This is a genomic window from Polynucleobacter sphagniphilus, assembly GCF_029892205.1.
Taxonomy (GTDB): domain Bacteria; phylum Pseudomonadota; class Gammaproteobacteria; order Burkholderiales; family Burkholderiaceae; genus Polynucleobacter; species Polynucleobacter sphagniphilus.
Window position 1 is genome coordinate 113438 of sequence record NZ_JARXVX010000001.1, and the last position, 57430, is coordinate 170867.

Here is a 57430-nt window from a genome sequence, read left to right on the forward strand (position 1 = left end):
TTACCAGTGGCTAAAATGGGGCTGCCTGCTTGTGATGGGATGTCGAGCCCTTCATGTTGTTCATGTTCGCCACTAAATGCGCTGACACGAGTACCAAAGGCGCTAGAAATGATCAGTTTTTGATCTAGTGGTTTTGTGACTACCGGGCTGATAGTTGGGGTGCTAGCAGAAATAGTCTGTGCGCTGGAAAGGGCTGAACCTAACAAGAGGCTTGTAATAAAAAGTGGCGCTAAGCGAAGTTTTTTAGATGGCATGCACAGGCAATTTTAAATTAGTAAAGGGGAGTCATGTGATTGAGGGAATCATCCATTGCTTGGCACTGGTTTTGCTCAGCGCATCGTTAAGTGCATGTCTATTTACTGCGCGCCAATAAGCGTTTCTTCTCCATAAGGCATTGGTGATCACCGGCAAACCGTCGCCCACTTTATTGGTTCAGGTGCAATTTGATATCTTGACCTATATTGATATCAAGGTTGCAATCAGTACTAATGATGCCGATTTGATTGTAGAAATCTTGGATGATGTACTGAATAGTGCTATCGCTTCATAAGGAGCTACTGGGTAATTTGTGCTGATGATTTCAATGATGTGGTGGTGTTGAGGGTTTTTGATCAAGAGGGACGAGAATTCATTGCACCGATGAAAATTTTTTCCGTGCGTAATATGAACTAATTTCCCCACACAGTCCTGTCATCGAATACACAACAGGTGAACATGATTGAAGATATGCGCAAAGCGTTGGCGATGTAGATCACTATGCACTTGATGTCTTTAGGCTAGCGCAAGGTGAAGTAGGTAAGGCATATCTCAATTTTTTCGGGTATTGGGTTAATAGACTCTGTAACTTTGGGGTTGGAGGCATTAATAATCTTTTCTGGCTTCTTCGGATTACATAGTCTGCGCTAATTCTCCTAAATGATTCAATTGTTTCTGACCCCAGCCTCAGTTAAGCACCACTCTTATTTTTACCTTTTCGTTTTATGCTGAGCTTTTACCCAGCAAAATAAAGGAGAGGTAATGCTTTCAATCGAGTATGTTCACAAGCGCGTGAAGCTCTTTAGGATTGAGTTGAGTTTGATGATTGTTGCCAGTATGGTACTAGCCTTCTTTGTTTGGCAAATATTGCAGGTTTTGAAGATTATCAAATAGCAATCACTATGGATGCATTGGCTCGATGGGTGCTTATATCGAATCTATGAATTTAATTACTTATTGAGTATCTACCCTAGATGCATCCACTTGGGCGTTCTAAAGGACACAATTCTCTTGTAGAGCCAGACATAAGAGCTGGCAAATAAGAGAAAGAATATCACCTGTAATGGTGTTGAGTTCCAATACAACACAGCGGGTACCACTGCGAAGGCACTTAACACCCAAAGATAAGGAGATGTTTTTGCATTGGCCGAAAAGAAATCATTTTCCGATTTAATTTGGGTGTCATTGAGAATGCGCCGAAAAATCAGAGAATGAAAGTGAATGCCATCGGGATGGCCAGGACTTTTCCCTTGATGAAATTTTCTGCGATAGATTGTAAAAATAGTTTCCCAAATAGGATAAGCATTGATCAGTACAGCAAACCAAGGTGAAATCTCCAGATGCCTTGCCACAATGAGCACGCTTAAAGTGGCAATCCAAAATCCAATTAAATACGCTCCACCATCGCCTAAAAAGATTAAGCCTCGTGGATAGTTCCAAATGAAAAATCCCAAGATGGCAGCTACCATCGAAAAGCTCAGATAAGTAATGAGCGGGTCATTGACCTCAATACCTACATAACCGAGCGCTAGCAAGGTAATCATGCCCACCATGCTCGATAGCCCATTAAAGCCATCAATAATGTTGTAAGCATTTGCAAGGCCGGTAATAGCAAATACAGAAAAGACGATGGAGATTGGACTAAGTAAAAGCAGCAGATCAATCCCCGGAATATCTAGGCGGATGATTTGGGTGCCCAAAAAATAAATAGCCAAAAATGCACCCAGCGCTGTAAAAATTAAACGTGTTCTGACACTAATTTTTTTAGTCAAATCTTCTAAAAGGCCGATTGCAAAGACAGGTGCTGCGCACAGCAGCATAAAGAGTTCTTCATTGGCAACAGCTTGCAGATTGTAGTGATAGAGGATTGCCAAAGTTAGGCCCAAGGCAATACCAAGACCGCCGATGCGTGGCACTGCAGTTTTGTGAAATTTTTGGGTGCCATTTAAGTCTAAGTCAGCTGTAAAGCGCTGATGTATCTTTTGTGAGCGAATAACCACTATCGTGCAAACAAAAGAGACAAAAAAGGCAATTAATAAACTTGACATCCGATGATTATAGAATTTAAATCCAAATACCAAAGCCCTATTTATCTAAATCGCTTAAATTACTCGAATTTATTGGGGTATTTACTTTCCCAACAGTTTTTGGTGTCGGTTATACGCAACCTTATTATTAGTAAAATGTGGTGATGAAAACCATATTCAATTACCCGTCTTTGGTCAAATCTTTTATTGTGGCGTTATTGGCAATGGCCGGATTGACTGCCCATGCCCAAACCGCCCAATTTGAATACGATCTGAAAATTACTGCTGATCCCGCCAAGCGGGCGGCATATTTAAAGCAATCTGGCGAAGCCCCCAGTCCCTACGAGCAAGTTTTTAGCTTGGTTAAAGGATCGATGCAGGTCGCCACCGTAGTCGATAAAGTTGATCTTCGCAAAGATCAGTACCACATTAATTCCACGGGCACCTTGGCTGCCGTCCTCGCTACTGTATTAAATGACCAAAAGTTAATTCGTGATTCAGTGGGGGCAAATGGTCCTAATGGTTTGGTAACCAACACCTATCAAGAAAAGCGCGGTAATACTGAGCTGCTGATTGCTAAAGTCGATGCCCCGAAGAGCATCATTAATTTTTATAAAGTCTCTTCTCGTAGCGCGCCAATAGGAACAGCCCCCTATGCTGGTAAGTTACTCGATATGCTCACGGTAGGTTACCAATTTATTGGTCGAGATTTGCCTGCCAAATCGGTGGTCTTACCTGTTACCGATGGACGTTCGCTCAAGACTTATACCTTGGTACGTGGAGAGCCATGGGATTTTCCATTTGATGGCGCCAAGGTAAAGGCAATCCGCTATTACAAAACTACCTCAAAGGATGACACCGCGACATTTGAAATTTGGTTTTCAGAAAAAGAGCATGTGCCACTGCGTTCGATGATTGGTTTAAATGCACAGTATGGCGCCACCATTCAAGTGGATTTGAAGAAAATTCCCAAACTCTAATATGACTTAGGTGCAATCACCATGATGAGATTCGATAGCGATGAATAAAAAGATACTCATTTGGATGATTGCAGCAATATTGGTGTTTTTTGTACTTATCAAAGTACTCGTTTATCAGTTTTGCCATCCAGAGCAAACTAATCAAATAAGCCATTTAGTGTCCGATACCTTATCCCTATCTTCAAGCCAAGCGAGCTCAAATAGAGAGCCCCTCTCTTGGGGGCCGCTATTGCATCAACTGGCCATCTTCTTTTCTAAGGCGTGCGCTCGCTAGATAAGTAAGTAAGTCTTCTCGTTTTGTACTCTGTCTTTAGGGCACCAAGCTCAAGAATAAGTACTCCAAGAAAATAATCAGATGCAGCACGCCCTGTAAGAGGGTGGTCTTACCAATGGCTAGAGTCAGTGCACCAATAAAGAAAGACAGGTACATTAGGACCATATTAAGATCGCTGATACCTAAGCTCAATGGCAGATCAAAGAAAATGGCAATGGCTGCTACCGTGGGGATTGTCAGACCAATGCTGGCTAATGCTGATCCCAGCGTAAGATTCAAACTACTTTGCAAGCGATTGGCATTGGCGGCTCTGACCGCTGCAAAGCTCTCTGGTAACAACACCAAAAGCGCAATGGCAATACCCACCACCGTTTTAGGTGCTCCCGCATTATTGACTGCAGCCTCAATGGCAGGACTGAGTAACTCAGCTAATCCCACTACCGTGATCAGTGATATCAATAAGAGAATAAGACTGACTGTGGTCTTGAGATTGCTCGGCTTATCCGCGTGCACTGTCTCGTCCGCTTTGTGCTCTGCACTGACCGGCAAGTAGTAATCGCGATGACTCACAGTCTGAAAAAAGAGAAACGCGCCATACAAAGCAAAAGACGCAATGCCTGCAAAGGCCAATTGACTATTGGTAAAGTCAGGGCCAGGTGTACTGACAGTGACTACTGGCATGACCAAAATAAAAGTAGCTAAGGCGGTGAGTACCACCAAGGAAGAGAGCGCTCCCTCATTACGAAAAGCCATTTCATAATGTTTGAGACCGCCTACAAAGATACACAAACCAATGACCCCATTGATCACAATCATCACAGTAGCAAATACGGCATCACGGGCAATAAATTGCGAGCCCTCATGACCTGTAAGCATCATAGAGATAATGAGTGAGACTTCAATAATCGTCACGCTAATGGACAGAATCAGCATGCCATAGGGCTCCCCCGTTTTATGAGCCACCACTTCTGCATGATGCACGGCAGTGAGAACGGCGCCAATCAAAATCATGCCTAATAAAGCAATAAACCAGGTGTGATTAAGCAGAGCTGACATAGAGGATCTTTTATAAAGGTACTGCAGTTCGGCGGAGTGATTGAATACAGGGTAAGCTTATAGCAATTTAGAGCGGTATTGAAAGGGATTGGGTAAAGATGCAGGCAATTATTTTATTTGGCCATGGCGCCCGTGATATTCGTTGGCGTGAACCCTTTGATCGCATGGCTACTTTGTGGAGGGAGCAGCATCCCACTACTCCCATGGCACTGGCATTTTTAGAGCTCATGCAGCCCTCACTGGCAGAGGCGATCGCTGGTTTGGTTGATGCTGGAGCCACTAGTGTGCGCATCATCCCAGTCTTTTTTGGTCAAGGCGGCCATTTGCGTAATGACTTTCCAGTACTGCTGGCTGACTGTCAGGCCAAGTTTCCTGATGTGCAGATTAGCGCCGCACCTGCAGTGGGCGAAGATCCCCATATTCTGCAAGCCATTATTGATTTTGGGGCTAGAGAGCTTACTTAAAGCGATAGACCAGAGAGGCAATGAGGCTGTCCTGGTAGGAGTTTGCCATGATGGGACTGTTGCTGATACCGCTGCCCATGAACTTGCGCTTACCAAAGACATTGAAATACCAATCATCCACAATTGGTACCTCTACCATTAAGCCAGCTACATAATTCGTTGTGCCAGGCACTGTGTATTGAGAATAGCCCAAAGTTTGCGAGGCTTTAGGGCTTACGCCATAGTAGTAATTAGCATAAGACTGAGTAAGGTATTCAGCGCCCAGGAGTGGATAGATTTTGATATTTGCAGGTAATTCAAACTCGGCAAAATAAGACAGCTGATAAATTTGTCCTTGTGAGCGATTGATATCCTGAAACGCATACATAAAAAACCCACCAATGGGCGTTTCTTGAAAGCTACCAAGTCCAAGTGGCACGGGATCTAATTTTGAAAAAGTGGCGCCCGTAATAGTAGATTTGCGATTGTAGTTATCCAGGTTCACCTGACCGGCTACCTCAAGATAACCATACCCCATTTTGATTGTTTTAAATCCAAAAGTATCAATGCGCGCAAAGAAGCGTTCGTAATCAAAAAAGGCATAAGGTAAAGGGTAGGTTTGAGTGCCGGTAGCGCCAATCGACATATTCGAGCTATACACCGCGACACCAAGATCACCCACCAGATGATTGGGCAAACCATCTGGCACATCATTGGGTACTTCGTATTGGGCAATGTCAGTTACCGCTACCGAGGGCACACTCGTGGATGCATTACTCGCGTTATTTTCTGCGGCCAATATTGGTGTGTGTAGTGTTGCAAAAAACAGTACCACACCAAAAGCGCTCGTTATGAACTTTATAAGCTTTTGCTTTGCACCGATTGATTTGCTAGAGCAAAACAATTGGAACCAACGAAAATAGTTGGGGCAGAGCATGGGGACTATTCTACATAGAATTGTTCACCCTCAGGGCACCCTCAATCCCTGCTTAGGTGCCTGTCTTTTGGTGCTGCGCAGCAATTACATCGGACACATTCACTTTGAGGGCCTCGCCAACCATGATCAAGGCGGGCGACTGGGTATCGAACCAATGATCTGCTGCACCGAGTGCTAGTTCTTGCAAAGTACTGGACCAGTGGCGCTCTCGCTGGGTGCTCACTGCCTCCAGAATATGAACGGGTGTGAGTGGCGAATGATTGGGACTATGGCTAATAAGCTCTTGAGCAATGCGCGCCGCATCTTTGCGGCCCATGTAATACACCAAGGTGTCGGCTGTGGGGTATTGGATGGGCGAGTGACTTATTTCAAGGTGGGGCTCAGCTGCTTGGGCTAGGGTCACAAAGGCCACGCTGCGAGAGACACCACGCAAGGTGAGAGATTGGCCAATTGATGCTGCACCAGCTAAGGCAGCAGTAATGCCTGGAACAATTTCCACAGCAATACCAGCAGTCTGTAAAGCCTGGAGTTCTTCATCCGCACGCCCAAAGAGCATGGGATCACCCCCTTTGAGTCGCACCACTACCTGGTGCTGTTTGGCGGCATCGACCAGACGCTTATTGATAAATTGCTGTGCAGAAGAGAGCTTGCCACAGCGTTTGCCAACCGGTACCTGAATAGCTTGGGGACACAATGCCAACATCTCCGGCTCGACCAAAGCATCATGAAATACCACATCAGCCTGCGCTAATAATTTGGCCCCCCGCACTGTAATCAGATCAGCAGCGCCCGGGCCAGCGCCTACTAAGTAGACCTTGCCGTAAGCGCTATTGATCGATGCTGGCTTTTGCATGGACGCTCTCAAAGGCTGAGGGTAGTGCGCTTACCGCGCCAGCTATTTTGCGTAGTCACGCTAAATAGATCAAACTGCTTGAGTGCAACATCCTTGTCTTGATCAGAGCGCAAAGCAAAGCTATCAAAACCCACTCGAGCACCTTGTAGTAGTTGATCAATCAGTACATCGCCAATAGCACGAATTTCTCCATTCCAAGAGTAGCGCTCGCGCAGCAGCGCCGCAGTACTAAAGCTGCGACCATCTCTAAAAATAGGGAAGTGCGCTGCTACTAGCGGCCACAGCGTTTTACCTTCTTCAAGCAAATCTGCATGCTTAAGGATGTCATCATCGGCAGCAAACCACACACCAATTTGACCGGCTTGGGCGCGGGCCAGAATGTCTTGTTCTTTATGGTGTTTTACCCACCACGCAAACGGTACCAAGACTTTACTCGGGCCATGCTCTAAATCCGGAATGCCACCCTCATCTTGATCCCAGCTGAGAATCTGCCATTGATTTGGCGCAAAATGGGGCTTGCCATCTTTGGGGAAATGGAGGATTTCGTTCATCATGCCGCTCCACCAGCAGCTTGCTCAGAGACTACTTTTTTCTTGGCATGCGAGTAAGCCGCTTCCTTGAATGGCGCGACACCTAAACGACGATAGGCGCTAATGAATGACTCATCCTCATGGCGTTGGCCCACATAGGTATTAATAATGTTGGTCATGACATCAGGGATTTCATCGGCATAAAAAGAGGGGCCAATGACTTTACCAATCGCAGCATCGTTGCCTTGCTCGCCACCTAAAGTAATTTGATACCACTCTTCACCGTCTTTATCGACACCGAGTACGCCAATATTGCCAACGTGATGGTGACCACAAGAATTAATACACCCAGAAATATTCAGAGTGATCTCCCCTAAGTCATAGAGGTAATCCAAATCATCAAAACGTTCTTGGATGGCTTTAGCAATCGGCAATGATTTGGCATTAGCCAATGAACAGAAGTCGCCACCAGGGCAGGCGATGATATCAGTCAATAAACCAATATTGGGCAGAACCAAATTTTGTTTCTTAGCTGCGCGCCAGAGCTCTACCAATTGCGCTTGCTCTACGTCAGCCAGCACGAGATTTTGTTCGTGGGTTGCGCGTAATTCACCAAAGCTATATTGATCTGCCAAATCTGCAATGGCATTCATTTGGGCGCTGGTGACATCGCCCGGTGGCACACCATGCGGCTTTAAGGACAGAATGACTGATGCATAGCCGGGAACTTGGTGACTACGTACATTGCGCTCCAACCAGCGGCTAAATGCAATCCGCTCATTACCCTCAACTGAACCAATCTGCGCGAGCAACTGTTCAGTACTCAAAGGCAGCAAGGTTTTGTATGCGGGCTTGGTAAAGTGCTGGGCTACCCGCTCCCACTCTGCTTGCGTGAAGTTATCATCGCCATCGACGATGTGAGCCCATTCACCTTCTACTTGGCGAGCAAATTCTTCTGGGCCTAATGCCTTGACCAAAATCTTGATACGCGCTTTGTATAAATTATCGCGACGGCCAAAGCGGTTATAGACCCGCAGTAATGCTGTGAGATAGCTTGGCAGTAATTGCCATGGCAAGCCTTGCTTGATGAGGGAACCCAGAATAGGGGTGCGCCCCATGCCACCACCTGCATAAATATCAGCCAGCAATTGACCGGCAGCATCTTTCTTTAATTCAATGCCAACATCGTGGCATAACAAAATAGTGCGATCTTCTTTCGCGCCATTGATGGCGAATTTAAATTTGCGTGGTAAATGCGCAAACTCAGGATGCAGGGTGGACCATTGACGCAGTAACTCACAAATCGGACGGGGATCGACGTATTCGTCGGCAGCAACCCCAGCAAAGGCATCGCTAGTAATGTTGCGAATACAGTTGCCAGAAGTTTGTATGGCATGCATCTCCACCTTGGCTAAATCAGCCAAGATATTGGGAGTCCCTTCTAGCTCCACCCAGTTGTATTGAATGTTTTGGCGGGTAGTGAAATGACCATAACCCCGATCGTATTTATCCGCGATGAGAGCAAGCATGCGTAATTGCTTGGCACTTAACAGTCCATAAGGAATAGCCACGCGCAACATATAGGCATGACGTTGGTGATAGAGACCATTTTGCAGGCGCAGTGGTCGAAATTCTTCTTCAGGCAAGGCACCATTGAGGCGGCGCTCTACTTGGTCTCTGAATTGGGCAACCCGTTGATCTACAAGGGTTTGGTCAATATGGTCGTATTTGTACATAGCCCCATATTGTCTAGGATTTTGATTATTACTTCAAATACTCAAATATTGGCTCTTTATATCTAAATTGGTATAAAGAGGGCAGTAAAAATATCATTGTTGTGACTTATATCTTGATGGGGTAGCAGTCACTTTTAGGGTTATTAAGTGCTAATTGCCATGTGGGCAATATATCCAGATCTATTTTCGCCTGCTGACTTTGCCTTGGCGTCCAATCTTGCCAAGACTCTTTTTGGTAAGGAAATATTGACTCTTTCAATGTCATCAGATAGTAAAGCGGGATTTATCTCCACAATCGCCCAGATAAAACCCTTGAATTCTTTTTTCTTCTGAAGATCGGTAATTAAGCTAGGTTTGGGTACATCTTTGGCGTTATCAAGCGCTATCTCGATCCAAAGCTCAATGGCTTCCTTAGCCTTTTCGATGGCCTCATCAATCCCGCCATCAGCAGCGGAAAAACATCCAGGTAGATCGGGGACAACGACACCCCAGGCTGTCTTGGAACTTCCGGGTTCAATTGCAATTGGATACTTCATAAGTGCCTCTTTATTTGACTTGAGCTTGTTTCAGTACTTTTTGAGCTAATCCGACTCCTAAATCTTTTTTGGGGTGTGGTACGACGATGTGCCCAGATTTAAATGAATGATGAAAGATATGGTGAGAACCTTTCGAACCACGCAATGCCCAACCATCTTTTCAAGTACCTTAATTAGCTCTTTACTATTCATCCCTGCATTTTATATACACACTATACACACAAATGAAGAAGGGGTGTTAATTAAGTTAAATTTTTGGGGGGTTATGCAGATACTTCAATTGATTTACTCGGAAATGCTTTCACACATCCATCTTTTGCCTTTTGTCCTATTGGGTATTAAAAACTACACCCATCCCAATCCAGAGCAATACAAAGGCGAGTAGGGCAGTAGCGCCTATTTTCTTCAGAAAGTAGGGGAGGGTGTCTTGATAAGCCTCATCATTGCGGCCAAAGTACTGATCAAAGCGGCGCCACACTAAGCGCCCTGCAAATACAGGCAGCAGCATGGCAATGATGCCCATCACAATGGTCGTACTGTCGTTCATCTCATTCTCCGGTAAGTCTGGCGGACTGCATAAAGAGACAGCATACTGGTTTTATTACCTTGTTTTACATCTAGGGCTGATACAGTAGAGGCTCTAACCCTGTTGAAGAAAGAAAGTCATATGACCGATTTATCTGTTGCCCAATTAAAAGATATTCGTGCAGCTGTCATGGGTGCTGCTGCTAAAGCACCTGGCTACCTCATTGGCTTAGGCATCCTATTTATTGTTTTGGGCATGATTGGTGTTGCTGGACAAGTCTTGTTCTCCTTTTTGACTGTCAATGTGTTAGGTGCATTTTTGGTAATTGGCGGCGGTTTGCAATTCGTGCACGCGATTCAATCTAAAGGATGGAAGAGTGTGGGTATTCAAGTGATCTTGTCTATTCTTTACATTGCTGCTGGACTCTTTACTTGGGTATTTCCAATTCCGGCATTAGAGGTGATTACCCTCTGGTTAGCTGCCATCTTCTTTATTACCGGCTTTTTACGTTTGGTATCTGCATTTCAGCACCGTCACTTCAATGAGTGGTTTTGGATGGCTCTCTCTGGCTTGATTTCAATCTTGATGGGTTTCTTGATCATGAATGGCTATCCTGCTTCAAGCCTCTGGTTACCTGGCCTCCTCATTGCTATCGAATTACTCTTGCAGGGTTGGTCAATGCTCTTCTTGGGCTTTGCGGCGCGCTCTTTAACTCAGCAATAAAGAAAGCGCTTATTGCCTTATGAAGAAAACGGATTTGTATAAGAATCTTGCCTTGAAAACTGCGCAAGAAATGAAGAACGCTGCTAAGTCTCCAAAACTCGGCGCGGTTGCGAAGGCAAAATCCAAAAAAGAACTCGCCGAGGCCAACCCTTTGTTGGCCTCGTTGATGGGTAAAACAAAATCAAAATAAACTGTTGCTGATTCGTTTTATCTAGTGAAATAGGCGTGAGTAAAAATGCGTAGTCGATATGGTGTTTTTTTACTCACGCTGCCCTCAGCGCTTACTTGGGCACAAGTGGCGCCACCCCCCAATTACGATCAAAAGTTAAGTGATGTAGTGGTAACTGCGACACGTGCAGGTACGCCACTCGATCAAATGACGCTCAACACCACGATCTTGACTGGGGAGGTGCTTGAGGCAGCGCCTGACCAAACAATTGATCAAGTCTTAAAAAATGTGCCGGGCGTATTCTTAAACGATGTGCCTTACTATCAAAAGGATCCCACCGGCCAAAGCATCAATGTGCGTGGTTTAGGTTATGGTCGCACGCTGGTATTAATTGATGGACTGCCTGCCAACGATGCCTTTTATGGCACCGTGCAGTGGAACTTAGTTCCCATGTCAGCGATTGATTCTGTTGAGTTTGTGCGCGGCGGTGTATCGAGTTTGTATGGTAACTATGGCATGGGCGGCGTCATTAATATCAATACCAAGACACCGCAAAATAGCTCACAAGATATTGCTGCAAGTTATGGTGCATTTGGCACTGGTAATGTTGCGGTGTCCAAAGATATTGTTGCCTCTGATGCCTATCAAATGCGCTTATCAGCGGATTACTTTTCTACAGCTGGTTTTCAGAATTACGCGACCATTTTTCCAGCATCGCCAAACAATATTAAAAATGGCATGGGGACCGACTCCGCAGCCAATTCCAATATTCGCTTAGAGAACTTTTTTAAGCCAACGGCAGATACGAATGCTTTTTTGCGTTTGGGCTATGGCACGATGGCTGATCTGAGTACAAACTATGCCATTGCGCCTAACCTGATTCAAACGGCTAATTTTGCAGGTGGTACAAATACGCAAATAGATGTAGATAAAAAAACGCAGGTCAATGTGTTTTATCAGCAGACTCAGTTCTACAAGCAAAGTGGTTCTACCGCGACATCGGGGGTGGATAGAAATCAGCCCTATATCAATGCCAACTACACCGATCCTTATTCCACGCTTGGGGCTTCTGCGCAATATACCCAGGATCTTCATGCCGCCAGAATTGATCAATATATTCTGGGGATAGATGCGCGCAATATTACCGCCTCAAACACCACGAATAATCTCAATGCCAATGGCTCAGGTCAGGTGGTTTCGGTGGATTATGCCCAGGGGCAACAAAATTTTTATGGGATATTAGGGCAGCTTAAGTCTAAGTCTTCAGCTATTCCGCTCGAGGCGACATTGGGCGCGCGCTTAGATTACTGGACCAGTCAAACCCCCACCTTATATAACGCTGGGGCCAATGGCATTAATCCGCAATATCAAAACGTAAACAGTCAAAGCAAAACGCAATTGAGTCCTTCTTTAGGGCTGCTCTATCAAGCTACTAGCGATTTAGATTTGCGGGCGGCAGCATATCAAGCCTTTCATGCGCCGAGCATGAACAACACACTGCGCAGCTATGGTTCGCAAACCAGCTGGAATTTTGCTAATCCCAATTTGACTCCAGAAACCATGACTGGATTTGAGTTGGGTTCCGACTACCGCTGGGGTGCTGGTTTTGCCCAGATCACTGCTTTTAATAATTACGTCCAAAATGCGGTAGCCAGCTATGCCTTAAATGCCAATAACGCCGGTGATGTTGCTTTGGCGCAATCGCTTTGTAATGCCACAGGTAATCCACTAACAGGGGTGGGAAACGTGGGTATTTGTAATTCCAAATCGGTTAATTACTTTACCAATCGCCAGGACTTATTAAGTCAGGGGGTGGAGTTTCAGTATCACCAAGATCTAGATGTGCATTGGGCGGTCGATAGTGGCTATACCTATACCAACACCCGCCTGACTTGGAATGCAACCAGCGATCCAACGGGCAGTCAGCTTGGGGGTGTACCACGCAATATGTTTAATTCTGGAGTGACGTATTACCCTGCGCCATCAGCCAGCCTGTCTGCAACCATGCATTATGTGGGGAACTCATGGATGGATACCGCCCACCTCTATCCAGTACCGGCCTACGCCATTATTGGTTTGCGGGCTAATTATCAAGTCACGCAGAATGCCTCAGTCTTTGCTTCTGTTGTGAACTTACTCAATCGCCAATACATTACCTTCAATCAAGCCACCTCGAGTAGCTCCTACCAGGCTGGAATGCCGCAGGCCATTAGTGTTGGGGCGCGAGTGAGCTTTTAGGGTGCTCGGGCTTGGGTATTTATTGTGCACCGCGGTAGAGGCGATCTCAAGCCAAGCCTTTTTCACAAAATTAATAAAAATGCTTTAGGATTGCGTTAGAAATTTGAATTGCATCAAAATGCAAGATCAATCATTTAAAACCAAAATATTTGGAGACCTTTTATGAAGTTCAAAGTAATTTATTCGCTGATGTTCGCTGCTGGTATGACCTTGACAGGCCTAGCCAGCGCTCAAGCACCAGCTGCTCCAGTTGCGATTCCCCCTACTTGGGCGCAAGGCCGCACTGCGGATGGTATGAATCCTTCTTTAGCTCCCAGTCCACCTGGTATCTCGGCAATGCCTGTAGAAGATATCCCGGTAAGTAAATTAAAGGTGCCACCTGGTTTTAAGATTGAGCTCTGGGCAGCTGGTATGCCCAATGGCCGCTCTATGACTGAGGCGCCAAGTGGTACTGTGTTTGTTGGTACCCGCTTTACAGGTAACGTCTATGCGGTAGTGACTAAAAATGGCAAGCGTGAAGTCAGGACGATTGCCAAAGGATTGCATCGTCCAAATGGCGTCGCATTTATTGATGGCTCATTGTATGTGGCCGAGTTGTCACGCATTATTCGCTACGACAACATTGAGCAAAATTTAGATAATCCACCTGCACCCGTAGTAGTGTTCGATGCGCTGCCAAAAGATGAGCCACATGGTTGGAAGTTCATGACAGTCAGTCCAGATAAAAAGTACCTCTATTTTCAGATTGGTACCCCTTCGAATATTATCATTCCACCTTATACACATGCAGCTATTGTGCGTTTGAATCTCAAAACCAATATCTTGGAATATGTTGCTACGGGCGTGCGTAACAGCGTTGGTATGGATTTCCAAAAAGGCACGAATGAATTGTGGTTTACCAATAATGGCCGCGATTGGGTTTCTGAAGATTTACCAAATGACACTTTGAATCGTTTAGTGCGCCCTAAAGGAATGAACTTTGGTTATCCGTTCTGTCATCAAGGCGACTTGGTTGATCCAGATTTGGGTAAAGGTCGTTCATGTGATGAGTTCGATAAGCCAGAAATGAAATTGGGTGCACACGTAGCTGCCTTGGGAATGCGTTTTTATAATGGCCAGCAATTCCCAGCAGAATACAAAGGCAATATCTTTATTGCCGAGCATGGTTCTTGGAATAAAACCAAAAAATCAGGCTACCAAGTGGTGCGTGTAGTGTTGGATGCCAAAAATAAGCCGATCAAGCTTGAGCCATTTGTCACGGGTTGGTTAGATAGCAGTAATAACGAGGCCTGGGGTCGCCCAGTCGACGTGCAAGTACTCAAAGACGGATCGATGTTGGTATCCGATGATGAGACTGGCTCCATCTTCCGTGTGTCTTACGCCAAATGAAATTGATCTTTAAAACGAAGGCCATCCTCGTGGTGGCCTTTTTTAATAGCCTCTTATTAATATCGAGTTTGGTTCATGCCGCGCCAGGAGATGCTGTGGCCGGAAAAGAAAAAGCACAAATGTGTTTTTCATGTCATGGCGAGAATGGCATCTCTATTGGGCCATCTATACCCAATCTGGCTGCGCAACCAGCCCTTTCTCTCAGTTATCAATTGATTCAGTTTCGCGGTGAGCAGCGCAAGGGCGGTGGCATGGAAGGGATTGCGCAGGCATTGAGCGATCAAGATATCCGCAATATTGCTGCCTACTATGCTGCCTTACCGCCACCACCAGGTAAGCCTGGTAATCCGGATTTGATTGCCATAGGGCAGAAGCTGGCGGGTACTCTGTACTGCAATTCTTGTCATGGAGCCCAGTTACAGGGGCAAAAACATATTGCCCGCTTAGCTGGCCAATGGCAAGAATATGTAGTAACCCAGCTAAAAAATATCCGTTCTGGTGCACGTATCGATATGGACGGCACCATGGGCAGTGCCGCAAAGGGTTTAAGCGATGAGGATGTAGAATCACTGGCTACTTACGCCGCATCCCTTAACTAGTACCCCTTTTAAGTCACCTCATTGCAAACTAAGAATCACTACCTATTTATTGATTTTTTAAAGGTTTTTGCTGCTTTCATCATCATCCTTCACCATCTATCGAGCTATGGGCAGATGGCGCAGGATGCTAGAGAATTGTTACCTGGAGTGATGGGATGCTTATTTGAGTATGGACGCTATGCTGTCCAAATATTCTTGGTGATGGGTGGGTATCTCGCCGCACAATCCTTGATGCGCGCCAATGCCGTTGATAAGCCCCGCAACACGCTTAAATTAATCATTAATCGTTATTTGCGTCTTTTTGCTCCTTATGTGGTTGCCTTGGTATTTACTATTGCCTGCGCTTGGGTGGCGCGCTTCTGGGTGAGCGATGAGTTTGTTGGCGAATCAGAAACGCTCAAGCAATTTTTGGCACATCTATTTTTCTTGCAGGGCGTCTTGGGCTTGGATTCGATCTCTGCTGGCGTGTGGTATGTGGCAATTGATTGGCAGCTCTATGCCGCGCTCACTATCATGTTGGCGACATTTCCTGGTTATCGCTCGCTAATCTGGATGGCTACTATTTTGATCGTCGCATCGCTGTTGTACTTCAATCGCCTCACGCAGTATGAAAATTATTTCTTCTACTTTATTGGCTCTTATGGCCTGGGTGTATTGGTTCATTTGGCGAAAGATCATGCCGATCCAGCGATTAAAAAACTGTCACAAGTCTTGCTTGCTTTGATTGGGGTGATTGTGCTGATCTCGAGTTTTCAGGATCTGTGGATTAGAAATATTCTGGCCTATGTAGTCGCAATTGCCTTGGTGCTGTGGGGCAGTCGGGCCTACAAGGATGAGAAACACCACAAAATGCATAACCTCGTCTTCTCTATCCTCTGGGGTAGTCGTCGGTCTTACTGTGCTTTCTTATTGCACTTCTCATTTATTTTGATTGCCAACACCATTTACATCGCTTCAGGCTTGAGTTTGCTTAATAATGGCTTGATCGCGATTGGGTTTATGCTAGCCACCATGATGGCGAGTTGGTTTACCGCAAACTACCTATATCGCTATGTTGAAGTGCCTGCGCGCCACTTCAAGCTCTAAGTATTAGAGACCTAATTCTTTGAGGCAGCGGAAGATTTCTCGGTACGCTTTTGGCGGCTTATTCTGCTCTTTTTCTCTACGCGCATTTCGGATTAAAGTGCGCATATTCTGAATATCCATCTCCGGAAACTGTTCAATCAGTTTGGTGAAGGCGGCATCATCAGCAATTAAGCGGTCACGATAGCTCTCTAAAAAATGCAGTTTGGCTGTTTCAGCTTTACTCACCCCTTGGATCGCGTCAAGACGCTTCTGAATAGCCTCTAACTCTGTTTCATCCAAAAAGCGCATCAGCTTTCCGAGGTATTGCTTGTGCCTACGGATTGCTTCAAAACTTTTGATTTTGTTTGTTTCTGCGATGGCCGCCTTGATTGCCTCATCCATTGGAATGGTTTTGAGTGCGTCGCTACTTAAAGCGGCTAAAACCTCAGCCAGCTTTTGACGTTCAGTCATTTGCCGCTTTAGTTCGGATTTGCTGGGCCCGTCATTTGGATCTTCCAGTTTTGGGGTGCGATTTTTCTCATTGACGTGCATTTGCTCATTTTAGACGGGTATTGGTTGGAATTAGTCTAAAAGCAGTTTTTGCTAGCGTTAGCGCGGAAAGCCTGTTTTGGTAAATAATGTTTCCAAAGTAATAGAATTTACGCAATAGCTGGCAAAAAATAGAAAAATGACAACAGAGACCCCATCCGCTTCTATGAGCAGCGCTTCTGCTTATGACTACATCATTATTGGCGCCGGTAGTGCAGGCTGTTTGCTCGCCAAAAGCCTTTCAGCTAATCCCAATAAGAAGGTCTTATTGATTGAGGCTGGCAAAAACGACAACTACATCTGGATCCATATTCCGGTTGGCTATCTTTACTGTATTGATAACCCGCGAGCAGATTGGCGTTTTAAAACTGCTAATGAAGCTGGATTAAATGGACGATCCTTGCTTTATCCTCGCGGCCGGGTGCTGGGTGGCTGCTCTTCAATCAATGGCATGATTTATATGCGTGGTCAGGAAGGTGATTACAAAGCTTGGGTTACAGCAACGGGTGATGAATCTTGGTCTTGGCAAAATGCCCTCAGACGCTATAAGGCAATTGAGGATTACCACGGGCCTGCCAATGAATGGCATGGTAAGGGTGGCGAGTGGACAGTATCTAAACAACGCCTGCGTTGGCCAATCATGGATGTGTTTAAGCAGGCTGCTATCGAGACCGGAATTCCGGCAAGCGATGACTTTAATACTGGCGATAATTTTGGTGTGGGTTATTTCGATGTGAGTCAGCGTGATGGCTGGCGCCTCAATGCCGCTAAGGCCTTTTTGCGTGATGCTGCTAAGCGCAGCAATCTCACGGTTGTGACGCAAGCGCTGGTTGATAAATTACTGATTGATCCGGCCACTAAAAATTGCTACGGCGTTCAATATCTTAAAGACGGCGTATTGACCAAGGCTTTGTGCCATATCGCTGCGCAAGGTGAGGTGATATTGAGTGCCGGTGCGATTGGTAGCGTTCAGGTTCTGGAGCGCTCTGGTGTTGGCGCTGCAGACCGCTTAAATGCTTTAGGCATTCCCGTAATGAGTGATTTGCCCGGTGTTGGAGAAAACCTGCAAGACCATTTGCAATTGCGCATGATTTACAAAGTAAACGGTATTAAAACGCTTAACACCAAAGCAAATACTCTGTGGGGCAAAATGCTCATTGGTTTGGAGTATTTCTTTAAGCGCTCTGGCCCTATGTCGATGGCGCCATCTCAGTTAGGTGCTTTTGCATTCAGCGCTCCTGATCAAGAGCGTGCCAATGTGGAGTATCACGTGCAACCACTTTCTTTAGAGAAGTTTGGTGAAGATTTGCATTCTTTCAACGCGTTTACTGCCAGTGTATGTAATTTGCGCCCAAGCTCTCGCGGTAGTGTGCACATTAACTCCTTGGATCCCGAGGCGCCTCCAGTGATTGCACCCAACTATCTCTCTACCGAGGAAGACCGCAGAATTGCAGTGGAGTCTTTGCGTCTCACGCGCAAGATTGTGCAAAGCCCAGCACTGGCGCCCTACACCCCGGAAGAATACAAGCCAGGTAGTCGATATCAAAGCGATGAAGAGTTGGTTAAGGCGGCGGGCGATATTGGTACTACCATTTTCCATCCAGTAGGCACTTGCAAGATGGGGTGTGCAGATGACCCAATGGCGGTACTCGATTCGCAATTGCGTGTGCGGGGTGTTGGCCATTTACGGGTGGTGGATGCTTCGGCCATGCCAACAATTACCTCTGGTAATACAGCTGCTCCAACCATGATGATTGCTCAGCGCGCTGCTGAGTTAATTACCGGTAAGTAAGTACACTTTGACGACACACAAAAGTAATCACTTACCCTTAAGTCATTTGCTATTGGCATTAGCGATTGTGGCGGTGTGGGGTACCAATTTCGTGGTGATGAAAAATTGCTTGAGTAGCTTTCCACCATTTTTATTTGCCACGCTGCGCTACGTCTTTTCTTTGTTGCCAATGGTATTTTTTGTCGCCAGACCAAAAGTTTCTTGGCGTAATCTCTGCTTGTATGGCCTGTGTACTGGGGTAGGGCAGTTTGGTGTGCTCTATTACGCCATTGAATCTCAAATTCCACCAGGCTTAGCTTCTTTGGTAATCCAAACCCAAGTATTTTTTACCATTGGTTTTGCCATGTTCTTTGCAAAAGAGCGGCTCAAACTCTATCAGGCTATCGCGGTTTCCATTGCTTTAGTGGGTTTGATCATCATTGCCTTGCATACTGATGCTAATACGACCTTCTTGGGCTTATCTTTGGTGGTTTTTGCTGGATTTTCTTGGGGGGTTGCTAATACCATCAGTCGCCGGGCCGGCGATATTAATATGTTCTCGTATGTTGTGTGGGCAAGCGCATTTTCTATTCCACCATTGATTGCGCTAACCCTGATTTTTGAGGGTGGCTGGCAGCAAGTTGGCTCAGCGCTTGTAAATGCTTCGCTAGCAGCTTGGATTGGCGTCTTTTGGCAATCATGGGGCAACACTTTATTTGGTTATGCCGCCTGGGCTTGGTTACTCTCCAAACATCCTGCTGCCTTAGTAGCTCCGGCCCCATTATTGGTGCCAATATTTGGCATGGGGGCATCAGCCTATTATTTGGGGGAGCCATTACCAGGCTGGAAACTATTGGCTGCAGGCTTGGTGATTACTGGGCTGGTAATTAATCTGTTTTGGCCCAATCTGCGTGAGCAACTTTACAAGCGTAACCCTTAATTTTTTTACCTTACTTTGCATGGTCAATCATCACCTGCTAAGGTAAAACCCTTATTTAAATAGCTGCCACACCGAGTGCAATGAATGTAAGATAGTTTTCAGTTCTTTGCAGTCAATATATATAAAAAAAGTAATTTAATTACTTGTTCTAATCATGGAGATATTATGAAAATTCGCCGTCATATTTTTGCAGTTGTTACTGCTGCAATGCTTTCATCTGGTGCCTACGCCGCTGATATCAAAGTTGGTGTAACTGGCCCCTATACTGGTGGCTCATCCTCAATGGGTGTCAGTATGCGAGACGGCGTACGTTTAGCTGTCAAAGAAATTAATGCTGCTGGTGGCATTAATGGAAATAAAATTGTCTTAGTCGAGCGTGATGATGAGGCAAAAAATGAGCGCGGCGTCCAGATTGCACAAGAGTTAATTAATAATGAAAAAGTGGTTGCCACTTTAGGGTTCATTAACACGGGTGTTGCCTTAGCTTCTCAGCGTTTTTATCAAGACGCAAAGATTCCCGTCATCAATAACGTGGCAACTGGTACATTAATTACGCACCAATTTCCAAACGCCCCAGAAAACTATGTTTTCCGTACGGCAGCTGCTGATGATATTCAGGCGCCGATGATTGCCAAAGAGGCGGTCGAGAAGCGTGGCTTGAAGAAAGTCGCCATTTTGGCTGACTCAACCAACTATGGGCAACTAGGTCGTGAAGACTTAGAAAAAGCACTTAAGAAATATGGCGTTACCCCAGTTGCTGAAGAGAAATTTAATTTAGGTGATGTCGATATGACCTCCCAATTGCTAAAAGCTAAAAACGCTGGAGCAGAGGTAGTGTTAACTTATGCGATTGGTCCCGAGTTGGCCCAAATTGCAAACGGCATGGCTAAATTGGGTTGGAAAAAACCAATCATTGGTAGCTGGACTTTATCCATGGCTAGCTTTATTGATACGGCAGGCAAGAACGGCAATGGGGCCACCATGCCAGAAACGTTTATTCAGGCACCAGCCACTACACCAAAACGTAAAGCATTTGTAGAGGCCTATCTTCATGACTTCAAGCCAAAGAACGGCATCATTGCCTCGCCAGTGTCTGCGGCGCAAGGGTATGACTCTGTGTATTTATTGGCTGCTGCGATTAAGCAAGCAAATAGCACTGAGGGACCAAAGATTTTGGCGGCTTTACAAAACTTAAGCGCTCCAGTCGATGGCGTGGTGATGACTTATAACAAGCCATACACGCAGGCAGATCATGAGGCAATTAAAGCAAAAGATGTGGTGATGGGTGTTGTTGAAGATGGCCACGTCGCTTTCTTGAATTCTGAAGATGCCGCTCCAAAAGCTGCTGCTAAGAAAAAATAAATAAGCAACTTTCAGTTTTGGTTCAATATGAAGCGATATTGCTCCGGCTGATTCCTTGACAAAACGCCGCCTCAATAGCGGCGTTTTGTCAGCATTCTTAGAAATATTAAAACAGCATGTGTTTTTATTAGGTCAATACCATGGAAATCCTTTCACAGATTCTGACAAGCGGCATTGCAGTAGGAATGATCTACGCTGTTATTGCTTTTGGCTTTCAGCTCACCTTTGCAACCTCGGGGACCCTTAACTTCGGTCAAGGCGAAGCTTTAATGTTAGGCGCTTTGGTTGGGCTAACGTGCGTTACAACTTTAGGCATGAATTACTGGCTCATGATTCCCGTGGTCTGTATATTTGGGATGATGCAAGGCGGTTTCGTGGAGTTAATTGGTGTGCGTCCTGCCATCAAAATTAAATCCGAATTTGGCTGGATTATGTCCACTATTGCACTTGGAATTATTTTTAAGAACGTAGCTGAAAACATTTGGGGTCGTGATGCGTTGCCATTTCCATCCCCATTAAGCGATGAGCCAATAAATTTTCTTGGAGCAAATGTGCTGCCGATGGAAATCTTGGTAGTAGTAGGGGCCTTAGTGATGATGTTACTAGTCGAGTTCTTTAATCGTAAGACTATTTATGGGAAAGCCGTAGTTGCAACAGCTAATGATCGTGATGCAGCGGGCCTCATGGGTATTAATACCAGCCTAGTGATCACTTTCTCTTATGCACTCTCCTCTTTGACTGCAGCGTTTGCGGGGGTTTTAATTGCACCGTTGACTTTAACTGGCGCCACGATGGGTGGTGCACTCGGATTAAAAGCCTTTGCGGTTGCGATTATTGGCGGCCTCTCTAGTGGCCTTGGCATTATTGTTGGCGGCCTGATTCTTGGTATTGTTGAAACGGCTACCGGTTTCTATATATCAACTGGCTATAAAGACGTTCCAGGTTTAATTTTGCTACTGCTTGTGCTTGCATATAAACCCTCTGGCCTCTTTGGTAAATCTGCAATTAAGAAAGTTTAATGATGAAATTGAAGTCCGCTCTTCCTGTTCTGATTGCGGTTTTTGCCTTGCTAGGATTTTCAGTTGCAGTGCATAACCCGTACTATATTCATCTAGCTGAAACCATTTTGATTTATGTGATTCTATTGTTTGGCTTGGATATTGTGGTGGGTTATGTCGGCCAAGTTTCCCTCGGGCATGCTGGATTGTTTGGTATTGGTTCCTACACTGCTGGTGTTCTCTTTATGCACTTTGGGGCGCCTATTTGGATGACGATTCCCGCAGCTATTTTCGTTACAGCATTTTTTGGCGGCCTGTTGGCATTGCCTGCTCTGAAAGTGGTCGGCCCGTATTTGGCGATGGTGACTTTAGCATTCGGAACGATTGTCCAAATCTTGATTAATGAAATGACTTGGTTGACCGAGGGTCCCCTCGGTATTAAGTTGCCAAAACCAGAGTTATTTGGCAGCACCGCTACTGAGCTTGAGTATTTTTGGATAGTTGCGATTTTGATGCTCGCGAGTATGGTGGTGGTGGACCGTTTCTTAAAGTCACAAATGGGACGAGCATTCGAAGCTTTGCGTGACAGTCCCATTGCCTGTGACTGTATGGGCGTTTCCGTATATCGCTACAAAGTAATTGCTTTTGTTATAAGCGCTGGCTTTGCTGGCTTGGCCGGTTGTCTCTATGCTTATTCTGAGCAATATATTTCGCCAAATACTTATAACAATGAGTTGGCTGTGCTATTTCTATTGGCGATCATCATGGGAGGGCGGAAATCGCGCACAGGAGCCATTATTGGCGCCGCGATCATCGTTTTATTACCCAAGTTGCTAGATGATATTCATCTGTTCCGCATCGTAGCGGCCACCATTGCAATTGCTATGATTGTTGGATCAATTATTGCGATTGGTAAAAAAATTACAAGCTTCAAGCGGGTCGCTATTCCGCTGGCTGGCACGGTTGGCTTAGCTGTTTTTTCTTTTTGGCTTGATAGTATTGCTGACTGGCGCTTAAGTATTTTTGGGTTCATGATCCTGCTGGTTGTGTATTACCTTCAAGATGGCATTGTGGGATTCGCGAAGAACTTCTACTTTGCCCTCTCTGGTAAGACTAAGACAGCGCGCGGTGGAGTATCCATAGAAGGCGTAGATGAATCTGTTGGTTTTATTCGTGATGTTGGCGGTAAAAACATAGGGGCTGAGCTCCTTAAGGTTGACTCTGTTTTAATGCAGTTTGGTGGTTTGAAGGCTCTCAATAATGTCAGCTTAAGTATTAAACGTGGCACTATTCACGGCTTAATTGGCCCGAACGGCTCTGGTAAGAGCACGATGATGAATGTCTTGACTGGTATTTATATTCCAACTGCTGGCAACGTTTTGTATGCTGGCAAGAGTGTAGTTGGTAGCACCTCTTCGAATATTGCTTTATCAGGTATTGCACGTACCTTTCAGAATGTTCAGCTCTTTGGTGAAATGACTGCGCTACAGAACATCATGGTTGGACTGCACCATACCTTCAAATCTAATCTCATTGAGATTGGGTTGCACTTGCCTGCTTATTTAAAGGAAGAGCGAGAAGCGCGTAAGCGCGGTATGGCTTTATTGAAGTTTGTTGGACTTGAAGAGTTGGCCAATGAAGAGGCTCGTAATTTGCCATATGGTAAGCAGCGCCTTTTAGAGATTGCACGAGCCTTAGCCTTAGATCCAGAGCTTTTGCTTTTAGACGAGCCGGCAGCTGGCTTAACGGCGCCAGACATCAAAGAGTTGCTTCGTATTATTCGTAAGATCCGCGATAGCGGTGTGACCTTTATTTTGATTGAGCATCACATGGATGTGGTGATGTCGATTTGCGATACCGTTTCTGTATTAGATTTTGGGCAGAAGATTGCAGAAGGCAAGCCAGCTGAAGTTCAGGCAGATGAAAAAGTGATTCATGCCTACTTAGGTGCTTAATTACACGAACCTTATTGAATCGACAAACAACATGTTATCCATCAAAAATTTAGAAGCGGGCTATGGCAAAGTAAAGGTGCTCCATGGCATCAGTATCGAGGTACCCAAGGGACAAGTGATCACGTTGATTGGCTCTAATGGTGCTGGTAAGACAACGACCATGCGCGCAATAACAGGCATGATTAAACCTACCGCTGGAGAGGTTACTCTAGGCGGTAAAGATATTGCAGGAGCTGATTCTCATGCGATTGCTCGCTTAGGTTTGGCGCACAGTCCCGAGGGGCGCCGCGTATTTACCAATATGACAATTACAGACAATCTTTTGCTTGGCGCGTTTCCTCGTTTGACCGGCAGTCGTACCAAGGGTGATGTGAAGCTTGATCTTGAGCGGGCTCTTGAAATGTTTCCGCGTCTAAAAGAGCGTCGTAACCAGCTTTCCGGCACCTTATCGGGTGGGGAGCAGCAAATGCTGGCAATGGCTCGTGCGGTAATGCTCAATCCCGAAGTGATTCTCTTGGATGAACCGTCAATGGGGCTTGCTCCAATTTTGGTTGAGGAGGTTTTTAAAATCATCTCAAACTTAAAGTCGCAGGGGGTCACAATGCTCCTGGTTGAGCAATTCGCGGCCGCTGCGCTGAATGTGGCTGATTATGGCTATGTGCTTGAAAATGGTAGGATTGCCGCTCATGGCCCCGCTCACGAGCTTAAAGATGATCCAGCGGTTAAGGCGGCTTATCTCGGTGGCAGCCACTAACTCAATTTGGTTCTTTCATCCCGACTTGTATTAGCTAATCTTTTGATGCGATTTTTAATCAATCTCAGTAATTTCAATGGTAGAAAGTAATAGGACTAAAAATGAAAAAAACTATATTTGCTTTAACAGTAGCCGTATTGAGTTTAAATGTGTTGGCCCAGGATCGCTTGCCAACGATTGCCCCGGAAAATTACACCCCCGAGCAAAAGCAGGCCGCAGATGAATTCATGGCGGCTAGAAAAAGAGCGGTCTTTGGTCCATTTGAGCCGCTGATGTACAGCCCTGAAGTGATGACACAGGCGCGTTCCATGGGTGATTATTTGCGTTACCACTCTGCCATTGGTAATACCCTAAGTGAGTTTGTGATCTTAATTTCTGCGCGTGAGTGGACTCAAGATTATGAGTGGTATGTGCATGCTCCAATCGCATTGGCTGCAGGTATTAGCGCAGATAAGATTGCGGCGATTAAGGAAGGTCGACGTCCTGAGAAGATGTCTAATGATGAAGAGATGGTCTATAACTTCTCAACTGAATTGCATCACAATAAGAGTGTTTCTGATGTGAGCTTCAAGCGCGTAGAGCAACGCTTTGGGAAAAAAGGCGTGGTTGACTTAACTGGAATCAATGCTTATTACACTTTGCTAGCAATGCAGATGAATGTGGCCCAATACCAAGCCCCAGGAAATGTACCTTTGCTGCCTAAGTTTCCAAATTAAGCCCTACGTCTTAGTGCGTGTAAGCAAAATAGAGAAAAGAACAGCATACCCACTGACCAGTGGGTCTGAATAGCCTTCTCTCGAAAGGCTTCTGGACCGTAATAGAGTAGGAGTCCAGTAATCATGAGGATGAGTAATGCGAGGAGCTGAGTGATGCCGCTCAGCCTTTTTTGTTTTGCTCTCCAGCCAGCCTTAATGTGAAAAGTCAGGACTGATCCTAATCCCATGATCGCAAACACTGCCGTACTGCCGTGTAAGCTCAGCATAGTGTGGCCGCCAAAAATTTTCTTTTGTAAGTCAAATAGATCACTCAATAAATAAGCAATACCGCTAAGAGAGCAGCTGAGCATGCTCGTAAGTATGAGGACTTTTTGCCAGCCAGGCATCATACCTACAGTTCTTTTACTGACATGGTTGATATTTTTCATGCGGCGATTCGAATGGCTTTCGCCTTGAAATGATCAAAGCAGGCATGATGCGCATTTTCAGAAAGAATAAATACTTTTGTCAGCGCATCTGCGTAGATACACTCTTGGGCTAGCACTGAATAGGATCCTAAAAATTCGTGATGAATCTGCTCGAGTGAATTTGCAGTGGGGTTGATGATATGACTAGGAAAGCAGGAGTCTCTTCTTGCAAAATAAAGACCGCTAGTAGCGATTGCACCATTTTGCAATTTCCCAATGTCGATTGGTGGCCTGCGACCTTCGGGATCTCGCAGAAAAATAGTTTCAGCTGCATCACCAAAGACTCTTAAATCACCACCAGCATTGACTGCACCTCCTGCAATTCCGCCTGATTGCAATACTTGAATTGCTTGATCTACTGCAAATCCTTTGGCAATTCCACCGAGGTCAAGCCGAATAGGGCGCCGAGAATAAATGAGATGCGGTTCAAGAAATTCTAAATCGTCAAGACCACCAAAATGAATTTGCTCTAAGGAAAGATGTTGGGGCAATAAACCTGCCGCAATGAGTCTATGCCCAATGCCACAATCAAATAATCCCCTCGAGTGATGATGAATATCCTTTGCAGCGTGGAGAACTTGAGCGGTCCATGGGTGAATCTGGATAGGGCGCAGATGCGCCGCATGATTCATTTTAGAAAGTTCACTTTGATGCTGATGAAACCCCATTAACTTTTGAACCAACTCTATTGATACAAATGCTTCGGATATCAGTTCCATGTGGAATGCCTCCATATGATCTTTAATCTCAATCTCTACAAACGTGCCTAGTAAAGGCCTGCATCGTCTCATTTGGTTTTGGAAGATTGCTCTTTGAGAGCGAGCTCGTAGAGCATGACAACTCTCTTGACACCATCGGTCAAATGCTTGCAGGAGAGGGTAGCACCACCAATGTTTTGAATATCTTGATTGAGTTTGATGGGATCATTTGCTTGCTTCCCAATGAATTGTTTGCGCCAAGCGGGATCAGCTACTTCATAGCCATATGACTCAACATACTCCAGAATCTCAACACCTAAAATTGCCCCGCTTGGGCTCAAAGCCACCGCGTATTGAATCATTTCGTGTTTACCCACCACCTCGTCCACCACAAACCAACTCCCATCCTTTGCTTTCCAGATTCGATCCCCTTGAAAGGGGTGTCGAATACTTGAAGCTAAGCGCAATTTTTCCTGCAGGCCCTTGCTGATTAAGATGGGTGATTGCGTAAGCAATTGATTGGGCAAGAGTAAGACTTGCGCCTGCTCAATTGATACATAGATTTTGGCTTGCGAGGTGATCGGCGCTGCTAAAGCAGCAATTCCAAGCAAGCTGATCGTGTGAGGGTGCCAATTCATTGGATTAATTTGTTAATTGAGAGGAAAGCCTACCTTCACGATGAACTCATTGACTGAGTGACTATCCCAGACACGTGCGCCGGAGCATTCCGCTTCACCGCCACCCATGCAGGTTCCGCCTGCAAGCTGATAGCGCCATGCGCCAGTGATCCACCAATCTTTACTGGCATAGTGAATATTAGGACCAAGAAATGTTGCTCTTTGAACTTGGTTTTTTAAGTTCAGTTCTGAGTAATCATTGTGAAAGCGCGCCTCCACACCAGCAGACCACTTCGGGGCAAAGCGATAGCTTGCACCCACTAAAAAATCTAACATCGATTCTGGAACATTGCCATTCTCTATAAATTTGAGGCGCTCATTTGCTGCAACGATATTGCCCGCCAAAATGAGTCGATCATCAATAAAATTCGATTGCAGTAGCACCCTTGCTTCGAGCTCGTCCTTATTCTTACCCCATGTTGGCTCTAGGTATAAACCGAGACCCACAGGAGATGTCACTGGATTAGTGATGCGGTAAATTGCTTCCAGAGATCCGCCCTCTAAACCTCCTTTTCTATAGGGAGTTGCTGAATCATGGCTTGAAGGTACGCCGTACCCTCCCGTACAGCTTGATGCCTCTTCGCACGCTTCGGGGTTGGTGTAGTTTTGGTTAGCGCTTGTGAAGTAGGAATTGACGTAGCCTGCAAGCTGCAGATCATTCGTGGCGCCATATTCCAGCTCTGTTCTGGCCGTCCAGGCATCATAGTTTCCGGCTGCTTGCTGTTGATTTAATTGCAGGCGCTGTTCAAATTCCCACTTCCCTTGGGGTTGAAGGTCTAGGGTATAAATCCAACCAAAAGCACCTTCACCAGCATAGGCAAAGGAAAAGCTGAGGGCGGTAGCAATTAAGAGGCAAAACGTGAGTAGTCTTTTGATGGTTAATTTCATGGTCTTCATTTGATGGTGGTGATTAATTCTATTAATCTAAATAGTAATCATTCTCATTAAAATAAAAAACCATGAGTTGCAAATTGGATCAGCCTGTAGGGCTTATGAAGATTGCCTGGGTGGACTTGTTATATTGGCTGCATGAACCCAGAAGCACTTGAAAAGCTTGTAACCATGAAGATGCCTTTTGGTAAGTACGCAGGACGTTATCTTGCGGATTTACCAGGCAACTATCTAGCCTGGTTTGCGCGTGAGGGTTTTCCGAAAAGTGAGTTGGGGCAGTTACTCGAGTTGATGCACACTCTGGATCACAATGGTCTGCGTGGCTTACTCGCTCCAATACAGCGTGCACATGGTGTTAGTACCCGTATCCATCCTTAAAGATTGGGTGTGGCGTCAGTCGTTATTTTTGGTGAACAATCACACTAACCCGATTACGTTCATTTTGAACAGTTGATGAGGCAGGTGGACTATTTTGTGTGAGCTCAATCCGCACGCCATTGTCTGTCTCAAGTGCTGCTGCAATCCGCTTTGCTAAATCTGCGTTTTGGTCATATTCAATCTGAATGCGCGCTACCTTGCCTGCTTTGATGTGTGCGTTTAACTCATCCACCTTTTTAGTGGCGTAGACATCAAAAAAGACGGGATACCAGCCACCCACAGTGTGGGCTGGTTTTATTGCATTTGATTTTGTTTCGACTAAGGGTAGATGAAAATCAATACCGGTTCTTTCAACTAATTCTGAGTAGCTAATAGGCGGAGTCATGTGCGCCTCATTGGTATTGTCAATCCAAAATGCCCATGCTCGTTTAGTGCTGGAGTCGAACACCAACTTATATAAATGGCTGGGAATGGTGACTTTATTCGAACCAATGTTGCCTAAGTCTCCCGTCGAACCTGTAAATACATAGACATCACTATGCGCTCTTTTAACGTAATGGCGGGTAGGCTCTTCAACCTGCTTGGCCCAGATGCCTTGATTATTTAAACGCGCCTGCGGCATCATATTGGCTAGGGAGAAGGACTGAGCCATCCCTTTTTCAGTATGCATGTCACCTGCCGGAACATTGTGGCCGCGATCGTAGCCGCTACCGCGGTAATCTGTAAGAAGAGCCCGCTCACTGCGAGGAAGTCTTGCCTCTTCATAAAATCGGTTACTCCTACGGGGGTGTTTACCTTGAAATTGCTCTGCGTTCAAACGTTCAACGGTATAGATCGGTTTCTTATCTATTGGAGAGTAATAGACTGCAAAATCATCAAAGCAGAGGTCTTTGCCAATCTGGGAGCTTGATGGAATTTGCTGGTTAGGAAAAAATTGCGCGCATCCTTCAAAGAGGGCAAATGCACTGAGTGGAGCAAAAAGTGCTGCCAATAAGATTGTTTTAGCGGTCAATCGAAGAGTCAATTTCATATTTCACCAGTGTAGGCTGTGAGTCTATTCAATGCCATCACCCGTAGGCAATTTCTACTACCAGTAGAGCGACTGTGTGGCGCCAAACACTAGATGTACGGTTTAGAAATCTTTTTTTTGCTGCGAAATTGCAAATAAAGGAGATTTTGAGCGATTTTTTATAGCATGAAATTGGTGACCACTAACTTTTATAAGTATCTGATTTAAATGAAATTAATTAAGTAAGAGGTTCATTCATTCGGCTTAATGCTAAAAATGAGACTCATAAGTTATTAAAAGTACCCTTCTTATTCTTGACTTGATATAAGAACTTTCTTAGGATGACCCATGTTTTTAACTTATTGCATTGCAGCATAAATCAGCAGTTTGATTTTTGGGTAATGCAACAGACTGAATGAGTAAATGTATTTCTTCCTATTCGAGTGACTTTCAAGGTGAGCAACTAGAAGCTTCTAGTTCAAGCGCCTTGTTGGCAAATGCTATGGTTCCGGTCTATCGGTTGCTAAATGGCTTACTCGTTATCACCGTTTTTCTTTTGGTTGGCCTCTGGCTTTCAGGCAATGGAACCAATGCCGGTGCCTTCGACTTTGCTCGCATTCTCGTTCCAGATGAGGCGCGTCAGGTAGTTTGGCAAAACGGCTTTGGCATGCTCGATCAATATAAAGATCAGACCCCCCAAGCTGCTGCAGATAAAGATATTGCCGCTGTCATTTACAACAAAGGCGCCACTAGTAACAACACCAAGATTCCCCTTGGGATTGCTAAGCACCAAACGGTTGCATTATTAATGCCCTCAGTAGCTCATACTCAGGTAAAGCCAATTTCTGCCTTAGCTGATCAAATCCCAACTTCCAAAGTAGATCCGCAGGCTTTAGATAGCAAGCTTTTGATCTCTGTCCAGAATCAGCGCTCGGTTGCCGACTTCTTTGAGCAAAAATACAAGTTAGATCGCGCCAAGATTGAGGAGTACGTCTCCAATACCGTGTTGATTGCAAAAGAGGTCAATATTGACCCGATCCTTTTACTGGCCGTTATTTCAGTTGAATCGAATTTCAACCCCCTTACTAAGAGTCAAGCCGGGGCAGAAGGTCTGATGCAGGTGATGACATCCATCCATAAGGAAAAGTATGCCCTCTATGGCGGAGCTTCAGATGCGATTAAGCCCGAAGTGAATATCCGCATCGGCGCTTATATTTTGAAGTACCTCATTGCCACTTCAGGATCGCTGCGCAATGGTTTGAAGTTTTATGTAGGCGCAGGTAACACAGACACTGATGGCGGCTATGTGGATAAGGTTATGTCTGAGCGTAATCGCTTGATTGAACTCTGCAAGGGTTCTACGCTCCAGGCAAACTCTGGGCGTAAGCTCATTCTGAATAGTAAAAACGTTCGCTCTTAAGCTTGCTGCTCATTAGCAAGTTTGGATGAATAAAGGCCACCAAAGGGTGGCCTTTTCATTTGCCCGATGAAATCTAGGCTTTAGTTGACGCCATGGAGCTCAACATCAAATACGAGGGTAACATTCGGTGGAATGACCCCGCCGGCTCCACGAGCTCCATAACCCATATCAGCAGGGATGATAAGGGTGCGTTTGCCACCAATCTTCATGCCAACCACGCCTTGATCCCAGCCTTTAATCACATGTCCAGCACCAAGCGGGAAGCTAAATAGCTGTCCGCGGTCCAAAGAGCTGTCAAATTTTTTGCCCTTATGATCGGGCGCGCTCTCATCAAAGAGCCAGCCGGTGTAATGCACATCGACATGATTGCCGGCAACAGCCTCTGTGCCATCACCAACCAAAGTATCTAATTTCTGAAGCTCGCTCATTTTATTTTTCCTGTTCAACTTAAAGGGAGTGATAAGTATATTCGGAGGCTTATCACCAGATAAATTTCAAATTAGTTACAAAAACCTCTTGGTGGAATCCCTTAAATTGGGCATCTTATGCATCATTAGCGCCCAAAACGGCCAATTTTGGAAGATCCCATGATTTAAAATGAAGTTCTTGCCTCATGGCGTCCAAGCAAGCTTAAGCAGTGCTGGGAAAATTTATCAATATCGAGGAAATTTCAATGGCTTCAGAGAAATCAAAGATCATTTATACGCTGACAGATGAAGCGCCATTTTTGGCCACTAGTTCATTTTTGCCAATTATTCGCAGCTTTACAGCACCCGTTGGAGTGGAGGTTGCTACAAGTGATATCTCTGTTGCAGCACGTATCTTGTCTGAGTTCTCTGATTGCCTGACCGAGGAACAAAAAGTTCCAGATAATTTAGCTGAGCTAGGTCGCCTCACCTTGCTTCCAGACACCAACATCATCAAGCTGCCGAACATTAGTGCTTCAGTTCCGCAACTACTTGCCGCTATTAAAGAATTACAAGCGAAGGGCTACAAGCTCCCGAACTTCCCAGAAGATCCGCAAACGGATGAGGAAAAAGCGATCCGCGCTCGGTACTCAAAATGTTTGGGCAGCGCTGTGAATCCAGTTTTGCGCGAAGGTAATTCAGATCGTCGTGCACCAAACGCAGTCAAGCAATTTGCACGCAAACATCCACACTCAATGGGTGAGTGGAGTCAGGCATCGCGTACCCACGTTTCACATATGCATGGTGGCGATTTTTACGCCAGTGAAAAGTCCATGACGATGACTAAGGCTTGTGACGTCAAGATGGATTTGGTAACCAAGAGTGGCAAGACCATTGTGCTCAAGCCAAAAGTCTCATTATTAGCTGGCGAAATTATCGACAGTATGTATATGAGTAAGAAAGCGCTCTGCGAATTCTATGAAAAAGAAATTGAAGATGCCTATAAGACAGGCATGATGCTTTCATTGCACGTGAAAGCGACCATGATGAAGGTTTCGCACCCCATTGTGTTTGGTCACGCTGTGAAGATCTTCTACAAAGAAGCATTTGAAAAGCACGCGAAGTTATTTGAAGAGTTGGGTGTCAATGCCAATAACGGCATGAGCAGTCTTTACGACAAAATTAAAACCTTGCCTGAATCGAAGCGCGAAGAAATCATTCAAGATTTACATGCATGTCATGAGCACCGTCCAGCATTGGCGATGGTTGACTCTGCCAAGGGGATTACCAACCTGCATTCTCCTAGCGATGTGATCGTCGATGCATCGATGCCAGCAATGATTCGCGTGGGCGGAAAAATGTGGGGTGCTGACGGACGTTTGCACGATACCAAAGCAGTAATCCCTGAAAGTACGTTTGCCCGTATTTACCAGGAGATGATTAACTTCTGCAAAACCCATGGCAACTTTGATCCTACTACTATGGGTACGGTGCCAAACGTTGGTCTGATGGCTCAGCAGGCTGAAGAGTACGGTTCGCACGACAAAACTTTTGAAATCTCTGAGGCTGGTGTAGCGCGTATTGTTGCCGACGATGGCACCGTACTGCTTGAACAACATGTAGAAGAGGGTGACATCTGGCGTATGTGCCAAGTAAAGGATGCTCCAATTCGCGACTGGGTCAAGTTAGCGGTTAATCGTGCACGTCTCTCTAATACGCCAGCAGTTTTCTGGTTGGATGAGTACCGTCCGCATGAGGCTGAGTTGATTAAGAAGGTCAAGACATACCTGCAGGATTACGATTTGACTGGTTTGGATATTCAAATCATGTCTCAGACGCGTGCAATGCGCTTTACTTTAGAGCGCATCATTCGCGGTAAAGACACCATCTCTGTGACTGGCAATATCTTGCGTGATTACCTCACTGACTTGTTTCCGATCATGGAGCTGGGTACCAGTGCCAAGATGTTATCGATCGTGCCGCTAATGGCTGGCGGCGGTCTCTTTGAAACAGGCGCTGGCGGATCTGCTCCTAAGCACGTTCAACAGCTTGTTGAAGAAAACCACTTACGTTGGGATTCTTTGGGTGAGTTTTTGGCTTTAGCGGTTTCCCTAGAGGACATCAGCGATAAAACCGGTAATCCAAAGGTGAAAATTTTGGCTCGTACTTTGGATGAGGCTACCGGTAAATTATTGGATAACAATAAATCGCCATCTCCGCGTACGGGTGAGCTTGATAACCGCGGCAGTCAGTTCTATTTAGCAATGTACTGGGCTGAGGCTTTGGCTGCACAAATGGAAGATAAGGAGTTACAGGCGCACTTTGCACCTTTGGCGAAAGCCTTGGCTGACAATGAACAAAAAATCATTGCCGAATTGACGGCGGTACAAGGTAAGCCAGCTGATATTGGTGGTTACTATGTGCCAGATATGCAGAAGTTAGAAGCCGTGATGCGTCCAAGTCAAACCTTAAATGCAATATTGGCAAAGGCTAACGCAAGTTAACCTGCAGTCAAGTAAGCAGAAAGGCAAACCTCAGGGTTTGCCTTTTTAATTTTGTAGCTTAGCTTTTTTGCGAATAGAGTGTTCGACTGGGATGGAGTCCAGTGTCGGCTCCAAAGCTTCTCGCTCATCAAACACAAAGCAGCTTCCCTTGTAATGGGCTGAGCCTACTTCTTCAAAGTATTTCAAAATCCCACCCTCTAATTGGTAGCTATGCTCCATACCTATCTCGCGCATGTAAAGCCCCGACTTTTCGCAGCGGATACCTCCCGTGCAAAAGCTCACCAGGGTCTTGTCAGCCAATTCATCTTTGTGGGCGCTAATTGCCTCAGGAAATTGTGTGAATTTTTCAATATTAAAGTGCAGGGCATTTTCAAACGTGCCGTAATCCACCTCAAAGGCATTGCGAGTATCAACCATCACCACTGGCCTACCAAGATCATCCGTGCCACGATCTAACCATTCTTGTAATTTCTTAGGGGTAATAAAGTTAGCCCTACCTTCCTCGGGCCGAATGGTGGGATGATTCATGCGAATGATTTCATTTTTCAGCTTAATGAGCATTTTCTTGAAAGGTTGCTCCTCGGACCAGCTTTCTTTGGCTTGTAGTGGTTTAAAACGAGGATCAATGCGTAACCAGTCTAAAAAACCACGCAACGAATCAGCCTGACCCGCTAGGAACATATTGATGCCTTCAGGTGTCAGTAGGATGGTGCCCTTGAGTTCGCGAGCATTGCATTGATCTAGCATACGCGCACGCAATTGAACGAGCTCATCTAGACTGACAAATAAATAGGCGGCAACATTTAATATGGGCTTCATGGGGATTCTTTTCTAACTACCCTCTATTATCAAACAAAGCCTCATGGAGATGGTAATCTTGCTTTTTAGCCAACCTAATTTTATATAAATGATTCGCACAATCGCACGTATTATTCCGGGTATACCCACATCAGATGGCGCTGGTGTGCAATTGCGCCGCAGTCTCGGTGGTCAGCAGCAATTACGCTTGGATCCCTTTTTAATGTTGGATGAATTTTCATCGAACGATCCCAATGATTATGTGGCAGGATTTCCGGCACATCCACATCGTGGCTTTGAGACGGTGACATACATGCTTGAAGGGCACATGCTGCATGAGGATCATTTAGGTAATCAGGGGCATCTTAAAAGTGGTGGGGTGCAATGGATGACTGCTGGTCGAGGGATCATTCATTCGGAAATGCCACAGCAAGAAAGTGGCGCTATGCGTGGTTTTCAGCTGTGGATTAATTTGCCCTCGCATGAAAAAATGAAAGAAGCTGGCTATCAAGATATTCAGGCGGATGATATTCCGGTAGCGAAGTTGGCAAATGGTGGATCTGTCAAGGTGATTGCAGGCATCTATCATTCTGCAGATTCAAGCATCGCTGGGCCCATTCATGGCATTACTACTGCCCCTTTATTTTTGGATGTACATCTTCCTGCACATGCCCAGTTTGAACACCCTATTCCGATGACACACAGTGCCTTTTTATACGTCTACGAAGGGGAGCTATTGGTAGGAAATCCCGCTCAAGCAGTTCCAAAACAAGCGGCAATTGTGCTGGGGTCGGGTGATCAGCTGCATGTGAGGGCGGGGCCTTCTGGCGCACAATGTATTGTGCTTGCTGCCATGCCCTTGGGTGAACCCATTGTTCAATATGGCCCATTTGTCATGAATACCCGTGCTGAAATTGAGCAGGCTATTGCTGATTATCAAAACAATCAATTGGTCGCGGCAAAGTGATGTCTTCAATCTCCTGGGAGGAGGCTGGGCAATCATATGAGGCAGATTGGCGTTCAGAGAATGGGATTGCTGCCCATAAAAAAGTATTGGTGGTTGATGACACACTAACTGCAGATGCAGCTTATCAATTGGCTTGTGAGGGAACTGCAATGTTGTGGCGCGGCGATTTTCAGAATGCGCGCCAACTTTTGCAAGCCTTAGCCAGAAGAGTGGACCGACCTTCCAAGAAATCTCGGCGAGCTCCAAAAGCGGCTTATGGAGCTGCCAATAAAAATCCTATAGACATTTTTAATCTGCATCGCTTATCCCAATCCCAACGTGCGCGAATATTGGGGATGTTATTAGTAGAGTGTGATGCGCAACATACAATTTCTTTGAGCCGTGCTCCAGATATTGCTCAGGCTTGTTTGGAGGCTTATGGAGCAGTAAAGCGCCCATACCTCGTTTCTTTTAGAGAGTTATTGGGGGTGGTTAGTGCATATGAGTGGCGCAAGAATGGGGTAGTCATTCCGGCACTGTCGCATACCAATGAAATACGAATCTTTCCGCATTACGGCGTTTTCTCTCCCATTCGTGGTGAATATATTGATTTGGTCTGGGAAGCGCCTCTTCCAGAATCCATTCACAATCATTCAATTGCATTTGATATCGGCATGGGAACTGGTGTGTTGTCGATTGCATTAGCGCAACGTGGGATTGAAAAAATCATTGGGACCGATTTGGACAATCGAGCTCTGATTTGTGCAAAAGAAAATATTGATCGTCTCAAACTTAGATCAACCATTGAAATAGTTCAAGCTGATTTGTATCCACAAGGTAAAGCTTCATTAATTGTTTGCAATCCGCCATGGCTGCCTGCAAGGCCAAGTTCTTCACTAGAGCGAGCGGTATATGATCCTGAAAGCCAGATGTTAAAAGGCTTTTTGAGTGGTTTGGCCGATCACTTGTTTGATGGTGGTGAAGCTTGGTTGATTATTTCTGATCTTGCTGAACATTTAGGTTTACGTACTCGGAAGGAATTACTCGAGTGGATAGAGCAAGCTGGACTATTCGTTCTGAGTCGCATGGATACCAAGCCGAAACACAAAAAGGTATTCGATAAAAATGATGCCTTGCATTTAGCCCGTGCTGCAGAAGTTACCTCTCTGTGGAGATTGAGCAAGAGGTAATAGCCCTACGCTATTCACCATGATTAGTAAAAGGGTTGTATCTCAATGCCTACTTGCCTAAAATTATTTAGAAGATTTTCTTTTTCTGTAATGGTGAGTAAGGCTCAATTTGCACTTAAAGCGCTGGTTAATACATCAAGATGGCTTGCTTAGCTGCGTAGTTTTACTGGCGCATATTGCCTTGCTCGCTACCGGTATTTTTCTAAGCAGTAAGCCGCCAAACATGGAGCAAGACCAAATTATTCAAGGTCAACTTCTTGGGGTAGCGGTAGAAAAAAAGGGGCATCCATCATCAGCCTCTATTCTGAAAAAACAGTCCCTTGTCCGCCCTGATGAACTAATAGAGGGGCAACTTGGGTCATCTGATGGAGGCATTTCCAAAGAAAATGAAGCTCCTCTTTATGGAGCTGCAAACTCAAGGCTAGCATCTCATCAACCACATCCCAGTTACCCACTTTCTAGCAAGAAATTACGAGAAGAAGGTTTGCTGATGCTCAAATTCTGCGTTAATCCAGCTGGTACTGTAGATGCCGCCCATATTATTACCAGCTCCGGTTATAGTCGTCTTGATGAATCAGCCCTTGAAGCCATTCGGCGATGGCGTTTTCCACATGCTTTACAGACAAGCCTGGCTAGCTCGGATTGTTATCGCATGCCAGTTCAATTCAGTTTAAGAGCATGAAATGATTGCACGACAAAAGCCTGAGGATTGTTTCGCCATTGATTCTAAAGGCTCCTATCCCAAAGTGATCTTAAGTAAGACTTTGTTTGGAAAAGATAAGCAAATTGTGATTTTGCATGAAGGACAGCATTACCAATTACGACTGACTAAATATAAGAAATTAATTTTGACAAAGTAATACCCATCACCGTATTAGCCAGCAAGCGCAATTTCATATGCCAGTAGCCAGCGATTTTTTTTGATTTATCTCTGGAGGTAGCATATGAAGTATCAACAGTATGGGCGTATTCGCGCGCCATTCACACTGGCATCATCAATTGCATTGGCATACAGCATTTCTTTTTCAAGTATTTCTGGCGCTCAGGAGATTGAGCTTCCGCGGATAGATATCGTTGGTCGGGAGGAAGATTCTCGTAAAAAAATTCCAGGAACAGTTGATGTCATTAATCAGAAGCAATTAGAAATACTCCAACCACTCTCACTGCAGGATGCATTAAAGACTGTACCTGGGGTTAATGTCCGCGGCGATGAGGGCGGCTTGGGTGCCATTCCAAATATTGGGATACGTGGTTTAAATCCAAGCCGTAGCCAAAAGGTTTTATTGCTTGAAGACGGTGCGCCGATTGCTCCTAGCTTGTTTATTTCTAATGCCTCCTACTACAGCCCGCCAGCCAATAGAATGAGCGGCATTGAGGTGCTTAAGGGAGCATCGGGACTTAAATATGGACCATCGAATATTGGGGGTGTGATTAACTATCTTAGTAAAACCCCTGAAGATGGATTTAAGTTAACAGGGAAGGCTGGAGATTATGGATATCAATTGATGGAAATTGAGGCTGGCGGCAAATCAGAATCAAATGGTGCGCTGGCAGGATTAAATATCATCAAATCCGATTCTCAGGGCTACCAAAATAATGGTTACCAAATGTATGACATTCTCATTAAGGGGGGTGTTGAAGTCACACAAGATCAATGGATTGGTTTGAAATACACTCATTACGACAATAACGTCAACACTTCCTATGTTGGCCTCAGGCCTAATCAATATGCAAGTGGTATGACTGCTAATCCAGCGCCAAATGATAATTTTCTCGCACAGCGTAATGCGGTTGATTTAAATCATTCCTGGGAGATTAATAGCGATGCCAAGCTCAATAGCTTAATTTATTGGAGTCAATTGCAACGAGATTATTGGCGACAAAGTGTGCTTAGTCGCAATGCAAATGAAACAATTTATAAAGCATGTAGTGCAAACGCCGAATGTTATTTTGGGCGCAATCGTCAGTTCAATATGCTTGGCTTAGACACCCGTCTTTCTGTTCATTATGATGCTCTGGGCATCAAGAATGAATCTGAATTAGGCTTACGTTTGCATACTGAGACTCAAAGCAATCAGATGGTCGCCTCTAAAACATTTGCTAGATCTGGGCGACTATCGAGTCACGAAGAAAATAAAGCAAATTCAATCGCCCTTTATGCTCAGAATAGTTTTTATATTACCGATGATTTTGCAGTGATACCCGGGGTAAGGGTGGAGAGCTATCGGCAAACACGATCAAATATATTTACTGGAAAAAGCGGTAATGCGCAAAATATTGAAACTGTTCCGCAATTGGGTGCAACTTGGCAGTTAAGTCCACCGGTTCAAATTTATAGCAGCATTTATAAGGGGTTTGCTCCAGCTCAAGTAGCAACAGCAATCGACGAGAAAGGGGTGGATCAGCAACTGGCACCTGAGCGTTCAACCAATATGGAATTAGGCTTAAGAGGTAAGGCTGACGCTTTTAAATATGATGGCGCTATTTTCAGTATGGACTTTAGCAATCAAATTGTGAATCAAAGTCTCGCTGCCGGCGTCACAAAGGCAAATGGTGGCAAGAGCCTGCATCAAGGTGTTGAGTTAGCTCTAGGTTATGAGTTAGGTGGGGGGTGGAGCTTGAATGCAAATGGAACCTACATACCAGTAGCAAAATTTGTGGGAACGAGTTCCTTGGGTCGAGATGGAAATCGTATTCCATACACGCCCGATTTGATATCCAATGTGGGCATCAATTATGAGAAAAATGGATTTAATACCTTAGTCACCCTGAATTACGTTTCTCCCCAATATGCTGATTCAGCCAATACACTAGCACCTAATAGCATTGGGACCTTGGGTGAGCTACCATCTTTCACCACTATTAATTGGACGGCTAACTACACGGTGAATAAGGCATGGAAAGTATTCGCTGCTATCAACAATGTATTAGACAAGCGTTATATTGCCAGTCGCAGTCCAGATGGCATCTTTCCTGGGGCGCCAATGAATTTTCAGGCGGGTATGAGTTATCAGTTTAATTAATTTAGTTTTATTGCCTAGCAAATAGCATTAAGGGCTTCATATCGCCTTTATCTGCAGAGCGTAGAGCTGATAAGTAGTTTTGGCGTGTGAGACCTGGGGTGGTAATTGAAGTGTTGCCACCCCAAGAAAATCTTTTGCCACCAAGGCTGACAATCAGAGCATCAGCTATCAAGCGTGCATGACGACCATTGCCATTTGGAAATGCATCAATCAATACTAGCTGATGATGCAAGCGTACTACGACTTCATCAATGGGCATCGTTTTATTTTCAATTTGATAGGCAGTGTTATCTAAGAGATTTTTGAGGGCAACAGCAATGTGAGTCCAATCAATACCGATGCTCTTGGCGCTCTTTCTGAATGTGCCAGCCCACTGCCATGTTTGATTAAACATGCGGCTATGCAAATCACGCACCAAGCCCTCATTCAGACCATGAATGATCTTTTGACGTGCGATCCAATCTGCACCTTCGACAATATTCAGTTCTTCCCAAGCATTTAAATCAGCTTGAGTCTTAATATGTGCTGGAATGAGACCAAGAGCTTCATCCGGATCAATCGGAGTGGCTCCTGGCGCATAGTCAAACTGCATCACCATAGATTCCTTCTAGGACCATCCAGGATCTCTTTTGCTAGTAGTTGCAGTTGCTTTTCACTGGCAGACTGATCCACTGACTGATTCTCAAGACTCATTGAATGAGATATGGGGCGGAGTCTTTCACGCGCAATCGTAATAGCGCGATCTTCTAAGATTTCTTCTAAAGACTTGCGTGGCACTAAGGCGTATTGCAACTCACAATCTAAGGCGCTCGCCAGCTTGCGTAGGTTAGCTAAGGTGATCTTTTCGTCAGCCTCAGCTTTTTCAAGCTTGGCAATGCTGTGTGGCATAACACCGAGCTTGCGAGCCAGCGCAGATGCCGACATGCCCAAAGATTCGCGAATAGCCTTAACCCACCCATTTCCTGGGCGACTTGGGGGGGGCGAGCATCCCTTAACTTAGTAAGGGTGGAATCCATTTGATAGAGTTGTAATTTAGCGAATTTCTTATTCATATTAATACCTATAGGTATTAATTAATAAACTTATTTGATACCTATAGGTACCAAATAGTTCTAAGAAGGAAGGGTTTTAGCTTAAATATCAAAGCCATTCCATCGGGAGTGTTACAAAGTAGTGGCTTGAGGTCCCCACTCATGTTTTTACTCTGCTCAATTTAGCCCTGATAAGCCCAATGCCCCATAGTTATTGGGATGGAGTTGGATTTATAAAGAAAAGGGCTTATAAGTTGTTATCTATAAAGTCTAACGCCACCCTGGTGGGTGGCGTTAGACTGTTACAGACTTAAAAATGGTGGAGTCGGCGGGAATCGAACCCGCGTCCGCAAATCCTCTACAGCAAGTTCTACATACTTAGTCATATCATTTAATTTAACCGGTTAGTCACAGATTGACATGTTACACACCAGCGATTCACTAAATTTTTCGAACCATCCCTCGTGACGCGAGCTAGTCTTATCTCTTGTAAATGACCCTGATGTAGCTTTCGCTACCTGACCCAAGAGAGAATCAGTTCAGGGGCAACCGCAATTAAGCGGCTAGTGCGTAACGTTCGTCGTTAGCAGTTATTACATTCCCATTGATTTACGAGATAACGGGTCCTCGGTATGCCCTTGATGCTTTGTAATCCACGTCGAAACCATGTCGACCCCGGAGTTAATGCATAAGAAAGTTTATTTTAAAGCCGCTGGCCTCAAATTTCCCAATATCTTTTTATTCCCTGTTGGGAAAGATGATTTGCAATAAATCGAGAGGGTGGCGAATGATGTAATCGGCTCCCCAGGCCTCTGGGGGCTCTTTGCAGCCACAGTAGCCATAGGCGGCAGCAACAGTTTGCATGCCCGCTGCCTTGCCTGCAATCACATCTCTGATGTCATCTCCCACATAGATTGATTTCGCAGGATCAATATTTGCGATTCTGGCAGCATGCAAAATGGGCTCTGGGTGTGGTTTTGAGTGTGGCGTAGTGTCGCCAGAAACGGTTGCAATAGACCTATCATGCAAGCCCATTAGTTTTATTAAAGGATTGGTAAAGCGCTCACTCTTGTTGGTGATGATTCCCCATGGCAGTTTTGCGTCATCCATTTGATTAAGTAAATGCTCGATACCATCAAATAGGGTGCTATCGACCAGGAGACCTCTTTCATAATTAGCCATGAACTCATCTCGCAGACCAATGAAATCAGGGTGCGCCGGGGTGATTCCAAAGGCGCCTTCGATTAGGCCGCGGGCACCAGCAGATGCACATGGCCGAAGAATGTCATAGGGCTTTAATGGCTGATTACGCACTTCAAGCAGTAGATTGGTGGCGGCAACCAAATCCGGGGCGGTATCAGCTAAGGTGCCATCCAAATCGAAAAAGACCCCATGGTAAGGGCTTTGATGTGCCTCAGAAGTCATTTGCGCACTGCAATCATGTAGTTGACTGCAACATCCTCACCCAAGCTATAAACCTGAGTGAGCGGGTTGTAACTCAAGCCCTTAATACCAATCATTTCTAGGCCCGCTTGTCGTGTAAATGCCACGAGTTCAGAGGGTTTAATAAATTTGGCGTATTCATGAGTGCCCTTAGGCAGTAGTTTGAGGATGTATTCCGCGCCAATAATCGCAAATAAGTAGGACTTTGGGCTGCGATTCAAAGTGCTAAAAAAGAGCGTACCTCCTGGCTTACAAAGCTTGGAGCAGGCTCTCACAACTGAGGCTGGATCGGGGACGTGCTCAAGCATTTCCATGCAAGTGACTACATCGTATTGTTCTGGCTGCTCTTGAGCCAAATCTTCGGCTGCAATAGAGCGATAGGTAAGTTGTGCTCCTACTTCTAGGGCATGTAATTGAGCTACTTTGAGGGCTTTTTCGGATAAATCAATACCGCAGGTGTCTGCTCCAGATTGAGCCATGGATTCAGCTAATATGCCACCGCCACAGCCAACATCGAGCACCTTCTTCCCGCTGATATCTACAAAAGATTGAATCCATGACAGACGCAATGGGTTAATAGCATGCAAGGGCTTAAATTCACTTTCAGGATCCCACCAGCGATGGGCTAGAGCGCTAAATTTGGCGATTTCAGATTGGTCGACGTTCATATAAATTATTTGAGCAGGGAGGGCGAGAATGCTTACGAATATAGCGGAAATAAAAAAGCCCGGCATGACCGGGCTTTTTTAAGTGAGACGCGAATTACTGCTTAGGTGTACCAACAACTTCGATGTCAGTACGGCGGTTCTTAGCGCGGCCTTCAGCAGTTGCATTGCTTGCAACTGGATTGCTCTTACCTTTAGATTCTGTGTAGATGCGGCTACCGTCAACACCTTGAGCTGTCAAATAAGTCTTAACAGATTGTGCGCGACGCATACCCAAAGCCATGTTGTAAGCATCGGTACCAACGCTGTCAGTGTTACCAACAGCAACGATTACTTCCAAGTTCATGTTCTTCAAATCAGCAGCAATTTTGTTCAAGGTTGCTTTGCCTTCTGGCTTCAAATCAGACTTGTTGAAGTCATAAAGTGTGTCAGCTTGCAAAGTGATCTTGTTTTGGCTAACGCCAGCAGGAGCAGCTTTAGGGCCGATCCATCCATCGCAACCCTGAGCAGCAGTTGCAGGTGTCCAGTTGTTATCACGCCAGCATAATGTGCCGTCGCCATTTTTCCAGTTCAATTGGCCATCGCCGTTTTGCCAGTTATCAGAAGCCATTGCTGCAGTTGCAGAAACGGTAATAACAGAAGCGAGCAACAGTTTTAGGGTTTTGTTCATTTTTAGTCCTCAAAAATCTCTTTTTAATTAAAGTCAAACTTAAATGTAATTCGCCCTACTTTGAAGCAAAAACCGCAAAGCGACACATCTCAATTTCGTACAAACTGACAGAATCTTAGCATAGGGGCTATCAGTCATCAAAATGATATTATTTCTAAATGGAACAAGCCGCTAAAGAAACACTACCAATATCCCTCGAAGACGAAATGCGGCGGTCCTATTTGGACTACGCAATGAGCGTCATCGTCGGCAGAGCCCTGCCAGACGTACGCGATGGCCTGAAACCCGTGCATCGACGCGTCTTATTCGCGATGTATGAATTAAACAACGATTGGAACCGCGCTTACAAAAAATCTGCCCGTATAGTTGGCGATGTGATCGGTAAATACCATCCACATGGCGATTCTGCGGTGTATGACACGATTGTTCGTATGGCTCAGGATTTCTCTCTGCGCTATATGCTGGTTGATGGGCAGGGTAACTTCGGCTCCGTTGACGGCGATAATGCCGCTGCAATGCGGTATACCGAGATCCGCCTACGCAAGATTGCCCATGAGCTTTTAGCTGATTTGGACAAAGAAACAGTCGACTTTGGCCCCAATTACGACGGTAGCGAGAAAGAACCCCTGATTCTGCCGGCAAAAGTGCCGAATTTACTGATCAACGGTAGCTCTGGTATTGCCGTAGGTATGGCGACAAATATTCCGCCACATAACCTCGATGAGGTTATTTCTGCCTGTTTGCACGTGTTGCATAACCCTGAGTGTTCGATTGATGAGCTCATTGAGATCATCCCAGCGCCTGATTTCCCAACTGCTGGGATTATTTATGGGGTTCAGGGGGTTCGTGAGGGCTATCGCACCGGTCGTGGCCGGGTGGTGATGCGTGCCAAGACTCACTTTGAGGATATTGACAAAGGATCTCGCCAGGCGATCATCGTCGATGAGCTTCCTTACCAGGTCAATAAAAAGAATTTGCTCGAGCGTATCGCTGAGTTGGTTAATGAGAAGAAGGTCGAAGGCATCTCTGATTTGCGCGATGAATCAGATAAGTCAGGTATGCGCGTTGTGATTGAATTAAAGCGCGGTGAAGTGCCAGAGGTTGTGCTCAATAATTTGTACAAGAGTACCCAGTTACAAGACAACTTCGGCATGAATATGGTGGCTTTGGTGGATAACCAGCCACGCCTGCTCAATTTGAAACAGATGCTCGAGTACTTCTTGCAGCATCGTCGTGAGGTTGTTACACGTCGCACTATTTTTGAATTACGTAAAGCGCGTGAGCGTGGCCACGTATTAGAAGGTTTGGCGGTTGCCCTGGCAAACATTGATGAATTTATTGCCATTATTAAAGCGGCGGCAAATCCAGTGATTGCCAAACAAGACTTAATGGGTAAAGCATGGGATTCATCCATGGTGCGCGAGATGTTGGCACGTGCTGAGACCGATACCCCAGGCGGTCGCAACGCGTATCGCCCAGAAGGTTTATTGCCTGAATACGGTATGCAAACTACTGGCTTGTATCGCCTCTCCGATAGTCAGGCGCAAGAAATTTTGCAAATGCGTTTGCAACGTCTGACAGGTCTTGAGCAAGACAAGATTGTGAATGAGTACAAAGATGTGATGGCAGAAATTTCTGACTTACTCGATCTGTTAGCCAAGCCAGAGCGTGTCACTCAAGTGATTGAGAGCGAGCTTAAAGAGGTGCAGACTGAGTTTGGTATTGCTGGAGGTGATAGTGGTCGTCGTTCATTTATCGAGATGAATGCAACTGAGTTGTTTACTGAAGATTTGATCACCCCGCAAGACATGGTAGTAACACTATCGAATACTGGCTATATGAAGAGTCAGCCCCTGAGTGAGTACCGTGCACAGAAGCGTGGTGGTCGCGGCAAGCAAGCAGCGGCAACCAAAAATGAAGATTGGATCGAAACTTTATTCGTTGCCAATACGCATGACATTATTTTGTGTTTCTCCGATCGCGGCCGGATGTATTGGCTTAAGGTGTGGGAAGTTCCACAAGGTAGCCGTACTTCTCGCGGCAAACCTATTGTCAATATGTTCCCCCTGATTGAAGGTGAAAAGATCACAGTGATCCTGCCGATTAAGGGTTACCAAGACGATCATTACGTCTTTATGGCAACCAGCCTAGGCACGGTTAAGAAAACACGTTTGTCTGATTTCTCAAATCCTCGCAAAGCTGGAATTATTGCGGTCGATTTGAATGAGAATGATTTCTTGGTTGGAGCAGCCATTACCGATGGTAAGCACGATGTGATGTTGTTTTCAGATGCAGGTAAGGCTGTTCGCTTTGATGAGAATGATGTTCGTCCGATGGGTCGAACTGCGCGCGGCGTACGCGGTATGAACTTGGGTGAAGGTCATCAGGTGATTGCGATGTTGGTTGCTCCTGCTGAAGCGGCTGAAGGTGCTGAGATCAATACAGTTGATGCTGCAGGTAACGCCATTCCAAGTAGTGTATTAACTGCAACTGAAAACGGTTATGGCAAGCGTACGCCAATTGGTGAATACACCCGTCATGGTCGTGGCACTAAAGGAATGATTGCAATCCAAACAACTGAGCGTAACGGCAAGGTAGTGGCTGCATCTTTGGTTTCGCCCGAAGATCAAATTATGTTGATTACCACTGGCGGAATTTTGGTGCGTACTCGTGTATCGGAGATTCGTGAAATGGGTCGCGCTACACAGGGTGTTACTCTGATCAACGTCGATGAAGGCACTCGTTTGTCTGGCTTGCAGCGCATTGCTGAAAGCGATTCGGATGATGATAGCGAAATCGATGACGGTGAAGATGGCGATATGACTGCTGATCCAGCGACTGATACTGGCCCTAGTGAAGCGAGTGATGCCTAATCGGCATTTCTAAAGGGCGAGCATATTCATCATGACGTTTGATAACCGCATTTATAACTTCGCTGCGGGGCCTTCAGCTGTTCCCGGTGAAGTTTTAAAGCAAGCTGCTGACGAACTCCTGAACTGGCGGGGGCTCGGCACAAGCGTGATGGAAATTAGCCACCGCAGCAAAGAATTTATGGCGGTCTATGAGGAGACGCTGGCGGATCTGCGTACCTTAATGAATATCCCCGATTCTTATGAGATCTTGCTTTTGCAGGGTGGGGGCATTGGTCAAAATGCTGCTATACCTATGAACCTGATGGCATTGGGTCAAAATGGCCCCAAAGCAGATTTCATAGTTACTGGTATTTGGTCTGAAAAATCTCTTAAAGAAGCTGAGAAATATGGTGTCGCACATTTAGCTGCTACATCGGCAGATTTGCAATTTAATACCGTGCCACCACGTTCAGGTTGGCAGTTATCGGATGACGCTGCTTACGTACATTACTGCGATAATGAAACTATTGGTGGCGTTGAATTTTCTGATGTACCAGATGTTGGTAACAAACCCCTAGTGGTGGATGTCTCAAGTAGCATTCTTTCTAAAGAAATTGATGTCACTAAGGGTGGTGTTTGGTTTGGTGGAGCGCAAAAAAATATTGGCCCATCTGGCGTAACGATTGTCATCGTACGCAAAGATCTACTTGGGCATAGTATGAAAATCACCCCATCGATCTGGGATTGGTCTAAGCAATCAGCCAATCAATCCATGCTCAATACCCCACCCACCTTTTCGATCTACATGGCTGGCTTGGGATTCAAGTGGTTGCTCAAAAAGGGCGGTGTAAAAGCAATTGCAAAGATCAATCAAGAAAAAGCAAATTTGCTTTACAACTTCATTGATCAAAGTAGTCTTTATGAGAATCGTATTGCCAAGGAATACCGTTCCAGAATGAATGTGACCTTTTTCTTAAAAGATGAAAATTTGAATGCTGCATTTTTGGCGCAGTCTAATGCTGCTGGCTTGGTTGCATTGCGCGGACATAAGGCGGTAGGTGGAATGCGTGCCAGTATTTATAACGCTATGCCCTTAGAAGGCGTTCAGGCTCTAGTTGAATTTATGCGTGACTTTGAGAGGCGTGCTTAATGAGTAATGAAGAACAGCGTTTAGCCCCACTACGCGAAAAAATTGATTCTTTAGATGCGCAAATTCTAGAATTGCTGACACAACGTGCGCAAGCGGCGCAAGAGGTCGGGCACGTTAAAGGCGGATTTTCCTCTCCCGTTTTTAGGCCTGAGCGTGAGCGTCAAGTAGTCTCTCGCCTGCAGTCAATCAATCCAGGGCCTTTATTGCCTGATGGTATCGCTGCGATTTGGCGTGAAGTGATGTCTGCATGTAGAGCACTAGAGGCTCGCCAAACAATCGCCTACCTTGGGCCTGCTGGCACATTTTCCGAGCAGGCTGCACAAACCTATTTCGGTCATTCCATAGTTGGATTGCCTTGCGTGAGCCTAGATGAGGTATTTAAGGCGGTTGAAAAAGGCGCAGCGCAATTTGGCGTAGTCCCAGTTGAAAATTCTAGTGAAGGCGCGGTCTCGCGCACTTTGGATTTGCTGCTTGATTCTCCAATGCAAATTAGTGGTGAAATCGTTTTGCCCATTTGCCATCACTTGTTAACTAAGAGTGGTAATTTAGACGGTGTTACGACTGTATGTGCGCATGCTCAGGCTCTAGCGCAGTGTCAGCAATGGTTGAGTCAGCACGCACCGCAATTAAAGCGCCAAGCAGTTAGCAGTAATGCTGAGGCAGCACGCCTTGCCGCCGCTGATCCAGCCATTGCGGCAATTGCAGGCGACCCAGCGCAAATTACTTATGAATTACAGGCTGTAGCCTCGCGCATTCAGGATGATGCGCATAACCGTACCCGTTTTGTTGTGATTGGCAATTACGCTTGCCAAGCTACGGGACATGATCAAACCTCTTTGGTGTTATCGGTTGATAACCAGCCTGGCGCCGTGCATAGTTTGTTAGCGCCTTTAGCCAAGCATGGCGTCTCTATGAATCGCTTTGAATCCCGTCCGGCGCGTAAAGGTACGTGGGAGTATCACTTTTACATTGATATCGCAGGTCATGCGGATGATGAAAAAGTAGCGAAGGCAATGGATGAGCTAAAGAGTATTGCTGCTTTTTATAAAAAACTGGGCTCCTATCCGCGTTCAGCTGCTTAATTGCTTTCTTACGTAATGTATTGACGATGACTTCAAAACTAGGTTTAAAACACATTCAAGCGATTGCTCCTTATATAGGAGGTCGCCCGATTAGCGAGGTAGCGCGCGAGTACGGTTTAGATGAAGGCAAGATTGTAAAGTTGGCTTCGAATGAAAATCCTTTGGGCATGCCCCAATCTGCCAAGGATGCCATGCTCAAGGCAGCGAGTGACTTAGGTCGTTACCCCGATTCCAATGGCTTTGAATTAAAAAATGTATTGGCTGCGCGTTTGGGTGTTCCAACCGATTGGATTACCTTGGGCAACGGTAGTAATGATATTTTGGAATTAGCTGCTCGTGCGGTTGCGCAAACTGGCGATGAGGTTATTTTCTCTAAACACGCTTTTGCGGTCTACCCCCTAGCTACTCAAGCAGTTGGTGCGAAGGCAATTGAGGTGGCTGCTACAGCAATGTACGGCCATGACTTGCCAGCCATGTTAGCGGCAGTCAAAGCATCAGGCGATAAGGCTAAATTAGTATTTGTGGCTAATCCCAATAATCCAACTGGCAGTTACTTAACTGCAAAAGAGATTGAGGCGTTTTTACTGGCGGTGCCATCCGATGTGTTGGTAGTTTTGGATGAGGCTTATAACGAATACCTCACTCCAGAACAGCGCTACGATGCGATTGCGTGGGTTAAGCGCTTTCCCAATATGATTTTGTCGCGTAGTTTTTCTAAGGCTTATGGTCTGGCGGGTTTGCGCATTGGTTATGGTGTAGCGCAGCCGGCATTGACTGATTTACTCAATCGTATTCGTCAGCCATTTAATGTTAATAGTCTTGCGCAAGCTGCTGCAATTGCAGCATTTCAAGATACAGAATTTTTGCAGCAAGGTTTTGAGCTTAATCGTGCGGGTTACGCGCAACTTACCCAGGCTTTTGATGAGTTGCACCTTGCTTACTTGCCATCGGCTGGAAATTTTGTGTTGGTTCAGGTTGGTGAAGACGATCAAGCTGGTGCACGCATTAACTTGGCTTTACTTAAGCGTGGCATCATTGTTCGCCCGGTTGGTAACTATGGATTGCCGCAATGGCTGCGTATATCGATTGGTTTGCCTGAAGAAAATGCTGCTTTCATTGATGCCTTAAAAGATATTCTGGCGCAAAAGTAAATTTCTTATGACCATCATTCATTCTGCGAGTAATTACGGAACCGTCACCATTGTTGGCGTAGGTTTGATTGGCGCTTCCTTAGGTTTGGGTTTAAAGCAGGCTGGTGTTGTTACCAAGGTCTATGGAGTTGGTCGCAGTAAGTCAAACTTGGATGAGGCGCTCAAGTTAGGTGCGATTGATGCGGTTATTGATTTGGTGCAGGCTGCCAAACAATCCGACGTCATCGTGCTCTGTGTGCCGGTAGCGCAAATGCGTTCTGCTTTTGAGGTTATTGAACCCTATCTTGAATCTCGCACCCTGATTACCGATGCTGGTAGCACTAAAGGTGACGTGATATTGGCAGCAAAAGAGGTTTTAGGTAAGAAGGCCTGTCAATTTGTGCCTGCACACCCAATTGCTGGTGGCGCTCAGCATGGAGCTGCTGCAGCTAAGGCCGATCTCTTTAAGGGGAAGCAAACTATTCTTTGTCCTTTGCAGGAAAACTCAGCGCAAGACACCGATTTGATTGCAGGGTTTTGGGAGTCCGTTGGATCTGATGTGAAAAAGATTGGCAGCGTACAGCATGATGCAATTTATGCCGCCGTGTCGCATTTGCCGCACATCCTTTCTTATGCGCTAATGGCTAGCGTTGTGAACTCAGAAGATGCGGATCAAAAATTGGGCCATGTGGGCGCTGGCTTTAAAGATTTCACTCGTATTGCAGCCTCTAGTCCAGAAATGTGGCGCGATATTTGTTTGGGTAATCGCACTGCGATTTTGAAAGAGTTAGATCAATATTTGTTGATTGTGAACCATTTGCGTAAGCTGATTTCTGATAATGATGGAGCTGGTCTAGAGAAGTTATTTAATAAGGCAAGTAAAGCACGCCAAGATTTGGATGTGCTTTGATGGGTGCTTTATCTGATATCACGATTGGTCCATTCACACGAGCGCAAGGTTCAATTGATCTACCTGGCTCCAAGAGTATTTCCAATCGAGCACTATTGCTGGCAGCCTTGTCCTCGGGAACAACTACCCTCAAGAATCTTTTAGATGCCGATGACACACAGGTGATGCGCAATGCATTGCGTCAGCTTGGCCTTGCAGTTGAGGATCAAGCAAATCATATTTGTGTTGTGCAAGGTTGTGGTGGCCAGTTCCCGGTGCGCTCTGCCGATCTCTTTATGGGTAATGCAGGCACGGCGATTCGCCCATTGACAGCTGCTTTGGCAATGCAGGGTGGCAACTATCGATTGTCTGGTGTGGCCCGTATGCATGAGCGACCTATTCGTGATTTGGTCGATGGTTTACGTCAGGTAGGCGCAGATATCGCTTATGAGCTAGAGGATGGGTATCCGCCAATCCAGATTAACGCAGCTCATATTCAAATCAATGATGTTGTAAAAGTGCGTGGCGATGTATCAAGTCAATTTTTAACTGCACTACTGATGGCACTCCCTTTGGTAGCAAAAGACCCGGTTCGCATTCAAGTCATTGGTGAGTTGATTTCTCGTCCTTACATTGAAATCACATTGAAATTAATGGCGCGCTTTGGAGTTGCAGTCGACTGCCCCGATGCTCAGTCTTTCATTATTCCAGCCAAGACTTCTGAGTCAGTTTATGTCAGCCCAGGCAGTTTGCTAGTTGAGGGGGATGCCTCTTCGGCTTCGTACTTCTTGGCCTTGGGTGCAATTGGTGATGGCCCCGTTCGTGTCTTAGGGGTGGGTAGTGACAGTATTCAAGGCGATGTCGCTTTTGCAGACGCGCTGGTGATGATGGGGGCTAGGATCACTGCTGGCGAAGATTGGATTGAGGTGTCCGGCGTCAAGAATGTCAGTGGAAGATTAAATGGCATCACGATTGATTGCACTGAGATCCCAGATGCAGCGATGACTTTGGCGGTGGCTGCTTTGTTTGCTGATGGGCCAACCCGCTTGAATGGCATTGCAAGTTGGCGCGTCAAAGAGACGGATCGCATAGCTGCAATGGCTAAGGAGTTAAAGAAAATTGGCGCCCATGTGGAAGAGGGTGCCGATTACATCGTCGTGGAAGCACCCAAGAGCCGCTCTGATTGGCAGTCACCTCCAGAGGGAATTGATACTTACGATGACCATCGCATGGCAATGTGTTTCTCACTTGCCGCCTTTGGTCCTCATGCTCTGAAAATCAACGATCCAAATTGTGTGGCAAAAACGTTCCCGACCTACTTCGGCGAATTTGCGGCAATCGTCTCTTAAAGCAAATGAATGTGCCCCAGATACCTGTTATTGCTATTGATGGACCCACTGCATCAGGCAAAGGCACGGTTGCAGCTATCGTTGCCGAAAAACTCGGTTTTCATTACTTGGACAGTGGTGCGCTCTATCGATTGGTGGCTCTTGCAAGTGAAAAACAAGCAATTGACCCTAAAAATGCCCCTAAATTAGGTGTTTTAGCCCAAAATTTACAGATTTCCTTCGAAAAAGGGCAAATTATTCTGAATGGCGAGGTGGTAACAGATGTTATTCGTACTGAAAGTATTGGCTTAAAAGCCTCCGCAATCGCTATTTATCCAGAAGTGCGGCAAGCTTTGGTCGGTTTACAGCATCGATTTAGGCAGATTCCTGGCTTGGTTGCTGATGGCAGGGATATGGCGAGTGTTATCTTCCCCGATGCGGTTTTAAAGGTTTTTCTGACTGCAACAGCAACTGCTAGGGCCGAACGACGCTATAAGCAATTGATAGCTAAGGGAATTCCTGCTAAACTAGAGGACTTGCTGCAGGATTTGCAGGAGCGCGATGCCAGAGACAGTAGTCGAGGAACAGCGCCTTTGTTAGTTGCAGATGGTGCAAAAGTGCTTGAAACGTCATATTTATCGATTGAGCAAGCAGTGAAGACAGTTCTAGATTGGTATCAATCCGCGATTGCCTGATTTTGTAAGTAGTAGTTTTGGTGTCTTAAGAAACCCCACAACGCGATTATCAATTTAGCGTGTTTCTTAGGGCTTTTTTAACCTAACCCGTCAGGCCTTCTGGCGGCACAAAGTGAATATACATGTCTGAATCATTTGCAGAATTATTTGAAGAATCATTAACCCGATCGAATATGAAGACCGGCCAAGTTATTTCGGCTGAAGTTCTTCGCATCGACCATAACTTCGTCGTTGTTAACGCTGGCCTGAAGTCCGAAGCGTTTATTCCTGTTGAAGAATTCCATAACGACGCTGGCGAAATTGAAGTGAGCCCTGGCGATTTCGTTTCTGTTGCTATTGACGCTCTTGAGAACGGCTATGGCGATACTATCCTCTCTCGTGATAAAGCTAAACGCTTGGCATCATGGATGAATTTGGAAAAAGCTCTCGAGCAAGCTGAAATCGTTACTGGTACTGTTACTGGTAAGGTTAAAGGCGGCTTGACTGTGATGGTTAACGGTATCCGTGCATTCTTGCCTGGATCACTCGTTGATACACGTCCTATTAAAGACACCAGCCCTTACGAAGGTAAGACAATGGAGTTCAAAGTTATTAAGCTTGATCGTAAGCGTAATAACGTTGTGTTGTCACGCCGTGCTGTGGTTGAAGCTAGCCAAGGTGAAGAGCGCGCTAAGTTGATGTCTAACCTCAAAGAAGGTAGCGTTGTTCAAGGTATCGTTAAGAACATTACTGACTACGGCGCATTCGTTGATCTCGGCGGTATCGATGGTCTCTTGCACATTACCGATTTGGCATGGCGTCGTGTGCGTCACCCAAGCGAGATGTTGACTGTTGGTCAAGAAGTAACTGCAAAGATTTTGAAGTTCGACCAAGATAAGAATCGCGTTTCACTCGGTGTGAAGCAACTTGGTGATGATCCATGGGTTGGTATCGCTCGTCGTTACCCACCAAATACCCGTTTATTCGGCAAAGTAACCAACTTGACTGACTACGGTGCATTCGTTGAAATCGAAAGCGGTATCGAAGGCTTGGTACACGTTTCTGAAATGGACTGGACCAACAAGAACGTTGCCCCAAGTAAAGCAACTGCATTGGGAACTGAAGTTGAAGTTATGGTTCTGGATATTGATGAAGATAAGCGTCGTATTAGCTTAGGCATCAAGCAGTGCAAAGCAAATCCATGGGAAGAGTTCTCACGTGCCCAACAAAAAGGCGATAAGTTAAGTGGCGCCATCAAGTCTATTACTGACTTTGGTGTGTTCATTGGCTTGCCTGGTGGTATCGATGGTTTGGTTCACCTCTCAGACCTCTCATGGAATGAGCCAGGCGAAGAGGCTGTTAAGAAATACAAAAAAGGTGACGAAGTTGAAGCCACCGTATTGGCAATTGATGTTGAGAAGGAGCGTATCTCTCTTGGTATCAAGCAATTGTCTGGTGACCCATTCAATAACTACACATCTGTAAGTGACAAGGGCAGCCTTGTCACTGGCACTGTGAAAGCTGTTGATGCTAAAGGTGCAACCATTCATTTGGCTGACGAAGTAGAGGCTTACTTGCGTGCTTCTGAGATCTCAACCGATCGCGTTGAAGATGCACGCAATGTATTGAAAGAAGGCGATAGCGTAACTGCAATGATCATTAATATTGATCGTAAGTCACGTGCCATCAATCTTTCAATTAAAGCAAAAGACAGCTCTGATCAACAAGACGCTATGAGCAAGCTCCAAGGTGATGCGCAGTCCGGCACTACCAATTTGGGCGCTTTGTTGAAAGCGAAATTGGACAATCAAGGCTAAATCAATATCGCCGCTTACCACTAGGTGAGCGGCGGTTTTAATTGATAGATCATGTCAGATCAAGAGCAACAAGCAATCACCCGCTCCGAACTAGTGGAGAGCCTGGCGGAACAGTTTCCCCAGCTGCTGCCTAGGGACGTGGAGTTGGCGGTCAAAACATTGCTAGACACAATGACGCATGCTTTAGCTGAAGGTAAGCGTATTGAGTTACGCGGTGTTGGTAGTTTTGTATTGCATCATCGTCCTGCTCGTGCTGGACGTAATCCAAAGTCTGGTGAGAAAGTTTTGATTCCAGAAAAGCGAGTGCCACACTTTAAGCCAGGCAAAGAATTGCGTGAGCGTGTGGATTACAAACCGCTAAAACCAGCGGGCCCTAAAGAGGGTTCTGGTGCCTAGTCAAATAGCACATCAGCAGTGGTCCAAGCGGGCCATTTTTTTATTTAATTTCTGTACATCATGATTCAGATAGCCACCTCCTGGTTATTACTTCTTCCAATTATGTTTGGTATTGGTTGGTTGGCATCCCGTTGGGATTTGCGTCTTGAAAATCGCATGGATGAGCGTGAGCGCATGCGTCAGCAGCGGTCCACCTTTAAGGGTCTTAGTCTTTTGCTCAATGAGCAACCCGATCAAGCGATTGAGGCTCTGGTCAAAATTGCTCAACTCGATCCAGAGACGATTGAATTGCACTTTGCCCTCGGTAATTTATTTCGACGTCGTGGTGAAACCGAGCGCGCCATACGGGTTCACCAACACTTAGCCAATCGGGATGATTTAAAGCCGCGCGATCGGGATCAAGCTGCCTATGAGTTAGGTCGTGATTTTCTGCGTGCAGGACTTTTAGACCGTGCCGAGGCTTCTTTAAATCAAGTGGGTGAGGGTAAATATGCCGCTCCCGCCAAAGAGAGCTTGCTGGAGATGTATCAAGTCGAGCGTGATTGGGAAATGGCAATTTCAGCTGCAACTAAGTTAGAGGCTTTGCAGGGTAAGTCGCATCAAATTGAGATTGCACAATTCAATTGTGAAATGGGCCAGGATGCCTTGCGTCGCAATGATTTACCCAAAGCTGCTCGTTCTATTGAATTGGCTCTCCAAGCTGTACCAAATCATGCGCGCGCACTGATTTTGCAGGGAGATTATCAGGTTGCATTAAATCACCCAAACCAAGCTATTGCAGCCTGGGAGTTGGTTGCGCAAATGCATCCCTCTTATATGCATCTGTTGGCAGATCGCTGGATGACTGCTCATGTAGCCTTAGGTCGTCAAGAGTTGGGGCTCAATCGTTTGTGTGAGTTGCTCAAAACCCAGGCTTCAGGTGAGTTGCTGGATATCGTACAGAAGTACGTTACTAAGATTCGCGGCCCTCAAGCCGCCGATCAGCTGTTAGTCGAGGTAATGCAATATTCCCCGTCACTAAGCGCTCTATCAAAATTGGCAGAGGTTCGTTTGGCACTCGCTGAGAGTAGTGGCACGCCCGAAAAAATATCCGAAATACAGGCGGCCCTCGGATTATTAAAGCAGCGCACAACTAGCCTGGCCCGTTATACCTGTGGGAACTGCGGTTTCCGTGCAAGACGTTTTTATTGGCAGTGTCCTGGATGTAATCATTGGGAGGCATCATCCCCAAGGCGTAGCGAAGGCGCACTTCCAAGTGGGCCTTCGATGTGATCATTAACTAAACCGTCATAGATTGAGGGTTTAATAATGCGATTAAAAACAAAAAATAGGCGAAGCTAAGTGAAAGTCACAATCATCGGCAGTGGTTATGTAGGGCTTGTAACAGGAGCTTGTCTTGCTGAGCAAGGCAATTCCGTTTTTTGCCTGGACTTGGACCCTAAAAAAATTGAGATTCTCAATTCGGGTGGCGTACCAATTTACGAGCCTGGCTTAAAAGAAATGATTGACCGCAATCGCGCAGCAGGGCGCCTGCAGTTTTCTACCGATATCGCTGCTTCTGTTGTCCACGGAGATATTCAATTTATTGCTGTTGGTACTCCTCCAGATGAGGATGGCTCTGCTGATTTGCAATATGTCGTAGCTGCAGCGCGCAATATTGGGCGCCACATGACCACTGCCAAAGTAATTGTTGATAAATCAACTGTACCGGTCGGCACTGCTGATAAGGTGGCAGAAGCCATCATTAAAGAATTAAGCATGCGCGATCTCTCCCCAGAACTCTGTTCAGTCGTCTCGAACCCCGAGTTTTTGAAAGAGGGTGCAGCAGTCGATGACTTCATGCGTCCCGATCGGATTGTGATTGGCACATCAAGTGATCCGGCAGGCCTGCGGGCTAAAGAGCAAATGCGTAAACTCTACGCCCCATTTAATCGCCATCATGAGCGAACCTATTACATGGATGTCAAAAGTGCTGAGCTCACAAAGTATGCAGCCAATGCGATGTTGGCTACCCGCATCTCTTTCATGAATGAACTTGCCAACCTAGCCGATCTGGTGGGGGCTGATATTGAAGCGGTACGCCAAGGGATTGGTTCAGACTCACGCATTGGCTATGGCTTCCTGTACTCTGGAACTGGCTATGGCGGTTCATGCTTTCCAAAAGATGTATCTGCACTATCTAAAACAGCCATGGAATATGGCAGGGATCTGAAGATTCTGGAAGCGGTTGAATCGGTAAATGAAACGCAAAAAATGATTCTGGTGGAGAAAATCGAAAAGCGTTTTGGTAGCGATCTGACCAATATGAAATTTGCGATTTGGGGTCTGGCGTTTAAACCAAATACGGACGATATGCGCGAAGCGCCAAGCAGAGTCATTATTCGTGAGCTTGTTAAGCGTGGCGCCCAAGTAGTAAGCTATGACCCAGTTGCCATGGAAGAAGCAAAGCATTGTTTTGAGATTGACTTCAAAGACAATCCTGAGGGTCTTAAAAAAGTCGCAATGGTACAAGAC

58 protein-coding genes, 1 other RNA gene and 1 pseudogene (2 of these 60 cut by a window edge) are annotated in these 57430 nt (G+C 45.7%); 36 read left to right on the forward strand and 24 right to left on the reverse strand.

The genetic code is table 11. From position 1 onward, the window contains the following. Positions 1-254: the beginning of a M23 family metallopeptidase gene (locus tag M2125_RS00615; RefSeq protein ID WP_280742338.1), read on the reverse strand. Its footprint begins 445 nt before the window's first position; the window shows 254 of its 699 coding nt (coding positions 1-254); the start codon lies at positions 252-254; its stop codon lies beyond the left edge, outside the window. 143 nt (positions 255-397) lie between these two features. Here M2125_RS00615 and M2125_RS00620 point away from each other — a divergent pair, with 143 nt between their 5' ends. Together M2125_RS00620 and M2125_RS00625 are read left to right on the forward strand one after the other, a co-directional pair. Continuing rightward, entirely contained in the window at positions 398-550 is a 153-nt protein-coding gene (locus M2125_RS00620; RefSeq protein ID WP_280742339.1) for a hypothetical protein, read from the forward strand. 467 nt (positions 551-1017) lie between these two features. Beyond that, positions 1018-1149: a hypothetical protein gene (locus M2125_RS00625; RefSeq protein ID WP_280742340.1), complete on the forward strand. Its 132-nt coding sequence runs from the start codon at positions 1018-1020 to the stop codon at positions 1147-1149. Between the two features lie 71 nt (positions 1150-1220). Here M2125_RS00625 and M2125_RS00630 read toward each other — a convergent pair whose 3' ends face one another. Then, positions 1221-2303, reverse strand: coding sequence for an MraY family glycosyltransferase (locus tag M2125_RS00630; protein WP_280742341.1), 1083 nt, complete (start codon positions 2301-2303; stop codon positions 1221-1223). 143 nt (positions 2304-2446) lie between these two features. On the opposite strand from M2125_RS00630, the gene M2125_RS00635 reads away from it, so the two are divergent. Beyond that, on the forward strand, positions 2447-3262 hold the full coding sequence (locus M2125_RS00635; RefSeq protein ID WP_143742127.1) for a DUF3108 domain-containing protein: 816 nt from the start codon (positions 2447-2449) through the stop codon (positions 3260-3262). Positions 3263-3572: 310 nt separating this feature from the next. Here M2125_RS00635 and M2125_RS00640 read toward each other — a convergent pair whose 3' ends face one another. After that, positions 3573-4592, reverse strand: a complete 1020-nt coding sequence (locus M2125_RS00640; protein ID WP_280742342.1) for a calcium:cation antiporter — start codon at positions 4590-4592, stop codon at positions 3573-3575. Between the two features lie 98 nt (positions 4593-4690). On the opposite strand from M2125_RS00640, the gene M2125_RS00645 reads away from it, so the two are divergent. Further along, positions 4691-5056, forward strand: coding sequence for a sirohydrochlorin chelatase (locus M2125_RS00645; protein ID WP_076022762.1), 366 nt, complete (start codon positions 4691-4693; stop codon positions 5054-5056). Here M2125_RS00645 and M2125_RS00650 read toward each other — a convergent pair. From M2125_RS00650 to M2125_RS00680, 7 genes are all read right to left on the reverse strand, one after another. After that, positions 5049-5834, reverse strand: coding sequence for a MipA/OmpV family protein (locus tag M2125_RS00650; protein ID WP_076023138.1), 786 nt, complete (start codon positions 5832-5834; stop codon positions 5049-5051). The two genes, M2125_RS00645 and M2125_RS00650, sit on opposite strands and share 8 nt — an antisense overlap. Before the next feature lie 190 nt (positions 5835-6024). Further along, positions 6025-6825 carry a uroporphyrinogen-III C-methyltransferase gene (gene cobA / locus M2125_RS00655; protein WP_076022763.1) on the reverse strand — a complete coding sequence of 267 codons (801 nt, stop codon included), beginning with the start codon at positions 6823-6825 and terminating at the stop codon, positions 6025-6027. 8 nt (positions 6826-6833) lie between these two features. Then, the gene (locus tag M2125_RS00660; protein ID WP_083657453.1) at positions 6834-7379 is read right to left on the reverse strand and encodes a DUF934 domain-containing protein; all 546 of its coding nucleotides are present in this window, start codon (positions 7377-7379) and stop codon (positions 6834-6836) included. Next, positions 7376-9091, reverse strand: coding sequence for a nitrite/sulfite reductase (locus M2125_RS00665; RefSeq protein ID WP_076022764.1), 1716 nt, complete (start codon positions 9089-9091; stop codon positions 7376-7378). Before M2125_RS00665 ends, M2125_RS00660 begins: the two co-directional genes overlap by 4 nt. A gap of 143 nt (positions 9092-9234) precedes the next feature. Continuing rightward, positions 9235-9627 (reverse strand): type II toxin-antitoxin system HicB family antitoxin, encoded by a 393-nt coding sequence (locus M2125_RS00670; protein WP_076022765.1) that lies wholly within the window; start codon positions 9625-9627, stop codon positions 9235-9237. 10 nt (positions 9628-9637) lie between these two features. After that, the gene (locus M2125_RS00675) at positions 9638-9772 is read right to left on the reverse strand and encodes a type II toxin-antitoxin system HicA family toxin (RefSeq protein ID WP_425334228.1); all 135 of its coding nucleotides are present in this window, start codon (positions 9770-9772) and stop codon (positions 9638-9640) included. Positions 9773-9955: 183 nt separating this feature from the next. Beyond that, positions 9956-10174 carry a hypothetical protein gene (locus M2125_RS00680; protein ID WP_076022766.1) on the reverse strand — a complete coding sequence of 73 codons (219 nt, stop codon included), beginning with the start codon at positions 10172-10174 and terminating at the stop codon, positions 9956-9958. Between the two features lie 120 nt (positions 10175-10294). Here M2125_RS00680 and M2125_RS00685 point away from each other — a divergent pair, with 120 nt between their 5' ends. The 6 genes from M2125_RS00685 (at position 10295) to M2125_RS00710 (ending at position 16357) form a co-directional block, all read left to right on the forward strand. Then, complete coding sequence (locus M2125_RS00685; protein ID WP_076022767.1) at positions 10295-10876, forward strand: HdeD family acid-resistance protein; 582 nt, start codon at positions 10295-10297, stop codon at positions 10874-10876. Positions 10877-10895: 19 nt separating this feature from the next. After that, positions 10896-11066: a hypothetical protein gene (locus M2125_RS00690; protein WP_158025465.1), complete on the forward strand. Its 171-nt coding sequence runs from the start codon at positions 10896-10898 to the stop codon at positions 11064-11066. 45 nt (positions 11067-11111) lie between these two features. Beyond that, positions 11112-13283 carry a TonB-dependent receptor gene (locus M2125_RS00695; protein ID WP_280742343.1) on the forward strand — a complete coding sequence of 724 codons (2172 nt, stop codon included), beginning with the start codon at positions 11112-11114 and terminating at the stop codon, positions 13281-13283. A 162-nt stretch (positions 13284-13445) separates the two neighbouring features. Beyond that, positions 13446-14672, forward strand: a complete 1227-nt coding sequence (locus M2125_RS00700) for a PQQ-dependent sugar dehydrogenase (RefSeq protein WP_233126589.1) — start codon at positions 13446-13448, stop codon at positions 14670-14672. Beyond that, the gene (locus M2125_RS00705) at positions 14669-15271 is read left to right on the forward strand and encodes a c-type cytochrome (RefSeq protein ID WP_076022769.1); all 603 of its coding nucleotides are present in this window, start codon (positions 14669-14671) and stop codon (positions 15269-15271) included. The genes M2125_RS00700 and M2125_RS00705 overlap by 4 nt, the downstream gene beginning before the upstream one ends. Before the next feature lie 21 nt (positions 15272-15292). After that, positions 15293-16357 carry an acyltransferase family protein gene (locus M2125_RS00710; protein WP_076022770.1) on the forward strand — a complete coding sequence of 355 codons (1065 nt, stop codon included), beginning with the start codon at positions 15293-15295 and terminating at the stop codon, positions 16355-16357. A 3-nt stretch (positions 16358-16360) separates the two neighbouring features. On the opposite strand, the gene yjgA is transcribed toward M2125_RS00710, so the two are convergent. Continuing rightward, the gene (gene yjgA / locus M2125_RS00715) at positions 16361-16888 is read right to left on the reverse strand and encodes a ribosome biogenesis factor YjgA (protein ID WP_076022771.1); all 528 of its coding nucleotides are present in this window, start codon (positions 16886-16888) and stop codon (positions 16361-16363) included. A gap of 163 nt (positions 16889-17051) precedes the next feature. Here yjgA and M2125_RS00720 point away from each other — a divergent pair, with 163 nt between their 5' ends. From M2125_RS00720 to M2125_RS00750, 7 genes are all read left to right on the forward strand, one after another. Then, positions 17052-18677: a GMC family oxidoreductase gene (locus M2125_RS00720; protein ID WP_076023140.1), complete on the forward strand. Its 1626-nt coding sequence runs from the start codon at positions 17052-17054 to the stop codon at positions 18675-18677. Between the two features lie 7 nt (positions 18678-18684). Next, complete coding sequence (locus M2125_RS00725; protein ID WP_280742096.1) at positions 18685-19596, forward strand: EamA family transporter; 912 nt, start codon at positions 18685-18687, stop codon at positions 19594-19596. A 165-nt stretch (positions 19597-19761) separates the two neighbouring features. Then, on the forward strand, positions 19762-20958 hold the full coding sequence (locus M2125_RS00730; protein ID WP_076022773.1) for an ABC transporter substrate-binding protein: 1197 nt from the start codon (positions 19762-19764) through the stop codon (positions 20956-20958). A gap of 140 nt (positions 20959-21098) precedes the next feature. Then, positions 21099-21977: a branched-chain amino acid ABC transporter permease gene (locus M2125_RS00735; protein WP_076022774.1), complete on the forward strand. Its 879-nt coding sequence runs from the start codon at positions 21099-21101 to the stop codon at positions 21975-21977. A 2-nt stretch (positions 21978-21979) separates the two neighbouring features. Further along, complete coding sequence (locus tag M2125_RS00740; RefSeq protein WP_280742533.1) at positions 21980-23911, forward strand: branched-chain amino acid ABC transporter ATP-binding protein/permease; 1932 nt, start codon at positions 21980-21982, stop codon at positions 23909-23911. A gap of 31 nt (positions 23912-23942) precedes the next feature. Then, positions 23943-24665, forward strand: coding sequence for an ABC transporter ATP-binding protein (locus M2125_RS00745; RefSeq protein WP_076022775.1), 723 nt, complete (start codon positions 23943-23945; stop codon positions 24663-24665). 101 nt (positions 24666-24766) lie between these two features. Then, positions 24767-25381: a carboxymuconolactone decarboxylase family protein gene (locus M2125_RS00750; RefSeq protein WP_076022776.1), complete on the forward strand. Its 615-nt coding sequence runs from the start codon at positions 24767-24769 to the stop codon at positions 25379-25381. On the opposite strand, the gene M2125_RS00755 is transcribed toward M2125_RS00750, so the two are convergent. Genes M2125_RS00755 through M2125_RS00770 form a run of 4 tightly spaced genes read right to left on the reverse strand, consistent with a single transcriptional unit; the run spans position 25378 to position 28111 of the window. Next, complete coding sequence (locus M2125_RS00755) at positions 25378-25809, reverse strand: hypothetical protein (protein ID WP_277540299.1); 432 nt, start codon at positions 25807-25809, stop codon at positions 25378-25380. The two genes, M2125_RS00750 and M2125_RS00755, sit on opposite strands and share 4 nt — an antisense overlap. Beyond that, positions 25806-26639, reverse strand: coding sequence for an FAD:protein FMN transferase (locus M2125_RS00760; protein ID WP_280742344.1), 834 nt, complete (start codon positions 26637-26639; stop codon positions 25806-25808). The genes M2125_RS00755 and M2125_RS00760 overlap by 4 nt, the downstream gene beginning before the upstream one ends. Next, complete coding sequence (locus M2125_RS00765; RefSeq protein WP_076022779.1) at positions 26636-27184, reverse strand: FMN-binding protein; 549 nt, start codon at positions 27182-27184, stop codon at positions 26636-26638. Before M2125_RS00765 ends, M2125_RS00760 begins: the two co-directional genes overlap by 4 nt. 12 nt (positions 27185-27196) lie before the next feature. Further along, the gene (locus tag M2125_RS00770) at positions 27197-28111 is read right to left on the reverse strand and encodes a DUF6662 family protein (RefSeq protein WP_277540295.1); all 915 of its coding nucleotides are present in this window, start codon (positions 28109-28111) and stop codon (positions 27197-27199) included. A 141-nt stretch (positions 28112-28252) separates the two neighbouring features. Between M2125_RS00770 and M2125_RS00775 the strand changes: the two genes are divergently transcribed. Next, the gene (locus M2125_RS00775; RefSeq protein ID WP_076022781.1) at positions 28253-28492 is read left to right on the forward strand and encodes a DUF3820 family protein; all 240 of its coding nucleotides are present in this window, start codon (positions 28253-28255) and stop codon (positions 28490-28492) included. 22 nt (positions 28493-28514) lie between these two features. On the opposite strand, the gene M2125_RS00780 is transcribed toward M2125_RS00775, so the two are convergent. Next, positions 28515-29522, reverse strand: coding sequence for a DNA/RNA non-specific endonuclease (locus tag M2125_RS00780; protein WP_076022782.1), 1008 nt, complete (start codon positions 29520-29522; stop codon positions 28515-28517). A 394-nt stretch (positions 29523-29916) separates the two neighbouring features. Here M2125_RS00780 and M2125_RS00785 point away from each other — a divergent pair, with 394 nt between their 5' ends. Next, complete coding sequence (locus M2125_RS00785) at positions 29917-30921, forward strand: transglycosylase SLT domain-containing protein (RefSeq protein WP_076022783.1); 1005 nt, start codon at positions 29917-29919, stop codon at positions 30919-30921. 80 nt (positions 30922-31001) lie between these two features. On the opposite strand, the gene M2125_RS00790 is transcribed toward M2125_RS00785, so the two are convergent. Beyond that, positions 31002-31349 (reverse strand): FKBP-type peptidyl-prolyl cis-trans isomerase, encoded by a 348-nt coding sequence (locus M2125_RS00790; protein WP_280742345.1) that lies wholly within the window; start codon positions 31347-31349, stop codon positions 31002-31004. Between the two features lie 245 nt (positions 31350-31594). Here M2125_RS00790 and M2125_RS00795 point away from each other — a divergent pair, with 245 nt between their 5' ends. Next, the gene (locus tag M2125_RS00795; RefSeq protein ID WP_076023142.1) at positions 31595-33832 is read left to right on the forward strand and encodes an NADP-dependent isocitrate dehydrogenase; all 2238 of its coding nucleotides are present in this window, start codon (positions 31595-31597) and stop codon (positions 33830-33832) included. A gap of 45 nt (positions 33833-33877) precedes the next feature. Here the strand turns inward: M2125_RS00795 and M2125_RS00800 are convergent, their stop codons facing one another. Beyond that, positions 33878-34651, reverse strand: a complete 774-nt coding sequence (locus M2125_RS00800) for a sulfurtransferase (protein ID WP_076022785.1) — start codon at positions 34649-34651, stop codon at positions 33878-33880. An 88-nt stretch (positions 34652-34739) separates the two neighbouring features. Here M2125_RS00800 and M2125_RS00805 point away from each other — a divergent pair, with 88 nt between their 5' ends. From M2125_RS00805 to M2125_RS00825, 5 genes are all read left to right on the forward strand, one after another. Then, on the forward strand, positions 34740-35597 hold the full coding sequence (locus M2125_RS00805; protein ID WP_076022786.1) for a pirin family protein: 858 nt from the start codon (positions 34740-34742) through the stop codon (positions 35595-35597). Then, complete coding sequence (locus tag M2125_RS00810; protein ID WP_280742346.1) at positions 35597-36766, forward strand: 50S ribosomal protein L11 methyltransferase; 1170 nt, start codon at positions 35597-35599, stop codon at positions 36764-36766. Before M2125_RS00805 ends, M2125_RS00810 begins: the two co-directional genes overlap by 1 nt. 109 nt (positions 36767-36875) lie before the next feature. Beyond that, positions 36876-37448, forward strand: coding sequence for an energy transducer TonB (locus tag M2125_RS00815; RefSeq protein ID WP_076022788.1), 573 nt, complete (start codon positions 36876-36878; stop codon positions 37446-37448). A 1-nt stretch (position 37449) separates the two neighbouring features. Beyond that, positions 37450-37626: a hemin uptake protein HemP gene (hemP, locus tag M2125_RS00820; RefSeq protein WP_277540282.1), complete on the forward strand. Its 177-nt coding sequence runs from the start codon at positions 37450-37452 to the stop codon at positions 37624-37626. A gap of 84 nt (positions 37627-37710) precedes the next feature. Further along, the gene (locus M2125_RS00825) at positions 37711-39789 is read left to right on the forward strand and encodes a TonB-dependent receptor family protein (RefSeq protein ID WP_280742347.1); all 2079 of its coding nucleotides are present in this window, start codon (positions 37711-37713) and stop codon (positions 39787-39789) included. Between the two features lie 7 nt (positions 39790-39796). Here M2125_RS00825 and M2125_RS00830 read toward each other — a convergent pair whose 3' ends face one another. From M2125_RS00830 to ompA, 6 genes are all read right to left on the reverse strand, one after another. Further along, positions 39797-40387 (reverse strand): mobile mystery protein B, encoded by a 591-nt coding sequence (locus tag M2125_RS00830; protein WP_277540278.1) that lies wholly within the window; start codon positions 40385-40387, stop codon positions 39797-39799. Continuing rightward, positions 40381-40731, reverse strand: coding sequence for a helix-turn-helix domain-containing protein (locus M2125_RS00835; RefSeq protein WP_280742534.1), 351 nt, complete (start codon positions 40729-40731; stop codon positions 40381-40383). Before M2125_RS00835 ends, M2125_RS00830 begins: the two co-directional genes overlap by 7 nt. Positions 40732-41137: 406 nt before the next feature. Then, positions 41138-41497, reverse strand: a transfer-messenger RNA (tmRNA) gene (gene ssrA / locus M2125_RS00840). A gap of 61 nt (positions 41498-41558) precedes the next feature. Beyond that, positions 41559-42245, reverse strand: a complete 687-nt coding sequence (locus tag M2125_RS00845; protein WP_280742348.1) for an HAD family hydrolase — start codon at positions 42243-42245, stop codon at positions 41559-41561. Continuing rightward, complete coding sequence (gene ubiG / locus M2125_RS00850; RefSeq protein WP_280742349.1) at positions 42242-42931, reverse strand: bifunctional 2-polyprenyl-6-hydroxyphenol methylase/3-demethylubiquinol 3-O-methyltransferase UbiG; 690 nt, start codon at positions 42929-42931, stop codon at positions 42242-42244. The genes M2125_RS00845 and ubiG overlap by 4 nt, the downstream gene beginning before the upstream one ends. 94 nt (positions 42932-43025) lie before the next feature. Next, positions 43026-43598, reverse strand: coding sequence for an outer membrane protein OmpA (ompA, locus tag M2125_RS00855; protein ID WP_280742350.1), 573 nt, complete (start codon positions 43596-43598; stop codon positions 43026-43028). 158 nt (positions 43599-43756) lie between these two features. Between ompA and gyrA the strand changes: the two genes are divergently transcribed. The 11 genes and pseudogenes from gyrA to M2125_RS00910 form a co-directional block, all read left to right on the forward strand. Further along, positions 43757-46471, forward strand: a complete 2715-nt coding sequence (gene gyrA, locus M2125_RS00860; protein ID WP_076022793.1) for a DNA gyrase subunit A — start codon at positions 43757-43759, stop codon at positions 46469-46471. A gap of 31 nt (positions 46472-46502) precedes the next feature. Continuing rightward, complete coding sequence (gene serC / locus M2125_RS00865; protein WP_280741692.1) at positions 46503-47600, forward strand: 3-phosphoserine/phosphohydroxythreonine transaminase; 1098 nt, start codon at positions 46503-46505, stop codon at positions 47598-47600. After that, positions 47600-48682 carry a prephenate dehydratase gene (gene pheA / locus M2125_RS00870; protein WP_076022795.1) on the forward strand — a complete coding sequence of 361 codons (1083 nt, stop codon included), beginning with the start codon at positions 47600-47602 and terminating at the stop codon, positions 48680-48682. The genes serC and pheA overlap by 1 nt, the downstream gene beginning before the upstream one ends. Positions 48683-48708: 26 nt before the next feature. Next, a complete protein-coding gene (gene hisC / locus M2125_RS00875) occupies positions 48709-49833 on the forward strand; it encodes a histidinol-phosphate transaminase (protein ID WP_076022796.1) in 1125 nt (374 codons plus the stop codon). 7 nt (positions 49834-49840) lie between these two features. Further along, positions 49841-50722: a prephenate dehydrogenase gene (locus M2125_RS00880; RefSeq protein ID WP_280742351.1), complete on the forward strand. Its 882-nt coding sequence runs from the start codon at positions 49841-49843 to the stop codon at positions 50720-50722. Further along, on the forward strand, positions 50722-52050 hold the full coding sequence (gene aroA / locus M2125_RS00885) for a 3-phosphoshikimate 1-carboxyvinyltransferase (protein ID WP_076022798.1): 1329 nt from the start codon (positions 50722-50724) through the stop codon (positions 52048-52050). Before M2125_RS00880 ends, aroA begins: the two co-directional genes overlap by 1 nt. Positions 52051-52055: 5 nt before the next feature. Further along, positions 52056-52724 (forward strand): (d)CMP kinase, encoded by a 669-nt coding sequence (gene cmk / locus M2125_RS00890; RefSeq protein ID WP_280742352.1) that lies wholly within the window; start codon positions 52056-52058, stop codon positions 52722-52724. Positions 52725-52846: 122 nt separating this feature from the next. After that, positions 52847-54520 carry a 30S ribosomal protein S1 gene (rpsA, locus tag M2125_RS00895; protein ID WP_076022800.1) on the forward strand — a complete coding sequence of 558 codons (1674 nt, stop codon included), beginning with the start codon at positions 52847-52849 and terminating at the stop codon, positions 54518-54520. Positions 54521-54571: 51 nt separating this feature from the next. Next, positions 54572-54910 (forward strand): annotated as a pseudogene (locus M2125_RS00900) (integration host factor subunit beta); the annotation flags it as partial. Positions 54911-54976: 66 nt separating this feature from the next. Continuing rightward, positions 54977-56188, forward strand: a complete 1212-nt coding sequence (lapB, locus tag M2125_RS00905) for a lipopolysaccharide assembly protein LapB (RefSeq protein ID WP_076022802.1) — start codon at positions 54977-54979, stop codon at positions 56186-56188. Between the two features lie 69 nt (positions 56189-56257). Further along, positions 56258-57430, forward strand: the 5' portion of a protein-coding gene (locus M2125_RS00910; protein ID WP_280741693.1) for a UDP-glucose dehydrogenase family protein. The gene runs 192 nt beyond the window's last position; only the first 1173 of its 1365 coding nucleotides appear in the window; the start codon lies at positions 56258-56260; the stop codon falls past the right edge of the window.

Coding starts and splice junctions, on each gene's coding strand:
- M2125_RS00625 (WP_280742340.1), top strand. CDS start 1,018: ATGCTTTCAATCGAGTATGTTCACAAGCGCGTGAAGCTCTTTAGGATT.
- M2125_RS00630 (WP_280742341.1), bottom strand. CDS start 2,303: ATGTCAAGTTTATTAATTGCCTTTTTTGTCTCTTTTGTTTGCACGATA.
- M2125_RS00635 (WP_143742127.1), top strand. CDS start 2,447: ATGAAAACCATATTCAATTACCCGTCTTTGGTCAAATCTTTTATTGTG.
- M2125_RS00640 (WP_280742342.1), bottom strand. CDS start 4,592: ATGTCAGCTCTGCTTAATCACACCTGGTTTATTGCTTTATTAGGCATG.
- M2125_RS00645 (WP_076022762.1), top strand. CDS start 4,691: ATGCAGGCAATTATTTTATTTGGCCATGGCGCCCGTGATATTCGTTGG.
- cobA (WP_076022763.1), bottom strand. CDS start 6,825: ATGCAAAAGCCAGCATCGATCAATAGCGCTTACGGCAAGGTCTACTTA.
- M2125_RS00660 (WP_083657453.1), bottom strand. CDS start 7,379: ATGATGAACGAAATCCTCCATTTCCCCAAAGATGGCAAGCCCCATTTT.
- M2125_RS00665 (WP_076022764.1), bottom strand. CDS start 9,091: ATGTACAAATACGACCATATTGACCAAACCCTTGTAGATCAACGGGTT.
- M2125_RS00670 (WP_076022765.1), bottom strand. CDS start 9,627: ATGAAGTATCCAATTGCAATTGAACCCGGAAGTTCCAAGACAGCCTGG.
- M2125_RS00680 (WP_076022766.1), bottom strand. CDS start 10,174: ATGAACGACAGTACGACCATTGTGATGGGCATCATTGCCATGCTGCTG.
- M2125_RS00685 (WP_076022767.1), top strand. CDS start 10,295: ATGACCGATTTATCTGTTGCCCAATTAAAAGATATTCGTGCAGCTGTC.
- M2125_RS00690 (WP_158025465.1), top strand. CDS start 10,896: ATGAAGAAAACGGATTTGTATAAGAATCTTGCCTTGAAAACTGCGCAA.
- M2125_RS00695 (WP_280742343.1), top strand. CDS start 11,112: ATGCGTAGTCGATATGGTGTTTTTTTACTCACGCTGCCCTCAGCGCTT.
- M2125_RS00700 (WP_233126589.1), top strand. CDS start 13,446: ATGAAGTTCAAAGTAATTTATTCGCTGATGTTCGCTGCTGGTATGACC.
- M2125_RS00705 (WP_076022769.1), top strand. CDS start 14,669: ATGAAATTGATCTTTAAAACGAAGGCCATCCTCGTGGTGGCCTTTTTT.
- yjgA (WP_076022771.1), bottom strand. CDS start 16,888: ATGCACGTCAATGAGAAAAATCGCACCCCAAAACTGGAAGATCCAAAT.
- M2125_RS00720 (WP_076023140.1), top strand. CDS start 17,052: ATGAGCAGCGCTTCTGCTTATGACTACATCATTATTGGCGCCGGTAGT.
- M2125_RS00730 (WP_076022773.1), top strand. CDS start 19,762: ATGAAAATTCGCCGTCATATTTTTGCAGTTGTTACTGCTGCAATGCTT.
- M2125_RS00735 (WP_076022774.1), top strand. CDS start 21,099: ATGGAAATCCTTTCACAGATTCTGACAAGCGGCATTGCAGTAGGAATG.
- M2125_RS00740 (WP_280742533.1), top strand. CDS start 21,980: ATGAAATTGAAGTCCGCTCTTCCTGTTCTGATTGCGGTTTTTGCCTTG.
- M2125_RS00745 (WP_076022775.1), top strand. CDS start 23,943: ATGTTATCCATCAAAAATTTAGAAGCGGGCTATGGCAAAGTAAAGGTG.
- M2125_RS00750 (WP_076022776.1), top strand. CDS start 24,767: ATGAAAAAAACTATATTTGCTTTAACAGTAGCCGTATTGAGTTTAAAT.
- M2125_RS00755 (WP_277540299.1), bottom strand. CDS start 25,809: ATGAAAAATATCAACCATGTCAGTAAAAGAACTGTAGGTATGATGCCT.
- M2125_RS00760 (WP_280742344.1), bottom strand. CDS start 26,639: ATGAGACGATGCAGGCCTTTACTAGGCACGTTTGTAGAGATTGAGATT.
- M2125_RS00765 (WP_076022779.1), bottom strand. CDS start 27,184: ATGAATTGGCACCCTCACACGATCAGCTTGCTTGGAATTGCTGCTTTA.
- M2125_RS00770 (WP_277540295.1), bottom strand. CDS start 28,111: ATGAAATTAACCATCAAAAGACTACTCACGTTTTGCCTCTTAATTGCT.
- M2125_RS00775 (WP_076022781.1), top strand. CDS start 28,253: ATGAACCCAGAAGCACTTGAAAAGCTTGTAACCATGAAGATGCCTTTT.
- M2125_RS00780 (WP_076022782.1), bottom strand. CDS start 29,522: ATGAAATTGACTCTTCGATTGACCGCTAAAACAATCTTATTGGCAGCA.
- M2125_RS00785 (WP_076022783.1), top strand. CDS start 29,917: ATGAGTAAATGTATTTCTTCCTATTCGAGTGACTTTCAAGGTGAGCAA.
- M2125_RS00790 (WP_280742345.1), bottom strand. CDS start 31,349: ATGAGCGAGCTTCAGAAATTAGATACTTTGGTTGGTGATGGCACAGAG.
- M2125_RS00795 (WP_076023142.1), top strand. CDS start 31,595: ATGGCTTCAGAGAAATCAAAGATCATTTATACGCTGACAGATGAAGCG.
- M2125_RS00800 (WP_076022785.1), bottom strand. CDS start 34,651: ATGAAGCCCATATTAAATGTTGCCGCCTATTTATTTGTCAGTCTAGAT.
- M2125_RS00805 (WP_076022786.1), top strand. CDS start 34,740: ATGATTCGCACAATCGCACGTATTATTCCGGGTATACCCACATCAGAT.
- M2125_RS00810 (WP_280742346.1), top strand. CDS start 35,597: ATGTCTTCAATCTCCTGGGAGGAGGCTGGGCAATCATATGAGGCAGAT.
- hemP (WP_277540282.1), top strand. CDS start 37,450: ATGATTGCACGACAAAAGCCTGAGGATTGTTTCGCCATTGATTCTAAA.
- M2125_RS00825 (WP_280742347.1), top strand. CDS start 37,711: ATGAAGTATCAACAGTATGGGCGTATTCGCGCGCCATTCACACTGGCA.
- M2125_RS00830 (WP_277540278.1), bottom strand. CDS start 40,387: ATGGTGATGCAGTTTGACTATGCGCCAGGAGCCACTCCGATTGATCCG.
- M2125_RS00845 (WP_280742348.1), bottom strand. CDS start 42,245: ATGACTTCTGAGGCACATCAAAGCCCTTACCATGGGGTCTTTTTCGAT.
- ubiG (WP_280742349.1), bottom strand. CDS start 42,931: ATGAACGTCGACCAATCTGAAATCGCCAAATTTAGCGCTCTAGCCCAT.
- ompA (WP_280742350.1), bottom strand. CDS start 43,598: ATGAACAAAACCCTAAAACTGTTGCTCGCTTCTGTTATTACCGTTTCT.
- gyrA (WP_076022793.1), top strand. CDS start 43,757: ATGGAACAAGCCGCTAAAGAAACACTACCAATATCCCTCGAAGACGAA.
- serC (WP_280741692.1), top strand. CDS start 46,503: ATGACGTTTGATAACCGCATTTATAACTTCGCTGCGGGGCCTTCAGCT.
- pheA (WP_076022795.1), top strand. CDS start 47,600: ATGAGTAATGAAGAACAGCGTTTAGCCCCACTACGCGAAAAAATTGAT.
- hisC (WP_076022796.1), top strand. CDS start 48,709: ATGACTTCAAAACTAGGTTTAAAACACATTCAAGCGATTGCTCCTTAT.
- M2125_RS00880 (WP_280742351.1), top strand. CDS start 49,841: ATGACCATCATTCATTCTGCGAGTAATTACGGAACCGTCACCATTGTT.
- aroA (WP_076022798.1), top strand. CDS start 50,722: ATGGGTGCTTTATCTGATATCACGATTGGTCCATTCACACGAGCGCAA.
- cmk (WP_280742352.1), top strand. CDS start 52,056: ATGAATGTGCCCCAGATACCTGTTATTGCTATTGATGGACCCACTGCA.
- rpsA (WP_076022800.1), top strand. CDS start 52,847: ATGTCTGAATCATTTGCAGAATTATTTGAAGAATCATTAACCCGATCG.
- lapB (WP_076022802.1), top strand. CDS start 54,977: ATGATTCAGATAGCCACCTCCTGGTTATTACTTCTTCCAATTATGTTT.